Source organism: Subtercola sp. Z020, from assembly GCF_002931235.1.
Classification (GTDB): Bacteria; Actinomycetota; Actinomycetes; order Actinomycetales; family Microbacteriaceae; genus Subtercola.
On the sequence record NZ_PSTT01000075.1, the window covers coordinates 1 to 52,354 of the forward strand.

At 68.5% G+C, this 52,354-nt stretch carries 53 protein-coding genes and 3 tRNA genes; 19 read left to right on the forward strand and 37 right to left on the reverse strand.

Features of this window, described 5'->3' with window-relative positions:
* Positions 1-280: 280 nt before the first annotated feature.
* Positions 281-529, forward strand: a complete 249-nt coding sequence (locus tag C5B96_RS10135; protein WP_104245254.1) for a hypothetical protein — start codon at positions 281-283, stop codon at positions 527-529.
* A gap of 27 nt (positions 530-556) precedes the next feature.
* On the opposite strand, the gene C5B96_RS10140 is transcribed toward C5B96_RS10135, so the two are convergent.
* The 13 genes from C5B96_RS10140 to C5B96_RS10200 all read right to left on the reverse strand — a co-directional run bounded on the left by C5B96_RS10140 (position 557) and on the right by C5B96_RS10200 (position 14,870).
* Entirely contained in the window at positions 557-1,711 is a 1,155-nt protein-coding gene (locus tag C5B96_RS10140) for a cystathionine gamma-synthase (protein ID WP_104245255.1), read from the reverse strand.
* Between the two features lie 58 nt (positions 1,712-1,769).
* Positions 1,770-3,134, reverse strand: a complete 1,365-nt coding sequence (locus C5B96_RS10145) for a cystathionine beta-synthase (RefSeq protein ID WP_104245256.1) — start codon at positions 3,132-3,134, stop codon at positions 1,770-1,772.
* Entirely contained in the window at positions 3,131-5,044 is a 1,914-nt protein-coding gene (locus C5B96_RS10150) for an ABC transporter ATP-binding protein (RefSeq protein WP_104245257.1), read from the reverse strand. Before C5B96_RS10150 ends, C5B96_RS10145 begins: the two co-directional genes overlap by 4 nt.
* A 91-nt stretch (positions 5,045-5,135) precedes the next feature.
* A complete protein-coding gene (locus C5B96_RS10155) occupies positions 5,136-6,116 on the reverse strand; it encodes a carbohydrate ABC transporter permease (RefSeq protein WP_104245258.1) in 981 nt (326 codons plus the stop codon).
* Complete coding sequence (locus tag C5B96_RS10160; protein ID WP_104245259.1) at positions 6,113-7,255, reverse strand: carbohydrate ABC transporter permease; 1,143 nt, start codon at positions 7,253-7,255, stop codon at positions 6,113-6,115. The genes C5B96_RS10155 and C5B96_RS10160 overlap by 4 nt, the downstream gene beginning before the upstream one ends.
* Positions 7,256-7,348: 93 nt before the next feature.
* Positions 7,349-8,707, reverse strand: coding sequence for an ABC transporter substrate-binding protein (locus C5B96_RS10165; protein ID WP_104245260.1), 1,359 nt, complete (start codon positions 8,705-8,707; stop codon positions 7,349-7,351).
* A gap of 244 nt (positions 8,708-8,951) precedes the next feature.
* Complete coding sequence (gene rplL, locus C5B96_RS10170) at positions 8,952-9,335, reverse strand: 50S ribosomal protein L7/L12 (RefSeq protein WP_104245261.1); 384 nt, start codon at positions 9,333-9,335, stop codon at positions 8,952-8,954.
* A 3-nt stretch (positions 9,336-9,338) separates the two neighbouring features.
* Entirely contained in the window at positions 9,339-9,857 is a 519-nt protein-coding gene (rplJ, locus tag C5B96_RS10175) for a 50S ribosomal protein L10 (RefSeq protein ID WP_104245262.1), read from the reverse strand.
* A 214-nt stretch (positions 9,858-10,071) separates the two neighbouring features.
* Entirely contained in the window at positions 10,072-10,788 is a 717-nt protein-coding gene (locus C5B96_RS10180) for a YqjF family protein (RefSeq protein WP_104245263.1), read from the reverse strand.
* Positions 10,789-10,817: 29 nt separating this feature from the next.
* Entirely contained in the window at positions 10,818-11,678 is an 861-nt protein-coding gene (locus C5B96_RS10185; RefSeq protein ID WP_104245264.1) for a DUF1684 domain-containing protein, read from the reverse strand.
* Between the two features lie 28 nt (positions 11,679-11,706).
* On the reverse strand, positions 11,707-13,218 hold the full coding sequence (locus tag C5B96_RS10190; protein ID WP_104245265.1) for an ATP-binding protein: 1,512 nt from the start codon (positions 13,216-13,218) through the stop codon (positions 11,707-11,709).
* A complete protein-coding gene (locus tag C5B96_RS10195; RefSeq protein WP_104245266.1) occupies positions 13,215-13,976 on the reverse strand; it encodes a response regulator transcription factor in 762 nt (253 codons plus the stop codon). The genes C5B96_RS10190 and C5B96_RS10195 overlap by 4 nt, the downstream gene beginning before the upstream one ends.
* Before the next feature lie 48 nt (positions 13,977-14,024).
* Positions 14,025-14,870, reverse strand: a complete 846-nt coding sequence (locus tag C5B96_RS10200) for an NAD(P)-dependent oxidoreductase (protein WP_104245267.1) — start codon at positions 14,868-14,870, stop codon at positions 14,025-14,027.
* 58 nt (positions 14,871-14,928) lie between these two features.
* Here C5B96_RS10200 and C5B96_RS10205 point away from each other — a divergent pair, with 58 nt between their 5' ends.
* The gene (locus C5B96_RS10205; protein WP_369826462.1) at positions 14,929-15,564 is read left to right on the forward strand and encodes a YqaJ viral recombinase family protein; all 636 of its coding nucleotides are present in this window, start codon (positions 14,929-14,931) and stop codon (positions 15,562-15,564) included.
* 180 nt (positions 15,565-15,744) lie between these two features.
* Positions 15,745-16,755 (forward strand): NADP-dependent oxidoreductase, encoded by a 1,011-nt coding sequence (locus C5B96_RS10210; RefSeq protein WP_369826463.1) that lies wholly within the window; start codon positions 15,745-15,747, stop codon positions 16,753-16,755.
* On the opposite strand, the gene C5B96_RS10215 is transcribed toward C5B96_RS10210, so the two are convergent.
* The 6 genes from C5B96_RS10215 to C5B96_RS10240 form a co-directional block, all read right to left on the reverse strand.
* On the reverse strand, positions 16,752-17,282 hold the full coding sequence (locus C5B96_RS10215; RefSeq protein ID WP_104245269.1) for a GNAT family N-acetyltransferase: 531 nt from the start codon (positions 17,280-17,282) through the stop codon (positions 16,752-16,754). The two genes, C5B96_RS10210 and C5B96_RS10215, sit on opposite strands and share 4 nt — an antisense overlap.
* 66 nt (positions 17,283-17,348) lie before the next feature.
* Positions 17,349-18,041 (reverse strand): 50S ribosomal protein L1, encoded by a 693-nt coding sequence (rplA, locus tag C5B96_RS10220; protein WP_104245270.1) that lies wholly within the window; start codon positions 18,039-18,041, stop codon positions 17,349-17,351.
* A 9-nt stretch (positions 18,042-18,050) separates the two neighbouring features.
* Positions 18,051-18,482, reverse strand: a complete 432-nt coding sequence (gene rplK, locus C5B96_RS10225; RefSeq protein ID WP_104245271.1) for a 50S ribosomal protein L11 — start codon at positions 18,480-18,482, stop codon at positions 18,051-18,053.
* A 110-nt stretch (positions 18,483-18,592) separates the two neighbouring features.
* On the reverse strand, positions 18,593-19,630 hold the full coding sequence (gene nusG, locus C5B96_RS10230) for a transcription termination/antitermination protein NusG (RefSeq protein ID WP_104245272.1): 1,038 nt from the start codon (positions 19,628-19,630) through the stop codon (positions 18,593-18,595).
* Positions 19,631-19,682: 52 nt separating this feature from the next.
* Positions 19,683-19,973, reverse strand: a complete 291-nt coding sequence (secE, locus tag C5B96_RS10235; RefSeq protein WP_104245273.1) for a preprotein translocase subunit SecE — start codon at positions 19,971-19,973, stop codon at positions 19,683-19,685.
* Positions 19,974-20,025: 52 nt separating this feature from the next.
* Positions 20,026-20,098 (reverse strand) — tRNA-Trp (locus C5B96_RS10240).
* A 150-nt stretch (positions 20,099-20,248) separates the two neighbouring features.
* Here C5B96_RS10240 and C5B96_RS10245 point away from each other — a divergent pair.
* The 3 genes from C5B96_RS10245 (at position 20,249) to C5B96_RS10255 (ending at position 23,094) form a co-directional block, all read left to right on the forward strand.
* The gene (locus tag C5B96_RS10245; RefSeq protein ID WP_158507163.1) at positions 20,249-21,220 is read left to right on the forward strand and encodes an NAD(P)H-quinone oxidoreductase; all 972 of its coding nucleotides are present in this window, start codon (positions 20,249-20,251) and stop codon (positions 21,218-21,220) included.
* A gap of 81 nt (positions 21,221-21,301) precedes the next feature.
* Positions 21,302-21,862: a flavin reductase family protein gene (locus C5B96_RS10250; RefSeq protein ID WP_104245275.1), complete on the forward strand. Its 561-nt coding sequence runs from the start codon at positions 21,302-21,304 to the stop codon at positions 21,860-21,862.
* A 29-nt stretch (positions 21,863-21,891) separates the two neighbouring features.
* Positions 21,892-23,094 (forward strand): pyridoxal phosphate-dependent aminotransferase, encoded by a 1,203-nt coding sequence (locus C5B96_RS10255; RefSeq protein WP_104245276.1) that lies wholly within the window; start codon positions 21,892-21,894, stop codon positions 23,092-23,094.
* On the opposite strand, the gene C5B96_RS10260 is transcribed toward C5B96_RS10255, so the two are convergent.
* Positions 23,091-23,990 carry a Fic family protein gene (locus C5B96_RS10260; RefSeq protein WP_104245277.1) on the reverse strand — a complete coding sequence of 300 codons (900 nt, stop codon included), beginning with the start codon at positions 23,988-23,990 and terminating at the stop codon, positions 23,091-23,093. The genes C5B96_RS10255 and C5B96_RS10260 overlap by 4 nt on opposite strands.
* A gap of 150 nt (positions 23,991-24,140) precedes the next feature.
* Between C5B96_RS10260 and C5B96_RS10265 the strand changes: the two genes are divergently transcribed.
* The gene (locus C5B96_RS10265) at positions 24,141-25,019 is read left to right on the forward strand and encodes an ABC transporter ATP-binding protein (protein WP_104245278.1); all 879 of its coding nucleotides are present in this window, start codon (positions 24,141-24,143) and stop codon (positions 25,017-25,019) included.
* Positions 25,016-25,873, forward strand: coding sequence for an ABC transporter permease (locus tag C5B96_RS10270; protein ID WP_104245279.1), 858 nt, complete (start codon positions 25,016-25,018; stop codon positions 25,871-25,873). The genes C5B96_RS10265 and C5B96_RS10270 overlap by 4 nt, the downstream gene beginning before the upstream one ends.
* Here C5B96_RS10270 and C5B96_RS10275 read toward each other — a convergent pair.
* The 4 genes from C5B96_RS10275 to C5B96_RS10290 are packed head-to-tail and all read right to left on the reverse strand — an operon-like array spanning position 25,870 to position 28,910.
* Complete coding sequence (locus C5B96_RS10275) at positions 25,870-26,967, reverse strand: UDP-N-acetylmuramate dehydrogenase (protein WP_104245301.1); 1,098 nt, start codon at positions 26,965-26,967, stop codon at positions 25,870-25,872. The genes C5B96_RS10270 and C5B96_RS10275 overlap by 4 nt on opposite strands.
* On the reverse strand, positions 26,964-27,389 hold the full coding sequence (locus tag C5B96_RS10280) for a MaoC family dehydratase (RefSeq protein ID WP_104245280.1): 426 nt from the start codon (positions 27,387-27,389) through the stop codon (positions 26,964-26,966). Before C5B96_RS10280 ends, C5B96_RS10275 begins: the two co-directional genes overlap by 4 nt.
* The gene (locus C5B96_RS10285; RefSeq protein ID WP_199176620.1) at positions 27,386-27,832 is read right to left on the reverse strand and encodes a MaoC family dehydratase N-terminal domain-containing protein; all 447 of its coding nucleotides are present in this window, start codon (positions 27,830-27,832) and stop codon (positions 27,386-27,388) included. The genes C5B96_RS10280 and C5B96_RS10285 overlap by 4 nt, the downstream gene beginning before the upstream one ends.
* A 10-nt stretch (positions 27,833-27,842) precedes the next feature.
* A complete protein-coding gene (locus C5B96_RS10290) occupies positions 27,843-28,910 on the reverse strand; it encodes a hypothetical protein (protein ID WP_146078148.1) in 1,068 nt (355 codons plus the stop codon).
* 154 nt (positions 28,911-29,064) lie between these two features.
* On the opposite strand from C5B96_RS10290, the gene C5B96_RS10295 reads away from it, so the two are divergent.
* Positions 29,065-29,853, forward strand: coding sequence for a DUF4190 domain-containing protein (locus tag C5B96_RS10295; protein ID WP_104245283.1), 789 nt, complete (start codon positions 29,065-29,067; stop codon positions 29,851-29,853).
* A gap of 73 nt (positions 29,854-29,926) precedes the next feature.
* Here C5B96_RS10295 and C5B96_RS17150 read toward each other — a convergent pair whose 3' ends face one another.
* The 3 genes from C5B96_RS17150 to C5B96_RS10310 all read right to left on the reverse strand — a co-directional run bounded on the left by C5B96_RS17150 (position 29,927) and on the right by C5B96_RS10310 (position 31,911).
* Complete coding sequence (locus C5B96_RS17150) at positions 29,927-30,865, reverse strand: DMT family transporter (protein ID WP_233189120.1); 939 nt, start codon at positions 30,863-30,865, stop codon at positions 29,927-29,929.
* Positions 30,862-31,350, reverse strand: coding sequence for a hypothetical protein (locus C5B96_RS10305; RefSeq protein ID WP_104245285.1), 489 nt, complete (start codon positions 31,348-31,350; stop codon positions 30,862-30,864). Before C5B96_RS10305 ends, C5B96_RS17150 begins: the two co-directional genes overlap by 4 nt.
* A gap of 132 nt (positions 31,351-31,482) precedes the next feature.
* Positions 31,483-31,911, reverse strand: coding sequence for an META domain-containing protein (locus C5B96_RS10310; RefSeq protein WP_104245286.1), 429 nt, complete (start codon positions 31,909-31,911; stop codon positions 31,483-31,485).
* A 159-nt stretch (positions 31,912-32,070) separates the two neighbouring features.
* Here C5B96_RS10310 and C5B96_RS10315 point away from each other — a divergent pair, with 159 nt between their 5' ends.
* The 3 genes from C5B96_RS10315 to C5B96_RS10325 all read left to right on the forward strand — a co-directional run bounded on the left by C5B96_RS10315 (position 32,071) and on the right by C5B96_RS10325 (position 36,097).
* Positions 32,071-34,131, forward strand: a complete 2,061-nt coding sequence (locus tag C5B96_RS10315) for a S1 family peptidase (protein ID WP_146078150.1) — start codon at positions 32,071-32,073, stop codon at positions 34,129-34,131.
* A gap of 254 nt (positions 34,132-34,385) precedes the next feature.
* The gene (locus C5B96_RS10320) at positions 34,386-35,120 is read left to right on the forward strand and encodes a bifunctional 4-hydroxy-2-oxoglutarate aldolase/2-dehydro-3-deoxy-phosphogluconate aldolase (RefSeq protein ID WP_233189121.1); all 735 of its coding nucleotides are present in this window, start codon (positions 34,386-34,388) and stop codon (positions 35,118-35,120) included.
* Positions 35,117-36,097: a sugar kinase gene (locus C5B96_RS10325; RefSeq protein ID WP_233189122.1), complete on the forward strand. Its 981-nt coding sequence runs from the start codon at positions 35,117-35,119 to the stop codon at positions 36,095-36,097. The genes C5B96_RS10320 and C5B96_RS10325 overlap by 4 nt, the downstream gene beginning before the upstream one ends.
* Here the strand turns inward: C5B96_RS10325 and C5B96_RS10330 are convergent.
* The 7 genes from C5B96_RS10330 to C5B96_RS10360 form a co-directional block, all read right to left on the reverse strand.
* On the reverse strand, positions 36,087-36,815 hold the full coding sequence (locus C5B96_RS10330) for a FadR/GntR family transcriptional regulator (RefSeq protein WP_104245288.1): 729 nt from the start codon (positions 36,813-36,815) through the stop codon (positions 36,087-36,089). The genes C5B96_RS10325 and C5B96_RS10330 overlap by 11 nt on opposite strands.
* 141 nt (positions 36,816-36,956) lie before the next feature.
* Positions 36,957-37,715, reverse strand: coding sequence for an SDR family oxidoreductase (locus C5B96_RS10335; RefSeq protein ID WP_104245289.1), 759 nt, complete (start codon positions 37,713-37,715; stop codon positions 36,957-36,959).
* Positions 37,712-38,779: a zinc-binding dehydrogenase gene (locus C5B96_RS10340; RefSeq protein WP_104245290.1), complete on the reverse strand. Its 1,068-nt coding sequence runs from the start codon at positions 38,777-38,779 to the stop codon at positions 37,712-37,714. The genes C5B96_RS10335 and C5B96_RS10340 overlap by 4 nt, the downstream gene beginning before the upstream one ends.
* A 158-nt stretch (positions 38,780-38,937) precedes the next feature.
* On the reverse strand, positions 38,938-39,870 hold the full coding sequence (locus C5B96_RS10345) for an ABC transporter permease (RefSeq protein WP_104245291.1): 933 nt from the start codon (positions 39,868-39,870) through the stop codon (positions 38,938-38,940).
* Positions 39,867-42,605, reverse strand: a complete 2,739-nt coding sequence (locus tag C5B96_RS10350) for an alpha/beta fold hydrolase (protein ID WP_104245292.1) — start codon at positions 42,603-42,605, stop codon at positions 39,867-39,869. Before C5B96_RS10350 ends, C5B96_RS10345 begins: the two co-directional genes overlap by 4 nt.
* A 10-nt stretch (positions 42,606-42,615) precedes the next feature.
* Positions 42,616-43,377, reverse strand: a complete 762-nt coding sequence (locus tag C5B96_RS10355; RefSeq protein ID WP_104245293.1) for a HEAT repeat domain-containing protein — start codon at positions 43,375-43,377, stop codon at positions 42,616-42,618.
* 38 nt (positions 43,378-43,415) lie between these two features.
* On the reverse strand, positions 43,416-44,138 hold the full coding sequence (locus C5B96_RS10360; RefSeq protein ID WP_104245294.1) for a GntR family transcriptional regulator: 723 nt from the start codon (positions 44,136-44,138) through the stop codon (positions 43,416-43,418).
* Between the two features lie 109 nt (positions 44,139-44,247).
* Here C5B96_RS10360 and C5B96_RS10365 point away from each other — a divergent pair, with 109 nt between their 5' ends.
* From C5B96_RS10365 to C5B96_RS10375, 3 genes are read left to right on the forward strand one after another with little or no spacing between them, the layout of a single operon-like run.
* Positions 44,248-45,369 carry an urea carboxylase-associated family protein gene (locus tag C5B96_RS10365; RefSeq protein ID WP_104245295.1) on the forward strand — a complete coding sequence of 374 codons (1,122 nt, stop codon included), beginning with the start codon at positions 44,248-44,250 and terminating at the stop codon, positions 45,367-45,369.
* Positions 45,366-46,010 carry a flavin reductase family protein gene (locus C5B96_RS10370; RefSeq protein WP_104245304.1) on the forward strand — a complete coding sequence of 215 codons (645 nt, stop codon included), beginning with the start codon at positions 45,366-45,368 and terminating at the stop codon, positions 46,008-46,010. Before C5B96_RS10365 ends, C5B96_RS10370 begins: the two co-directional genes overlap by 4 nt.
* Positions 46,011-46,050: 40 nt before the next feature.
* Positions 46,051-47,232: an ABC transporter substrate-binding protein gene (locus C5B96_RS10375; RefSeq protein ID WP_233189123.1), complete on the forward strand. Its 1,182-nt coding sequence runs from the start codon at positions 46,051-46,053 to the stop codon at positions 47,230-47,232.
* On the opposite strand, the gene C5B96_RS10380 is transcribed toward C5B96_RS10375, so the two are convergent.
* Positions 47,207-47,842, reverse strand: a complete 636-nt coding sequence (locus C5B96_RS10380) for a GrpB family protein (protein ID WP_233189124.1) — start codon at positions 47,840-47,842, stop codon at positions 47,207-47,209. The two genes, C5B96_RS10375 and C5B96_RS10380, sit on opposite strands and share 26 nt — an antisense overlap.
* A gap of 43 nt (positions 47,843-47,885) precedes the next feature.
* Here C5B96_RS10380 and C5B96_RS10385 point away from each other — a divergent pair, with 43 nt between their 5' ends.
* The 3 genes from C5B96_RS10385 (at position 47,886) to C5B96_RS10395 (ending at position 50,196) form a co-directional block, all read left to right on the forward strand.
* Positions 47,886-48,383, forward strand: coding sequence for a hypothetical protein (locus C5B96_RS10385; protein ID WP_199176622.1), 498 nt, complete (start codon positions 47,886-47,888; stop codon positions 48,381-48,383).
* Between the two features lie 81 nt (positions 48,384-48,464).
* Positions 48,465-49,184: a DUF6766 family protein gene (locus C5B96_RS10390; RefSeq protein WP_233189125.1), complete on the forward strand. Its 720-nt coding sequence runs from the start codon at positions 48,465-48,467 to the stop codon at positions 49,182-49,184.
* A 130-nt stretch (positions 49,185-49,314) separates the two neighbouring features.
* Positions 49,315-50,196 (forward strand): manganese catalase family protein, encoded by an 882-nt coding sequence (locus C5B96_RS10395; protein ID WP_104245298.1) that lies wholly within the window; start codon positions 49,315-49,317, stop codon positions 50,194-50,196.
* A 99-nt stretch (positions 50,197-50,295) separates the two neighbouring features.
* Here the strand turns inward: C5B96_RS10395 and C5B96_RS10400 are convergent.
* Both C5B96_RS10400 and C5B96_RS10405 read right to left on the reverse strand, forming a co-directional pair.
* A tRNA-Met gene (locus tag C5B96_RS10400) sits at positions 50,296-50,369 on the reverse strand.
* 26 nt (positions 50,370-50,395) lie between these two features.
* A tRNA-Thr gene (locus tag C5B96_RS10405) sits at positions 50,396-50,470 on the reverse strand.
* A 96-nt stretch (positions 50,471-50,566) separates the two neighbouring features.
* Between C5B96_RS10405 and C5B96_RS10410 the strand changes: the two genes are divergently transcribed.
* Positions 50,567-52,354 (forward strand): glycoside hydrolase family 13 protein (locus tag C5B96_RS10410; RefSeq protein WP_104245299.1); only part of this gene is annotated, 1,788 nt, incomplete at its 3' end.

Here is a 52,354-nt window from a genome sequence, read left to right on the forward strand (position 1 = left end):
CGCGAACGGTATCGCCTTCAGCCGCTCACCCGGCCAGGTACTCAACGTCGTCTACCTCAACAACAAAGCCGTCACCAAGGGCGGGTTCTTCCCCTCCGGCGTCAACGGCGCCGTCAACACCAGCGCCGCCAACTAACACCCGCACCAAACCCTCAGGAGGGCCCTCGACTGTCACAGTCGAGGGCCCTCCTCCTGCGTCCTTGCTCCACCGACTACTCTCGGGGTTGCAACCCTTCGCCCACCGCCCTAGCGTGGAGACCCCCCACGAAGGAGAGACACCATGGGCGACATCCCCGGATTCCTCGCAAGCGAGTTCCCCGACGACGCACGTCACGTTCCCGGCCAGGAGGCCTTCACGGCGCGCCGCGAGGCCGACGAGGAGGCGGCGGCCGCCGGCGACGACAGCGAGGTCGACGAGAAGCAGATCTTCTACAAGCAGGATGCCGCGGGCGCGGAGAACACCGCGTCAGACGACGAGACGGCCGGGCTCAACCCCGACGAGTCGACCTACGGCGAGGCCGACCTCTAGACCCGGGTCGCGCCGCGCGGCCGAACCTCAGCGGCGCGGCAGGGCCCGGTCGAGGTCGGCAATCAGATCATCCACATTCTCGATGCCGACCGACAGCCGGATGATGTTGTCGGGCACCTCGAGCGCCGTGCCCTTCACCGAGGCGTGTGTCATCTCGCTCGGGTAGCCGATGAGTGACTCGACCCCGCCGAGCGACTCCGCCAGCTGGAAGACCTTGGTCGACTCGGCGAACTTGCGTGCCGCCTTCGGCCCGGCCTTCAGACCCAGCGAGATCATGCCGCCGAAACCGGTCATCTGCGTCTTCGCGAGCTCGTGGCCCGGGTGCGTCTCGAGCCCCGGGTAGTAGATGCGGTCGAGAGCGGGATGCCCCACCAGGTGCTCGGCGATGGCCTGCGCGTTGGCGCTGTGCCTGTCCATGCGCACGGCGAGCGTCTTGATCCCGCGAACGGTGAGCCAGGCATCCATCGGCCCGGGAACCGCACCCGCGGCGAACTGCTGGTACTGCACCTTCGACGCGAGCTCGTCGTCGTTCAGCACGACGGCGCCACCGAGCACGTCGGAGTGACCGCCGAGGTACTTCGTCGTGGAGTGGATGACCACGTCGGCCGCCAGCGACAGCGGCTGCTGCAGGTAGGGCGAGGCGAACGTGTTGTCGACGACGACGATGGCTCCCGCCGCATGCCCGATCTCGGCCAGTTCGCCGATGTCGCTGATCTTCATCAGCGGGTTGCTCGGCGTCTCGAGCCAGAGGATCTTCGTCTTCCCCGGCACGACCGCCTTCTGCACGGCGTTCAGGTCCATCATCTCGACGGTGTCGTTCAGGATGCCGGACTTCTTGTGAATCGTGTTGATCAGCCGGTGCGTGCCGCCGTACACGTCGTTGCCGAGCACCACGTGGTCGCCCGGCTCGAGCGCAGCACGCAGCAGCGCGTCTTCAGCGGCCAGGCCTGACGAGAACGACAGCGCGTGCTTGCCGCCCTCGAGCGCCGCCAGCAGGGTCTCGAGGGAGCTGCGCGTCGGGTTGCCGCCGCGGGCGTACTCGTACCCGCCACGGAACCCGCCGATGCCGTCTTGCACGAACGTCGACGTCTGGTAGATGGGCGGGATGATCGCGCCCGTCGTGGGGTCGAACTCCTGCCCGGCGTGGATGGCGGTGGTCTCGAAGTGCTGTTTGCGTGGCATGTGGTTCCTAACGCCCGGCGGGGCGCGAATATTCGGTGGATCAGGCGGATCAGGTGGATCAGGCGCTGAGGAAGTTCAGCAGATCCTGGCGGGTGATGACCGCGATCGGCTTGCCCTCGTCGGTCACCATCAGCGCCGGCGCAGAGCCGAGGAACTGCCGCGCAGAGGCGACGGACTCGTTGATGCCGATGAGCGGGAACGATTCGTTCTGGAAGGTGCCGACCTTGTCGGCCATCGAGGCCGCGCCGCTGAAGATGTGCTCGAGCAGGGCTTCTTCGTTCAACGACCCGACGACCTCGCCCATCACGACGGGGGGCTCGGCGCTCAGCACGGGCATCTGGGAGACACCGTAGGTCTTCATGATCTCGATGGCGTCGTGCACGGTGTCTGTCGGGTGGGCGTGCACGAGCGCGGGCAGCGTGCCGTCTTTCGCGCCGAGCAGATCGCGCACGGTGCTCTCGCTCGACTCGGGGCTGAAGCCGTAGGAACGCATCCAGCGGTCGTTGAAGATCTTGCCGAGATACCCGCGCCCGCCGTCGGGCAGCAGCACGACCACGACCGCGTCGGCGGGGAGGTCACGCGCAGCCTTGAGCGCGACCGACACGGCGAGACCGCTCGACCCGCCCACGAGCAGGCCCTCTTCGCGGGCCAGCCGGCGCGTCAGCTGGAACGACTCGGCGTCGCTCGAAGCGATGACCTGGTCGACGACCGACGGATCGTAGGCCGAGGGCCAGAAGTCTTCACCGACACCCTCGGTCAGGTAGGGCCGGCCGGTGCCGCCCGAGTACACGGAGCCCTCGGGGTCGGCGCCGATGATCTGCACCCGCCCCTCCGACACCTCCTTGAGGTACTTTCCGACACCGCTGATGGTGCCACCCGTGCCGACGCCCGCGACGAAGTGGGTGACCTCGCCGTCGGTGTCGCGCCAGATCTCGGGGCCGGTGGTCTCGTAGTGACTGAGCGGACCGTTCGGGTTCGAGTACTGGTTCGGCTTGAACGCCCCCGGGATCTCGCGGGCGAGCCGGTCGGAGACCGAGTAGTACGACTCGGGGTCTTCGGGAGCGACGGCCGTCGGAGTGACGACGATCTCGGCGCCGTAGGCGGTGAGCACGTTGCGCTTGTCTTCGCCCACCTTGTCGGGCAGCACGAACACGCAGCGGTAGCCGCGCTGCTGCGCGACGAGCGCCAGCCCGACCCCGGTGTTGCCCGACGTCGGCTCGACGATGGTGCCGCCCGGCTTCAACAGCCCGTCGCGCTCGGCCGCGTCGATGATGCGCGTGGCGATGCGGTCTTTCGACGAACCGCCCGGGTTGAGGTATTCCACCTTCGCCAGCACGGTCGCGGCGATGCCGTCGGTGACTTTGTTGAGGCGCACGAGCGGCGTGTTGCCCACCAGGCCGAGAACAGTTTCTGCGTATTTCACCCGTTCAACCTACCAGCGCCCTCTGCAGCCCCACCGGGCGCGAACGCGCTGGTTGAGACCTGTTCGCTGTAGAGGTTCGAGTAGGCGCCGCCCCGGGCCAGCAGTTCGGAGTGCGTCCCCCGCTCCACGATGAGCCCGTCGTCGATCACGTAGATGACGTCGGCGTTCACAACCGTCGACAACCGGTGGGCGATGGCGATCGTCGTGCGCCCGCGTGACGCGGTGTCGAGGGCGCTCTGCACCACCCGCTCCGAGATGGAGTCGAGGGCGCTGGTGGCCTCGTCGAGAATGAGCACCGCGGGGTTCTTCAGCAGCACCCGGGCGATCGCGATGCGCTGTTTCTCGCCGCCCGAGAGGCGGTAGCCCCGTTCGCCGACCACCGTCTCGTAACCGTCGTCGAAGCTCATGATGCGGTCGTGGATGTTCGCGAGGGTCGCTGCCGCCTCAAGCTCCTGCTGTGTGGCGGAGGGCTTCGCGTACCGCAGGTTCTCGGCGACGGTCGCATGGAAGAGGTAGGTCTCCTGGCTCACGATGCCCAGATGGGCGACGAGCGACTCCTGCGAGAGCTGCCGCACGTCGACACCGTCGAAGAGCACGCGGCCCGCCGACGCCTCGTAGAACCGCGGGATCAGGTACGACACCGTGGTCTTGCCCGCCCCCGACGGCCCCACGAAAGCGGCGAACTGCCCGGGTTCGATGTCGAACGAGATGCCGCCGAGCGTCGGCCGCGACTCGGGCGATGCATCCGCATAGCGGAAGACGACATCGTCGAACGCCACGCGACCCGCGGCCTTCGTGGCGGGGAGCACGATCGCATCCGGCCGGTCGGCGATGGCCGGCTTCAGGTCGAGGTACTCGAAGATGCGGGCGAACAGTGCGCCGGAGGTCTGCAGGTCGAGAGCGACCCGCAGCAGGCCGAGCAGCGGGAACAGCAGCCGGGCCTGCACCGTGGTGAAGGCGACGATCGTACCCGCCGTGATCTCCGCCGCTCCGTTGCCGACCAGGAAGCCGGCGACCAGGTAGACGATCGCCGGGATGCTCGAGAGGAAGATGCTGACCATTGCGAAGAACCACTGGCCGCTCATCTGCTGGCGCACCTGCAAGAAGACCTGGTTCGCGTTCTCGTCGGCGTACCGCCCGATCTCGGTGTTCTGCTGGTTGAAGCTCTTGGCCAGTAAAATGCCCGACACACTCAGGGTCTCCTGCGTGATCGCCGTCATGTCGCTCAGCGACTCCTGCGTCTTCGTCGCGATGCGGGCCCGCACCTGACCGACCCGGCGCTGGGCGATCACGAGGATCGGCATCAGCACGACGGCGATGATCGTCAGCTGCCAGTTGAGCAGGATGAGGGCGACGAACGCCGCGATCACGGTGACGGTGTTGCCGAGAACGCTGGAGATCGTGTTGGTGAGCACGGCGGCGACACCGCCCACGTCGTTCTGCAGCCGGGACTGGATGACGCCGGTCTTCGTCTTGGTGAAGAAGCTCAGTTCCATCTTCTGCAGGTGGGTGAAGAGGCGAACGCGCATCGCGCCCATCACCTTGTTGCCGACGGTCGCCGTGAGGAAGGCCTGCCAGACGCCGATGAGGCTCGACGCCACGTAGAGCACGATCATCAGGCCGACGATCTCGGCCAGCACGGGCACATTCGGCCCCGACCCCGGCGGGAACAGCCCGCGGTCGAAGGCCTGCTGCGTGAGCAGCGGCGGAACCACCGAGAGCGCCGCCGAGACCAGCACCAGAACGATGGTGAGGATGATCTGCGGCCGGTAGGGCTGGAACAGCGCCACGATGCGGCCGAGTAGGTTCTCGACCTTCGGCGCCTCCGCGTTCTTCGCGCGCTGCGCGTCGGCGTCACCGCCGCCCATCATGGGGCGACCTCCGCCGCCTCGACCACCCATTCCGCTCATGCTCCAACTGTACGGGCGGAAAAAGAGGAGAGCCCCCTGCCTACCACGACTGTGGAGACACGGGGCTCTCAGGGCTCCTGTGGAGGAGCGGTCAACCCTTCGTTGCGCCAGCCAGCAGGCCCCGCACGAAGAACCGCTGCAGCGCGAAGAACACGATCAGCGGCACCAGGATCGAGATGAACGCCCCGGCCGTGAGGAGCTCCCACGACTGGCCGAACGAGCCCGACAGGTCTTGCAGCGCCTTGGTGATCGGCAGGTTGCCGCCCGACGTGAAGATCGTCGCCACGAGCAGATCGTTCCACACCCAGAGGAACTGGAAGATGGCGAACGACGCGATCGCCGGCATGGCGAGCGGGATGATGATGCGGAAGAACACCTGGCCGTGGCCCGCACCGTCGACCCGGGCCGCCTCGATGACCTCACCCGGGATCTCCGAGATGAAGTTGTGCAGCAGGAAGATGGCCAGCGGCAGAGCGAAGATCGCGTGCGCGATCCACACCTTCGCGAAGCTGTCGGGCACACCGTTCAGGTTGAGGCCGGGCAGTACATAGAAGCCGCCGATCTTCACGCCGTCGGAGAAGAGCGTCAGAAGCGGCACCAGAGCCATCTGGATCGGCACGATCTGCAGCGCGAACACCCCGATGAAGACCGCGTTCTTGAACTTGAAGTCGATCCACGCGAAAGCGTAGGCCGCGAGGCTCGCGACGATGATCGGGATGACCGTCGCGGGCAGCGTGATGACGAGCGAGTTCAGGAACGCCTGCCCGAGCGAGAGCGCGTTGCCGGCCCCGATCGCCGTCACGTAGTTGTCGAGCGTGAACTGCGGGTCGGCAAAGACCGTCCACCAGCCGGACGACTTGATGTCGGCCCCGGGCCGGAACGACGAGATCAGCAGACCGAGTGTCGGAATCGTCCAGATGATCGCGATGATCAGGGCGGCGGCGGTGGCGCCCCTGGAGGTCATCCGCTTCTTCGCCCGCCGGCTCACCGTCTCGACGGCGGCTTCACCCCGGGCGAGCTGGCGGCTGGTGGACTTGTCGAACGGAACATCAATCGGAGCTACGGCGCTCATCGGATCTCCCTCTGGTTCTTGATCTGCCGTGCGTTGAACACGATGATCGGCAGCACGAGCAGGAACAGCACGACGGCCAGCGCCGAACTGTAGCCGTCACGGCTGCCGAGCTGGAACTGGCGCACCATCTCGAAGCCGAGCACGGTGGTGTCATTGCGGCCGCCGGTCATGGCGCTCACGATGTCGTAGACCTTCAGCGACGCGATCGAGATCGTGGTCAGCACGACGATCAGCGACGAACGGATGCCCGGAACCGTGACGTTGATGAAGGCCTGCCAGGCGTTCGTACCGTCGATCGACGCGGCCTCGTTCTGCTCGGCGGGAACACCCTTGATCGCCGCGGAGAGCACGACCATGGCGAAGCCGGTCTGCGTCCAGATGAGCACGATGACGAGGAACAGCGTGTTCCACGGCTCTGCGCCGAGCCAGTCCACAGGCTGCCCGCCGAACCAGATCACGATCTGGTTGAGCAGGCCGATCTGCGAGTCGCCCTGGCGCACGTCGTAGAAGAACCGGAAGATGATCGACGCACCCACGAAGGAGATGGCCATCGGCATGAAGACCAGCACCTTGAAGAACTTCTCGCCGCGACTCTTGTCGATGAAGTAGGCGTAAGCCAGGCCGAAGACCGTCGATGCAATGGGAGCGATGAGCACCCAGACGACGGTGTTGCGGAAGGCGGTCAGGCCGTCGGCGCTCGAGAAGAGCCAGAAGAAGTTGTTCAGCCCCACGAACGACGATCCGTCGTTGCTCATGAAGGCCGCTCCGGCCGTCTTGATCGTCGGGTAGACGAGGCCGATGAGCAGCAGGATGAACGCCGGGGCCATGAACAGCACCAGCTGGAAGAGGTAACCGGCACCCTGCCGCGACCGATAGTCGATGAGGAAGAAGATGCCGCCGAGTACCGCGGCGATGGCGCCGATCCAGAGGGCCGAGTTGTAGAGGCCGAAGAAGATGAGAACACCGAACGGTACGACGACGCAGACGGCGAGACGGATGATCGTGTAGCGAACGCCTCGTCGCGGCGCTATCTCGACCAGGAACAGAACGATCGCGATGACCGCGAGGAAAGCCAGGATGATGATGGGGATCTGGGCGAGCGGAGGCAGCCCTGCGAGCCACCGGAAGAAACCGGACATGCGAACCCTTTCACTTGTGGGAGGGGGTGGGGAGGTACAAGAAGGTCACGCCGACATCCGTGTCGACGTGACCTTCTTGTGTACCGGTTACCGCTAGGAGGTGTAGCCGGCCTGGATCTCTGTCAGCACGTCATCGGTGCTCTTGCCGTCGACCCAGTCGACCATTCCCTTCCAGAAGCTGTCGGAACCGACGGCCTTCGGCATGAGGTCGGAACCGTCGAAACGGAACGTCGACTTCGGGTCCTGCAGGATCTCGATGGAGTTCTTCAGGATGTCGCTCGACGCGTTGGCCGGGTCGAGACCCTTGTTGGCGCTGATCACACCACCGAGCTTGACGCGGCTGTTCGCCCAGTCGGCGCTCGCCAGGTACTCCTGCACCTTCTGCGTGTCGGCGTCGTTCGAGAACGCTCCGACGAACTCGCCACCACCGGTGACCGCTTCGCCCTTCGAGGCGTCGACGGGCGGGGTGAGGAAGGCCCAGACGTCGCCGTCGGGGGCGACCGTCGCCGGCTGGCCGGCAGCGTTGTTGACGATGGTCACGAAGCCGTCGAAGAACGAGGCCTGGTGGGTCATCGGGCAGGTGCCGTTGGCGATCGGGGTCGCGACGTCACCGAAGGCGGTCGAGTTGATCGACTTCACGTCGCCGTAGCCGGCGTTCACGAGGGTCGGGTCGAGCAGGATCTTGCCCACCTCGTCGAACGCGCTCTTGATGGCGGGGTCAGTGAACTTGGTGTCGCCCTTGACCCAGCTGTCGTAGACGTCGGTGCCGCCCTGGCGGAGAACGAGGTCTTCGATCCAGTCGGTGCCGGGCCAACCCGAGGCGTCGCCCGAGTTGAAGCCGGCGCAGAACGAGGGCTGGCCGGTCTTCTGCTGGATGGTCTTCGCGAGGGCGACGAGGTCGTCGTAGGTCTTCGGAACCTCGACACCCCACTCCTTGAACTTCGCCGGCGAGTACCAGATGTAGCCCTTGACGCTCGCCATGAGCGGCGCCGCGTACTGCGTGCCGTCGACGGCGCCGTAGTTCGCCCAGTCTTCTGACCAGTTCTGCTTGATGAGCGTGGTCAGGCTGTCGGTGGCCTTCTGCACCTTGCCCGACTTGATGGTGTCGTCGAGCAGGCCCGGCTGCGGGAAGATGGCGAGGTCGGGGAGGTCGTTGCCCTGCACCTTGATGCCGATGTTCTTCTCGAAGTCTTTGTCACCGGTGTAGTTGATGGTGATGTTGTTCGCCTTGGACCAGTCGGCCCAGGACTGCTGCAGCTTGGTCGCCTCGTCACCGACGATGGTTCCCGTGATGTTGACGACGCCGTCGGCCGTGCCGACGGTCGCAGCCTGCGACCCGCCGCTGGCGTTCGGGTCGTTGGGGTCACTGCTCGAGCATCCGGTCAGCGCCAGGCCGGTGACGGCGAGTACGGCGAGTGGGATGGTGACCCGACGATTCAGGGCAAGCCTCATTTTTTCTCCTCATTGAGTGCTGTGATTGCACGAGCTGGCCTCACTCCAAGACGTAGCAAGCGCTTCCAGTCACAAACACTAGGCGGCCGTCACGCTCGAGGCAAGCTGGTGGAGAGGAATCTCCGCCGCAGATACACAATCGTTACCTGAATGGTGTCACAGATATGAGAGCGCGACCATCCGCATGAAAACAGGGCACCCCGGCCGAAGCCGGGATGCCCTGTGTGAATCTGCTGAACGAGAGTTACTTGAGGGTAACGGTCGCTCCGGCAGCCTGCAGCTGCTCGACTGCCTTGTCGGCAGCTTCCTTGTTGACGCCCTCGAGAACAGGCTTCGGTGCACCGTCGACCAGTGCCTTCGCCTCACCGAGGCCGAGGCTGGTGATCGAACGCACCTCCTTGATGACCTGGATCTTCTTCTCGCCAGCGGCCTCGAGGATGACGTCGAACGACGTCTTCTCTTCGACCTCTTCGGCGGGGGCGGCGGGGCCAGCGGCACCGGCAGCGGCGACGGGGGCCGCAGCGGTGACCTCGAAGACCTCTTCGAACTTCTTCACGAACTCGCTGAGCTCAATGAGCGTGAGCTCCTTGAAGGCATCGATGAGCTCGTCGTTTGACAGCTTTGCCATTGTTTACTCTCCTTGTGTAGATACTTTTTCGCGCAGAGCCTCGACCGTGCGAACGGCCTTCGACATCGGTGCGGTGAACAGGTAGGCGGCACCGAACAGCGAGGCCTTGGCGGCACCGGCGAACTTCGCCAGCAACACCTCCCGGCTTTCGAGGTCGGCGAGCTTGTTGACCTCTTCGGCGGTCAGCGGGTTACCGTCGAAGTAACCGCCCTTCACCGTCAGAAGAGGGTTTGCCTTGGCAAAGTCGCGCAGAGCCTTTGCCACGCTCACGGGGTCACCGTGAACGAAAGCGAGTGCGGAAGGACCAACCAGCTCGTCGTCAAACGAACTGATACCGGCCTTGTTGGCCGCAATCTTGGTCAGCGTGTTCTTTACCACGGCGTAGGTGGCGTGCTCACTGATGGAACGACGCAGGCTTGTCAGCTGCGACACAGTGAGACCGCGGTACTCAGTAAGCAGTACGGCAGTCGAGCTCTCGAAAAGATCGGAGAGTTCGGCAACCGTGGCTTCTTTGTTCGCCATGGCGCTCCTTGTGGATATCAATTCTTGCTGGCAGCCCCGGAAAGACCCACAAAAAAAGCTCCGGCACAGGAGTGCGGAGCTTGAAACCGGAATCTCTCCCGGAGAATAAACTTCGAACACCTGCGCGGGCCTCGCGTGAGCGAAACTTCGACCGATGCTCCTTCACGAGTGAAGGCACACCGATGACCAGCGGTCTTTGGCTTCGACTACCGTATCACAGCCGCGACGGCGGGCCGAACACGGAGTCGACACCCGGCGAGAACAGCACCGAGTCGGGCGGGCGGTTCGCCACCCCCGGCAGCCCCGCGCGGCTGAGCAGCGTGTCGGAGAAGTCGAGCAGTTCCGCCTGCTGCAGCGCCCACGGCTGGTGCCGGTTCGGCAGGTGCAGCGTGTGCCCGAGCTGGCGCGAGAACAGCGCCCACCGCGCCGTCAGGAAGTCGGCCAGGGCATCCGGATGCTCGATCTTCGCGCCGGGGCGCACGGCGACCGCCGAATCCACCTCACCCCGCGGCGTGGTGTGCCGGCGGGAGGTGTAGACGAGGGTGCCCGCCGTTCGGCGCACCCGCATGTGCGACCACACGTACGGAAGCGCGAACGCCACGCGCGCGCCGAACACTGCTGCCAGGCGTTCGGCTTCGAGCGAGAGGAACACCACACCGCGTCGCCCCTGGGCGTCGCGAGCGTACAGTCGCACGTTCGTCTCGTGGAACGTGCCGAAGTACGGCAGCGCCGGAGACCCGCCGAACCGCGTGTTACGGAGCGTGAACGGAATGAGCCCCACCCACGAACTGCCGTCGAACTCGTCGGGCACGACGCCCGGCGGCATCAACGACGCCGCGTCGGCCGTGTCGATGCGCCAATGCAGGAACGTGACGTTCCGCCACTGCTGGCTGAGGATGGGCTTCGGAATCTGGTGCGGAGATAAACTCACGTGCCTATCGTCGCACTTCCCGCTGTCACTCAGTGCAGCAGGCCGCCCTGGCTGTTCAGAACGTTCTTCTCGCCGGCCTCGATCGCGATCTTCAGCCGGTTCTCCACGGGCGGCATCGGGCAGTTGAAGTGGTACGAGAACGCACACGGCGGGAGGTAGGCCCTGTTGAAGTCGAGCGTCACCGTGCCGGGCCCCGCGTCGTCGGCCCGGGCATCCGGAACCAGCTTCATGAACCGGCCCACGCCGTAGGTCGTGTCTCCGCTGGTCGCGTCGCTGTAGACGAGCAGCAGGTTGCCGTTGTCTTCGAACGCCGACAGCGCGTGCTCGACGCCGTCTTTACTGAAGGTGATCTCTGCGGGAACGATGCGTTCGCGCGTTGCGCCGTTGTCTTTGAGGTGCTCCACACCGATCGCGCGACCGCCCTCGATGGGCGTGAAGGTGGCATTGATGACCCACGAGGGATCGAAGTCGAACGCATCGATGCGGCCGAACTGCTGGTTGCCCTCCGACTCGGCGTCCCAGAGGCGCAGTGCGTAGGTGCCCTCCTCGCTCGCGATGACATACCCCGTGAGCGTGTCGCCGAAGCGGATCTCGGATGCCCGCTCCGAGTCCATCCCGGCCAGAACGACCCTTCCGTCGACGAGTTCACCGTCGACGTGGATGCCGTCGGCCGCCGTCGCCTCCAGCGCGAGGCCCGACTCCCCCGGAGCCAGCGGGAACCACAGCCCCGCCACGCCGAACGCGCGCTGCCCCACCGCCGGTTCGCCGGTGATCCACTCGGTCGCGACCAGCGCCAGGTTGCCCTGCGGTGCGGTCACGAAACGGCGGCGTGCCTCGCGGTAGGCGGCGTACGAATCGAGCTGGGCGGCATCCTGCGTCACATCGGTCATGGCATCTGCAACCTCGCAGGGCGCGGATTTATGCCGGGATGGCCGGAGCGACCGATCCGGCCAGGGCGCCCGCGACCGGCAGCAGGATGCGGAACTCCGTCCGCCCCGGCTCGCTCGCCACCTCGACCGAACCGCCGTGCGCCTCGGCCACCGCTGCGACGATCGCGAGGCCGAGCCCCGTGCTGCCCGCGTGCCGCGAGCGCGACGCATCCCCGCGCACGAAGCGCTGGAACAGGGTCGGCAGCAGCGCGGGATCGATTCCCGGGCCGTCATCGGTGACACTGATCACGGCGAACTCCACGCCGTCTCTGCTGACCTGCGTGAGACCGGCTGTCACCCGTGTACCGGGAGGCGTGTGCACCCTGGCATTCGCCAGCAGGTTCGCGGTGATCTGGTAGATGCGCGGGCCGTCCCCGACGATCTCGACCGGCTCCTCGGGGAGGTCGAGAATCCACTCGTGGTCGCGCCCCGCGACGTGCGCGTCGCTGACGGCATCGACCAGCGTGAGCGTCAGGTCGACAGTCTCGCGCGCGATGTCGGGCCGGGAGTCGAGCCGGGCGAGCAACAGCAGGTCTTCGACGAGGCTGGTCATGCGCTTCGCCTCCGACTCGATGCGGTCCAGCGAATGCGTCACGTCGCCCGGCAGATCGTGGCTGCCGCGACGGGTCAGCTCGGCGTACCCGCGGATGGAGGCGAGGGGCGTGCGCAGTTCGTGGCTGGCATCTGCCACGAACTGCCGCACCCGGTCTTCGCTCTGCTGGCGCGAGGTGAGGGCAGAAGCGACGTGTTCGAGCATCCGGTTCAGGGCCGACCCGACGCGCCCGACCTCGGTCTTCGGGTTCGTGTCGCTCTCGGGCACGCGCACCGCGAGCGCCACCTCCCCGCGGTCGAGCGGCAGTTCGGCGACGTCGGCCGCGGTCTCGGCGACCCGCTGCAGCGGGCGGAGGGCGAGGCGGATGATCAGCCCGCCGATCGCGACGGCCAGCAGCAGCCCGACCACCGTGATGACGACCGTGATGAGTGCCTGCTGCGCGATGGTCGCCTGAACAGAGGCGAGTGAGACGCCGAGCACGACAGTGTCACCGCCGGTCGTGATGAGCGAGACCACCCGGTACTGGCCGAGGCCGCCGCCGAGATCGACCGTCGTCGGGATCGACGAGGTGGGAAGGGTGACGAGCTGCGCGATCTGCGGCGTCGTCAGCGCAACGACCGAGGTGTTCGTGAACCCGCCCGCGCCGGCCGAGTCGGCCGCGACCACCGCTCCCGACGAGAGAACGATGCCCGACGCGCTGATCAGCCCGACCGTGCCCACCGGCTGGCGTTCGAGAAAGTTCGCGGGGTCGTTGTTGCGCAACTGCAGGGTGTAGCCCGTGCTGGGAGGCGCGGCCGAGCCGGTGCCGCCTCCGCCACCCGGGAGCTGGGCATCCAACCGGCTGACCAGCACGCCGTTCAGCGTGAGCGTGGAGACCAGGCCGATCGCCAGCCCGAGCACGGCGATCAGTGCTGCAACGCTCAGGATGAGGCGACGGCGGAGTGTCACGGGGCGGTCTTCAGCATGTAGCCGGCCCCGCGAACGGTGTGGATCATCGGGGAGCGGCCCGCGTCGATCTTCTTGCGGAGGTACGAGATGTAGATCTCCACGACGCTCGAGCGCCCCCCGAAGTCGTAACTCCACACCCGGTCGAGAATCTGTGCCTTGCTGAGAACGCGGCGGGGGTTGCGCATCAGGAACCGCAGCAGCTCGAACTCCGTGGCGGTGAGCTCGATCTGCTCGTCGCCCCTCCGCACCTCGTGGCTGTCTTCGTTCAGCACCAGGTCGCCGACGACCACCTCGGGGTCGACCGCGTCGGTGACCAGCATCGTCGAACGGCGCAGCAGGCCTCGGAGGCGCGCGACCAGCTCCTCGAGGCTGAACGGTTTGGTGACATAGTCGTCGCCGCCCGCCGTGAGGCCGGCGATACGGTCGTCGAGGGAATCCTTCGCCGTGAGGAAGAGCACCGGAACCTCGGCGCCGTCGGCGCGCACCCGGTTGAGCACGGCCAGGCCGTCGATGTCGGGCAGCATCACGTCGAGCACGATCACGTCGGGCTTGAACTCCCGTGCCAGCGTCACGGCGGTGCGGCCGTCGCTTGCGGTCTTCACATCCCACCCCTCGTAGCGGAGCGCCATCGACAGCAGGTCGGTGAGCGTCGGCTCGTCGTCGACGACGAGGGCGCGCACCGGCGACCCGTCGGCACGCGACAGGCGCGGGCGGGGAGCTGACGAACCAGACGGAAGCTTTGCGTTATCGATGGTCACACTCCCAGTATTCCCAGGATTCTATGACCAGCCTATGAGCGACCTACGTCACCCCTGTGAATCACGCCAGCTGTGTTCGGGAGCGTAGCCGAGCACGCGCCGCGCCTTGTGGATCGAGAGCAGCGTCGTGTTCTCGCCGAGGTCGCCCCGGAGCGGGGTGTCGGGAAAGACCTCGGCGACGAGGTCGGCGTTGCTGCGGGTCATCACCGTGTCGGCCGCAGCGATGATGAAGCGCTCGAAACCCTTGCCCTCCCATTCGAGAGCCCTCTCGACCGCCTGGGCCCCGTCACGGGAGTCGATGTAGCCCCAGAGGTTCCATTTGCGCAGCCGGGCATCCTGATCGAACGACGGGAACTCGGCGTAGTCCGCCGGGTTCATCACGTTCGAGAAGCGCAGCGCGACGACCTTCAGCTCCTCGTCCCACCGGGTCAGCTGAATCGCGAGCTGCTCCTCGAGGTGCTTCGTGAGGGAGTAGACGCTCTCGGGCCGGGCCGGGTACTCCTCGTCGACGGGGATGTACGGCGGCGGGGTCTCGAACGGCAGCCCGAGAACGGTCTCGCTCGACGCGGTCACGATGTTCCGGATGCCCGCCCGCTTCGCCGCGTGCAGAACGTGGAAGGTCGAGAGCATGTTGTTGTCGAAGGTGGCGACATCGCTCCGGATGCCCGGCGCCGGGATGGCCGCAAGGTGCACCAGGGCATCCAGACCCGCATAGGTGTCGTTCACTCCCAGAAGCGCGTCGAGCGTCTGGCCGTAGTCGGTGAAGTCGACGCGGATGCTCGTCTCGCGTGACCCGGCGACGTCGAGGTTGAACACCTCGTGCCCGCTGGCTGTGAGACGTTCGACGACGGCGGTGCCGAGTTTTCCCGACCCGCCGGTGACTGCAATACGCATGGAGCTCCCTCGCTGTGTTGGTTCCATCCTCTCAGCTGAACGGAGAGAGAATGGAGGGGTGACGACCGCCTTGACACTGACCTTCCCGTGGGAGGAAGAGGAGCCCGTCGCTGCCCCCCGCCCGGCGCACCTGTCACGCATCGTCGCCGACTCGACCAACCGGGTCGCCTGGTTCCGTGCCCGCAGCCGCGGGGTGACGGCGACGGATGCCGCGCGCCTCACGACGCGCAAGTCGGTCGAGAACACGGCCTACGACAAGCTGAACGGAACGAACTTCGGCGGCAACATCTACACCGACCACGGCCGAATCCGTGAGCCGAAGATCGCCGCCTGGGTGCTCGACCGGTACGGGATCGAGCCGTCGACCACGCTCTTCCACGCGCACGGCCGCCCACTGCACCTCGCAACCCCCGACGGCATCGCGGTGAACCCGACCTCGGGCGACACCGAACTCGCCGAGATCAAGACCACCAACAGGGCGTGGCGCTCCATCCCCCGCCACTACCTGCGCCAGGTCTGGTGGCAGCAGTACGTGCTCGGCGCCGAGCGCACGCTCGTGGTGTGGGAGCAGCACTCGTCGTTCGTGCCCGTGGCCGCCGAGCCCGAATGCCGCTGGGTCGACCGCGACGACAACGAGATCGCGCAGCTCGTGCGCCTCGCCGACCAGCTGCTCGACTTGATGCAGCGTCGCTGAGGTTTGTTACCAACAAGGTGACACCCTCGTAACATCTCCGTATCAATCGGGCGCTTTACTGGGACAGGGGCCCCGGAACGGGGGCTACACGCACCGTCGATACCTCGCGATCACCAGCGGTGCTGATCGCACCATGAAGGGGAGCTACCGATGACGCAGCAACTGACCGGAGTGAGCCAGATGACCGATCCGAGAGCAGAGTCGACGCCGGGTGGCGCCGGGCCGACCACGATGCGCGCCGCCGTGATCGACGAGACCGGATGCCCCGACGTGCTGCACGTGAGCGAGGTCGCGCTGCCGCTCCGCATCAACGCTGAGGTGCTGGTGAAGGTCGCCGCGGCCGGGGTCAATCCGATCGACGTCAAGACGCGGGCCGGCCGGGGTGTCTCGGCAGCGATCGCCTCGTACCCCTACATTCTGGGGCAGGACTTCAGCGGCACGGTCGTCGAGAGCGCCTACGAGGGCCACCCCCTGAAGGTCGGCGACGAGGTGTACGGGATGCTCAGCGCCCCCCGCGGGCAGGGCTCCTACGCCGAGTACGCCGCCGTTCCCGCCCTGCAGCTCTGCAAGAAGCCCGGCCGGCTCAGCCTCATCGAGGCCGCCGGAGTACCGCTCGCGGCCCTCACGGCGTGGGGCATGGTGGTGGATGTCGCGAAGGCGCACGAGGGCCAGCGCATCCTGATCCATGCCGGGGCCGGCGGGGTCGGTCACTTCGCGGTGCAGTTCGCCGCCTATTTCGGCGCCTACGTGATCGCGACCTCGTCGTCACGCAACGCGAGTTGGCTGCGCGAACTGGGCGCCGCCGAGGTGATCGACTACACCTCGACGCGCTTCGAAGACGTGGTGTCCCGGGTCGACGTGGTCATCGACCTGATCGGCAACGTGCACGACGAGACCGGCACCCGTTCGCTGCAGACCCTCCGCCCGGGCGGACTGATCGTCAATGCGCCGACCGGCAGCTGGCCGACCCTCGTCGACGACGCGGCGGCTCTGGGGCTCCGCGCGACGACCTACAAGGTTTCGCCCGACGCCTCCACGCTGACGATCATCACCCGTCTCATCAACTCGGGCGACATCCATGTGCACATCGACGAGGTCTTCGAACTGGCGGATGCCGCGGAGTCGCACCGCCGCCTCGAGCAGGGGCACACCCGCGGCAAGCTGGTCATCGCCGTGGCCGAGCAGGTCTAGAGGGCGCGTTCCCTGACGAAGTCGCTCTCCTTCTCGCCGCCCACGAAGAACGACTTGGTGCCGACGATGCCGAATCCGCTCTTCTCGTAGAACCTGTTGGCGCGCACGTTCTGGTCGTTCACGCCCAGCCAGATTCCGGATGCTCCCCGGGCGGCCGCCGCGTCGACACTGAGTCGCATCAACTCGGCCGCGATCCCCTGCCCGTGGTGGCCGGCCACGACGTAGCACTTGCTCAGCTCGGCCGTCGGGCGGAGCGTGACGGCCGCCCGCACGTCCGAGTCGGCCGGCTCCCCGAAGTTCACCATGGTGTAGCCCACAGGCAGGCCCTCCGATTCGGCGAGGAACAGCATCCGGTCGGGGTCGTCGAGGTACTCCTGGAACCGGTCGACGGTCAGCGTGGCCGCGAGGTGCTGCTGGATGCCGCCGGCCGTCGTGTGCGCGGGGCAGGCGAGCACGAAGGTGGCGGTGGCGACGAGGGAGAGGCGGGCGGCGTCGTTCGGGCCGGCCTGGCGGTACTCAACGGGCATCCAGCCAGCTTAAACGACGGAAGGGCCTGCCGAAGCAGACCCTTCCGTGTGTGAGACGGGGTAAGGCTAGGCCAACGCGTTCACATCGACCGGGATGCCCGGGCCGAACGTGGTCGAGACGGTGCCCTTAGTGATGTAGCGGCCCTTCGAGGAGGACGGCTTCTGGCGCACGATCTCGTCGAGCGCAGCGGCGACGTTCTCGCGCAGCTGGTCGGGCGAGAAGCTCGCCTTGCCGGCCACGAAGTGCACGTTGGAGTGCTTGTCGACGCGGAACTCGATCTTTCCGCCCTTGATCTCGGTGACAGCCTTCGCCACGTCGGGTGTGACGGTGCCGGTCTTCGGGTTGGGCATGAGGCCACGCGGGCCGAGCACCTTACCGAGACGACCGACCTTGCCCATGAGCTCCGGGGTCGAGACGGCGGAGTCGAACGAGGTGTAGCCGCCGGCCACCTTCTCGATCAGCTCGTCGCCACCGACCTCGTCGGCGCCGGCAGCGATGGCTGCTTCCGCCGCGGGGCCCGTTGCGAACACGATGACGCGGGCGGTCTTGCCGGTGCCGTGCGGCAGGATGACGGTGCCGCGCACCATCTGGTCTGCCTTGCGGGGGTCGACGCCGAGCTTCAGCGCGACCTCGACCGTGCTGTCGAACTTGGCGGAGCCGGTCTCCTTCGCGAGAACAACGGCCTCAGCAGCGGTGTACAGCTTGGTTTCATCGATTTTGGCGGCCGCAGCGCGGTATGCCTTTGACTTCTGTGCCATGAGAGCCTCCTACGCCTCGACCGTGATGCCCATGGAGCGGGCCGTTCCTGCGATGATCAGCGACGCAGCGTCGAGATCGTTGGCGTTGAGGTCGGCCAGTTTGATCTGGGCGATCTCGCGCACCTGCTCCTTGGTGAGCTTCGCGACCTTGACGGTGTGCGGAGTTCCCGAGCCCTTGGCGACGCCGGCTGCCTTCTTGATGAGCTCCGCCGCCGGCGGGGTCTTCAGGATGAAGGTGAACGAGCGGTCTTCGTAGACCGTGATCTCGACGGGGATGACGTTGCCGCGCTGGTCTTCTGTCGCAGCGTTGTACGCCTTGCAGAACTCCATGATGTTCACGCCGTGCTGACCCAGCGCCGGCCCGATGGGCGGTGCGGGGTTGGCGGCGCCGGCCTTGATCTGAAGCTTGATCAGACCTGTGACCTTCTTCTTCGGTGCCATGATTTCTCTTCTCTGTCGTGCCGCCCGAAAGCGGCGCTCCCACCACAGGGCTTCTCCCTGCAGCGGTGGATGCTGCCCGTGGGCAACCTGTCTATGTTACAGCTTGTGGGCTAGAGCTTGGTGACCTGGTCGAAGCTGAGCTCGACCGGCGTCTCGCGCTCGAACAGCGAGACCAGCACCGTGAGCTTGCCGCTCGCCGGCTTGATGTCGCTGATCGTGCCGGGCAGGCCCGCGAACGAGCCGTCTTTGATCGTGACGGTCTCGCCGATCTCGAAGTCGATCTCGGCGGGGATGGCGCGGGTGACGGTCTTGCCGCCCTTGCCTGCGCCGGCCTTGGCGGTCGGGGTCTCGACGATCTCGACGAGGCTCTTCAGCATGTTGAAGGCCTCCTCGAAGCGGAGGGGGGTGGGGTTGTGCGAGTTGCCCACGAAGCCGGTGACGCCCGGCGTGTGGCGCACGACCGACCAGCTGTCTTCGTTCAGGTCCATGCGAACCAGCACGTAGCCGGGGATGCGCACGCGGGTGACCAGCTTGCGCTGGCCGTTCTTGATCTCGACGACGTCTTCCATCGGGACCTCGACCTGGTAGACGTAGTCCTCCATGCCCATCGACGACTTGCGGCTCTCGATGTTCTGCTTGACGCGCTTCTCGAACCCGGCGTAGGAGTGGATGACGTACCACTTGCCCGGCAGGAAGCGAAGCTCGGTGCGGAAGGCCTCGTAGGGGTCTTCGGGAGCCGCTTCGTCGGCGTCGAGCTCGGCCTGCAGCTCGAGGTCGCCCGCGCTGTCGGCCGACACCACGGAATCGGAGACGAAGTCGTCGTCTTCGGCGTCGGTCAGGGCGCCGTCGATCTCCTCTTCGTCTTCGATGGCTTCGAGAGCTGCCTCGGTGTCGTCGGCGTCGTCGGAGGCGAGCGCCTCGTTCACCTCGTTGTCGGCCTCGAGGTCGTCGACCGCAACGGTCTCGCCGTCGCCGTTCTCGTCGATGAAGTGCTCGTCGTTCGTGCCGCCGTCGATGGCGCGCAGCAGGGCATCCAGATCGCTGGGGGACTCGATCTCGATGTTGTCGCCCTCTTGCGCCTCTTCGACCTCGCTCGACTGCTCTTCTGCAGCCCCGAGATCAAGATCGTCACGGTTTGACTTAGACACTGAAATACGTCCCGTTCCTGTTGCTGGTGTGTGTGCGATGAAAGAGGGGGAACTACAGGCCGATGGGGCTGGTTCCCGGATCGCCGAACACGATGACCGCCAGCCAGCTGAACACGAAGTCGAGACCCGAGACGAGCGCCATCATGATGACGACGAAGACGAGCACGACCAGCGTGTAGCTGATCAGTTCTTTGCGGGTCGGTGTGACGACCTTCTTCAGTTCTGCAATGACCTGCCTGATGAACAGCACGATTCGCGAGAACGGGTTGCGCTTGGCAGCCCGATCGCTCTTGGCGCGCTCGACGACAGCCTCGCTGGGTTCGTCGACTATCTTTCGTGCCACCGTCAGTACCTTTCACAAGCGATCGAGGAGAACAGGTGCTCGCCTCGATGTGCAGGGCGGACAGGACTCGAACCTGCAACCTGCGGTTTTGGAGACCGCTGCTCTACCAATTGAGCCACCACCCTATGAGCTGGAAATCTCCCGCTTCTCGTACCCGACACCACCCGGAGGCGATGAAAATGGGCATGAAAAAGTATGGCAGATTTCAACTACCTCAACCCAGTGTAGGTCAGATCATCGACGACCGCAAAGAGACCCGGTCTAGGTTGGAGATCATGAAAGCTGTGACCATCAAGGCCCCGGGTGACGCCTCCGTACTGCACCTCGACGACGTGCCCGAGCCGATCGTGGCGCCCGGCGAGGTTCTGATCGGCGTCGTCGCCGCAGGCGTGAACCGCGCAGACATCAGCCAGCGCGAAGGGAACTACCCGCCGCCCGCCGGGGCCCCGGAGTGGCCGGGGCTCGAGGTCTCCGGCCTGGTGCTGCAGCTCGGCATGGGCGTGACCGCGTTCACCATCGGCGACCGGGTCGCCGCCCTGCTGCCGGGCGGTGGCTACGCAGAGCGGGTGAGCGTGCCGGCCGGGCAGGTGCTGAAGCTGCCACCGAACGTCGAACTCGTCGACGGAGCCGGGCTCATCGAGGTGGCAGCCACGGTGTGGTCGAACGTGTTCCTGCTCGGCGACCTGCGGGCCGGCGAGACGCTCCTGGTGCACGGTGGTTCGAGCGGCATCGGCACGATGGCCATCCAGCTCGCCCGTGCGCGCGGTGCGCACGTGGCGGTCACCGCAGGCTCTGCGGAGAAACTCGCGGCCTGCGCTGCCCTCGGCGCGAGCATCCTGATCGACTACCACACCGAGGATTTCGTCGAGCGGCTGAAGGAGGAGGGCGTGGCCGCGCACGTCATCCTCGATTCGGTCGGCGGTTCGTACCTCGAGCGCAACATCCGCGCACTGGCGACGGATGGGCACATCGTGAACATCGGCAACCTCAGCGGCGAGCCGGCCACCTTCGACTTCGGCCGGTTGATGGCCAAGCGGGGTGCGATCCACGCGACGAGCCTGCGCAGCCGGTCCGCCGCTGCGAAGGCCGCGATCGTCGAGAGCGTGCGCGAGAACGTCTGGCCACTGATCGCCGACGGCAGCATCGTGCCCGTGATCGCCGCCCAGTTCCCGCTCGCCCGGGCATCCGATGCCCACCGGCTGATGGAGGGCTCGACGCACATCGGCAAGATCGTGCTGGTGGTGTGAGCTCCGGATGCCGCGGGCCGAGATGACTCCGAGTGTCGGCGCCGGGCGGCCGGGGTCGATGCCGCCCGTAGTGTGGAAGGCATGACTACGAACCTCGTGCCGAACCCGCACCCGGAACCCGAGACGGTCTCGCCCGACGACTTCAAGGCGGCGTTCCGCAACCACCCCGCGGGCGTCGCGGTGATCACCGCCGATGCGGGCGACGGGCCTGTCGCGCTGACCGCGACCTCGGTGTTCTCGGTGAGTGTTGCGCCGCCGCTGCTGGTGTTCTCGATCTCTGAGCTGTCGTCGAGCACGCCGACCATCCGCCGCGCCGACACGGTCGTGGTGCACCTGCTCGGCGCCGACCAGCTCGACATCGCGAAACTCGGCGCGACGAGCGGCATCGACCGGTTCGCCGACACGAGCATCTGGAAGCGACTGCCCACCGGCGAGCCGTACTTTCCCGCCGCGCACGCCTGGATCCGCGGGCGCATCGTGAACAAGATGGAGGCGGGCGGCTCGACCGTCGTCGCCGTGCAGGCCCTCGAGACGCACGCCCCCGTACCCGGGGCCGACGAGGCCGACGCGGCACAGGCGCATCCGCTGGTGTACCACAACCGCACGTGGCACCGCCTCGACGAGAACTCCAAGATCTCCTGAAGCCGGGCTGCCGTCGGTAGGCTGGCTGCGTGACCGAACGCAGCCGTATCTCGCACCGCATCGCATCCATCGCCGAATCGGCGACCCTCAAGGTCGACTCGAAGGCCAAGGCACTGCAGGCGGCGGGCCGACCGGTCATCAGTTTCGCCGCGGGCGAGCCCGACTTCGCGACGCCCGACTTCATCGTCGAGGCCGCCGTCGCCGCGGCGCGCGACCCCAAGAACCACCGCTACACCCCTGCGGCCGGGCTGCCCGACCTGCGCGAGGCCATCGCGGCGAAGACGCTCCGCGACAGCGGTCTCGAGGTGTCGCCGTCGCAGGTCATCGTCACCAACGGCGGCAAGCAGGCCGTCTACCAGTCGTTCGCCACGCTGCTCGACCCGGGCGACGAGGTTCTCGTGCCGGCCCCCTACTGGACCACGTACCCCGAGGCGATCGCCCTCGCGGGAGGCGTGACCGTCGAGGTCTTCGCGGGCAGCGACCAGGGTTACCTCGTCACGGTCGACCAGCTCGAGGCCGCCCGCACGGAGCGCACCAAGGTGCTGCTCTTCGTCTCACCGTCGAACCCCACGGGCGCGGTGTACTCGCCGGCCGAGACGAAGGCGATCGGCGAATGGGCCGACGAGCACGGCCTCTGGATCATCTCCGACGAGATCTACCAGAACCTCACCTACGACGGTGTCGTGGCCCAGTCGATCGTCGAGGCCGTGCCCGCACTCGCCGACCGCACCATTCTCGTGAACGGTGTGGCGAAGACCTACGCGATGACGGGGTGGCGGGTCGGCTGGATGGTCGGCCCCTCCGACGCGATCAAGGGGGCCGCGAACCTGCAGTCGCACCTCTCGTCGAACGTGTCGAACGTCTCCCAGCGCGCCGCCATCGCCGCCCTCACGGGGCCGCAGGATGCGGTCGCCACGATGCGCGAGGCGTTCGACCGCCGCCGCAGGGCGATCGTGGCCGGGCTGAACGAGATTCCCGGGCTGCACGCTCCGACGCCCGAGGGTGCGTTCTACGTGTACCCCGACGTGACAGGGCTGCTGAACCGCGAGTGGGGCGGCGTGACGCCGACGACCTCGCTCGAGCTGGCCGACCTCATCCTGGAGCAGGCCGAGGTGGCCGTGGTGCCGGGCGAGGCGTTCGGGCCGAGCGGATTCGTCCGCATGTCGTACGCCCTCGGCGACGACGCCCTGGCCGAGGGTGTCGCGCGCCTGCAGCGCCTCTTCGGCGCCTAGACCCTCGGAGTCCGTTCCGCCGCGGTGAAGTCGAGGAAGTGCGGCAGCATGCCGCTGTGGTCCCCTGTCGCCTGGTAGCGGTGGAGGGAATGCGAGATGCGCCTGTTGATCGACGTGTCCTGCGCCAGCAGGCCGAGGTCTTCGGGGAAGCCGATCGCGTCGTTGTAGTAGATGGCGAAGACCCACTGCGCCCGCATGTTGCCGTCGCGGAACGAATGGATGGCGATCAGCTCCGACGAGAATTCCGGCACCAGGTCGAGATAGGCCTCCCTGGTCAGGCCACGCCGGTGCAGCAGGAGCTCGAGTTGCGAGTACTGGATCGATGCCGCCTCGGCGATCTCGGGGCCGGGCAGGTAGGTGTATTTGACCATCGGCGCCGCAGGATCGAAGGGTTCGTAGTCGATCGCATCCGGAGCGAAGCGGATCATCGCCGTCTCGGGGCCGACTCGCTCGACACCGGCCCAGTGGTAGATGTCCTGGAACAGATGGCGGTGGATGGCCTTCATGTGGTCGTAGTCGAGCCGGCCGGGCACCGGCACCCTCCCGATCTCGGCCGCGCGGAGATGCGAGAGCTGCACCTCGACCGTGCGGAGCAGCTCCGCGTCGGTGATGCCCTCCGGATGTCCGGCGTCGGTGATGCGGCTCCTCAGGGTGAAGGTGCCGGGCAGGAGGTAGTCGTCGAAGCCCGCGACGGCGGTGCCCCGTGAGCGGTCGATCGAGAGGCCGTGCAGCGCCGCCACCTCGGCCACCGCGGCGTCGCCGCTGATGCGCGCGTCGGCGACCTCGGAGAGCAGACGCCGGTGTCGACGGTCGCCCAGCTCGGCCCCGACGAAGTTCATCGTCGAGTCGGCGAGATCGATCGAGTACCGGGTGGGATCGTCTCTTTCTGGAACCATGCCCCTGGTCCTTTCTCCGTAGCCCCCTGGCCGGATGTGAAGCGGGCTCAACGATCTCACGGTTCGGGGGCGGGGGCGTCGACGGCGCGAAGGATGGCGCGAAACGGACAGGGACTGTTCCCGGAAGCGCTGGCACGCCACGATGGAGGAATGACTTCTGCTGACACGGCCGTGAGCGTGCGCGACCTCGCAAAGCACTACGGCGCGTTCGCGGCGCTGAAGGGCATCTCGTTCGACATCGCGCGCGGTGAGACGTTCGCCCTGCTCGGCCCCAACGGGGCGGGCAAGAGCACCACCATCGAGATTCTCGAGGGGTACCGCGACCGCTCGTCGGGCGAGGCGACGGTTCTCGGCACCGATCCGCGGCACGGCGGGCTCGCGTGGAAGGCCCGGCTCGGCATCGTGCTGCAGAGCTCGGGCGAGAGCGGCAACGTGACGGTGCGCGAGCAGCTGGTGCAGTTCGCCACCATGTACCCGAACCCCCGCGAGGTCGACGAGGTGATCGCGGCCGTCGGGCTGGCCGAGAAGGCGGGCACGCGCATCAAGAACCTCTCCGGTGGCCAGCGCCGGCGGGTGGATGTCGCGCTCGGCGTGATCGGTCGCCCCGAGTTGCTCTTTCTCGACGAGCCCACTACCGGGTTCGACCCCGAGGCGAGGCGCCAGTTCTGGGAGCTGATCCGCGGACTGAAACGGGATGGCACGACCATCCTGCTCACCACTCACTACCTCGACGAAGCGGCGCAGCTGAGCGACAGGGCCGCAGTCGTCGCCGGCGGCGAGCTGGTCGACATCGGGCCCGTGCACACCCTCGGGCCGGCCGAGGCCCGCATCCCGATCGTTCGCTGGCGGGAGAACGGGGAGGTGCGGCAGGAACGCACGAGCGATCCGGGCCGAACCGTCGCCGAGCTCTTCGCACGGCTCGGCGAGCCGGCCGAGCTCGAGATCGTGCGGCCGAGCCTCGAAGACATCTACCTCGACCTCGTCGGCAGCTACGAGGCGGAGCTGCAGCAGGAGAGGATGAGCGCATGAGCGTCGCGGAACGCACCGCACAGCCCGCTCGCTTCGGACCGGGCCGCACGCTGCGCCTGGGCGCGAGCCGCGTCGCGTACGAGACGCGCATCTACTTCCGCCAGACCGACACCCTCTTCTTCACGTTCCTGTTCCCGGTGATCATGCTGACGATCTTCTCCGTGGCCTTCCAGGGCATGGGGAACGTCGGCACGAACCCCGACGGCTCGGGCGGCATCAGCCAAGCTGCGGCGTACCTGCCGGGGATGATCGCGGCGGGCATCCTGCTCTCAGGCGTGCAGAACCTCGGTGTCGACATCGCGACCGAACGCAGCGACGGCACCCTGAAACGGTTGGGCGGCACACCGCTGCCGGTGCTGTCGTACTTCTTCGGCAAGATGGGGCAGGTCTTCGTGACCAGCGTGCTGCAGATCGGGCTGCTGCTGCTCGTCGCGCGGTTCGCGTTCGGGGTCGAACTGCCGACAGACGGCGGGAGCTGGGCGACGTTCGCCTGGGTCTATGTGCTCGGGATCGCGACCTCAGCCGTGCTGGGCATCGCCATCTCGCGGCTGCCGCGCACGGGCAAGAGTGCGACGGCCGTCATCATTCCGCCGATCCTCATCCTGCAGTTCATCTCGGGGGTGTACCTGCAGTTCTCCCTGCTGCCCGACTGGCTGCAGGCCGTCGCCGGGGTCTTCCCGCTGAAGTGGATGGGCCAGGGCATGCGGGCGGTGTTCCTGCCCGAGTCGTTCGCCACGGTGGAGAGCGGCGGCACGTGGGATCTGGGGGCCGTCGCGATCGCCCTGCTGGTGTGGCTGGTGGCCGGGCTCGTCGTCTGCCGGCTGACGTTCCGCTGGATTCGCCGGGACGGCTAGTCGCCGAAGCCGATGAAGGTGGGCTCGGGGGCGAGCGAGACACCGAACTCGGACTGTACGCGCCACTGCACGAAGCGTGCCAGCTCGGCGATCTGCTCGGCCGTCGCTCCCCCGGTGTTCACCAGCGCGAGCGTGTGCTTGCTCGAGATCGCCGCCCTCGACCCGGGCAGCGCGAACCCGCGGCCGAGGCCGGAGTGCTCGATCAGCCACGCCGCGCTGAGTTTCACCGCGTAGACCTCGGGCGCATCCAGCGTCGCCGGTGTCTCGGTGACCCAGCGCGGCGCCTCGGAGGGAATCGTGCGGGCGAACGACTCGCTCACGATCGGGTTGGTGAAGAACGAGCCGGCGCTGACCGAATCGGGATCGGCGGGGTCGAGCACCATGCCCTTCGATCCGCGGAGCCGCAGCACGGCCTCGCGCACGGCGCCGAGGGCCACACGGTCGCCCTGCTTCACCCCCAGGGCATCGGCGAGCTGGGCGTATTCGATGGGCAGGCCGAGGGCCAGGGCATCCGACCCCGCCCGGTGCAGCCGGAACTCGACGGAGACGACCACGCCGGGTCGAGTGGTCTTCAGGGCCGACGTGCGGTAGCCGAATTCGAGCTCGCGGGCCGTCAGCCACTGCAGCTCACCCGTCTCGGCATCGAGCAGTTCGAGCCCGACGATCACCGCGGCGACCTCCTGGCCGTAGGCGCCGATGTTCTGCACGGGAGAGGCGCCGGTGGAACCCGGGATGCCCGACAGGGCCTCCATGCCGCTCAGCCCGTTCGACACGGTGAACGCGACGAGGTCGTCCCACGGTTCTCCCGCCTGCACACGCAGGCGCACGGTACCCGGAGCGTCGGCCGGCCCGGCTTCGATCAGCTCGACGCCGCGCGAGGCGACGTGCACGACCGTGCCCGCGAACCCGTCGTCGGAGACGAGCACGTTCGAGCCCCCGCCGAGCACCAGCAGGGGCTCCTCGGCGCCCCAGACGGCAAGGCAGGCCTCGACGAGTTCGCGGGCGTCGGAGACGGTGACGAGGCGCTCGGCCGGGCCGCCCACCCGCAGTGTGGTGAGCGGCGCGAGCGCGGCGTGGCCGGGCTGCTCGATCATGCGGAGGCGTGCACCCACACCTGGGCCTTGCCGAGAACGGTCTGGCCGTTGCCGGTCACGGTGAGGTCGATGCGTGCGGTCGCGGCGTCGGCACCGAGCTGGCCGACCTTCGCGACCACGTCGACCGTGGCGCCGGTCTCGGCGTGCACGAACACGGGGCGGGTGAAGCGCACCTGGTAGTCGTCGACGAGGGCGGGGTCGCCGACCCAGTCGAACACGGGCTGCACGGCGAGGCCCATGGTGAGCATCCCGTGCGCCAGCACGCCGTCGAGCCCGACGGAGACGGCGACATCGTCGCGGTAGTGGATCGGGTTGAAGTCACCCGACGCCCCCGCATAGCGCACGAGCGCGTCACGGGTGAGAGTGAAGGAACGCTCGGCGACCACGTCACCGACGCTCAGGGAGGCCAGGTCGAGGCTCATTCGTCGCCCCTCACCACGAGCGTCGAGATGGCGGTCACCACGTGGGCGCCCGTCGCATCCGTGATCGACGACTCGCTGGTGACCATCGAGTGGCCGCCGAGCTGCTTGACGCTCGCCACCGTGAGTGTGGCGGTGAGTTCGTCGCCGGCCACGATCGGGCGGGAGTAGCTGAAGCGCTGCTCACCGTGAACGACCCTCGAGAAGTCGAGGTCGGCGTCGGGGGTGGCGAGCAGCTGCGCGAGCGTGCGCTCCTGCACGACGACGCCGAAGGTGGGAGGGGCGACGAGGTCGTCGTAGCCGGCCGCTCGGGCCGCCTGCACATCGAAGTTCAGCGGGTTCACCGAGAAGACGGCCGCCGAGAACTCGCGGATCTTCTCGCGCCCGACGAGGTAGGGCGGCGTGGGTTCGTACACGCGGCCCTGGAGGTCTGGGTTGACTGGCACGCGTTCCAGTCTACGAGTTGCGGCCTGGGCTCGAACTGACCCCGTAGGAGCCGTCGGAGTTCCAGAACACGACATCTTCGCTCGGATCGGGCGCGGCCTCTCCCGCGGGGGTGGCGCGTAGGCTCGTGATGCGCAGTTCGATGCCCATCGAGGCGAACTCCTGTTTCGTCACGCAGGTGGCGCTCTGGGTGCCGTCGACGTAGACGGCGAGCAGGCAGGGCTGGTCGATACGGTTCTCGACGGCGTAGACGGTGAGCTCGGAGTCGGCGACACCGAGCAGCCGCAGGGACTCGGGCTTGTAGTAGGGGTCGATGTTCTGCGGCGGGATGCTCGGGGCGAGGCTCGGGTCTTCGAAGATCGTGAGGCCCGGCGGTAGGGCGGTGGCGGTGGCTGCCGGGTCGGCGCTAGATGTCGCGGGCGAGCCCGAGGGGTCGACGATGCTGCCGGCGGAACGGCCGAACACGTTCGCGGTGGGGCTCAGTTGCTGGGCGACGGCGATGCCGACCCCGGCGAGCAGCAGGAGCCCTGCGGCGACGGCGGTCCACATCCAGAGCTGGGAGCGCCTGCGCCAGGTCTCGAGGGTGGGGGTCGGGGCCGCGGCGGCGGTGTGGGTCTCAGCGGAGCCGGACGCAGGGGCCTTCACGACGGGTGTGGGTGTGGGTGCTGGGGTAGCAGCGGGGGCGCGGCGGGCGGTCGCCGCGTCGAGGGCCGGGCGGGCATCCACCAGCGCCTTGTCGAGCGCAGCGGCGTCGGAGCGCAACCGACCTTCGAGCGCGACCAGGCGCGCAGCGGACTCGGGCACACACACGACCTCGCCGCTGTCGGCGTCGAGCACCTCGACGAGCGGCTCCGACACGCCCGGGGCGAACGCCCGTTTCTGCAGGGCGACGCGGGCCGCCGCGGGGTCGGGCCGGCCCTCCGGCGTCGGAGTAAGGGGATGCTCACGCCACCACACCGCGTCGAGAATGTCGTGGGGGCCGGTGTAGGCGTCGGTGAGCGCCCGGCGGGCCGTCTCGTCGTCTACCAGCAGGGCATGGAGGGAGAGCGGATCCCCCGGATCTGCTCTGTGCGTCGGCATCGACGGCATGGTGCTCCTCGCTCGGGTCAGCATCCATTCTCCCTCGTGGTGACCGCTTCGGGCGGGGCTTGCGGAGAGCATCGCGCCCGTCAAGCGTCTGTGCCCGACGCGGGACTCGTGCCAGAGTGGAGGTGAACACCAGCTGAGGAGACCCATGTCGAACGTTCCCCCACCGCCGCCACCCTCGGGGGACTACCCCTCGACGCCCGAACCGAAGCCCGACGCGGCCGGCACCCCGGCGTACAGCGCGCCCGGCTACGCCGCCTCCGGCTCGCAGACGCCGGCGAGCGACCGGTTCAACGTGCTGTCGATCGTCTCCCTGGTCTCGGCGTTCTTCATCTCGCTGCTCGCGGTGATCACGGGGCACATCGCCCTCGGCCAGATCAAGCGCACGGGTGAGAAGGGTCGTGGCCTGGCGATCGCCGGCCTGATTCTCGGCTACCTCGGCATCGTGGCGGGCATCATCGCCATCATCGTGGCGATCGTGCTGTTCAGCGTCGCGGGTCGCGAGATCGCGAACGACCCGAACTTCGACCCCGATTTCGGGTCGCAGAGCACCAGCACGCCGTTCGCCACGAGCGACCCGGACTCCAGCGCCGGCGCCTCGGGCGAGCAGACGACGGCGGAGGCGTGCTCGATCCTGCTCGACTCGGTCTCTGACTCGGCGTCGCAGCTGCAGGAGAACTTCAGCCAGTTGCAGAGCGACCCGGCTGCGGCCGTCGCCGCCCTGCAGAAGCTCTCCGGCGACTTCGACAGCGGGCTCAGCCAGATCAGCGACCCCGACGTCTACGCGGCAGGCGACACCGCCAACACTTCGCTGAAGACGATGATCGCCGACATCCAGGCCATCCAGGCCGACCCGACCAGCGGCAGCGACGCCCTCGTCGCCGACGCCCAGGCCGTGCAGCAGGACTTCTCGGCGATCGACACCGTCTGCAGCTGACCCCGGCCGCCGGCCCCGCCCGGCCCGCATCCACGACGCCCTCCCGTTCCCACGAGCGGGTGGGCGTCGTGCGTCAGGCGGCCGAAGCCGGAACGTGGCGTCGCGCGAGGTCGACGACACCGAGTGCCGCTACAGCCCCGGCGACAATGAAAACGATCAGAGCCCAGGGGGGAGCCGAAGTCGCCTCACCGAGCACCATGATCCCGATCGTCACACCGACCAGCGGGTCGATGACGGTCAGTCCGGCCACGACAAGATCTGGTGGTCCGGTCGAATGAGCGACCTGAACCAGATATGACCCGAAACCGGTTGCGAGAATGAGCCCTGCTAGAGCCGCACCGGTCAGCCATCCCCGCTCTGACCAGTCGAACCCGCCCGCGACGACCAGCTCGGCGCGGTCCAGAAGGATCTTTGCGAGGGTCGCCACGAAGCCGAAGAGCACCCCTGCGACGACGATCGGCACGCTGACCGCGATCCTGCGACGAAAAGCGACAGCAGTCACCCCTAGACCGATGAGTATGAGGACAAGCAGCACAAGGACACTCGCGAGCTGCCTGTCGGTCACGATTGTCGACGTGGTGGTTGTGGTTGCGACACCGACGAACACTCCGATACCCCCCACACAGATTGCCACGGCGCGAAGAGTGTGACCGTTCATCCGCGTTCTGGAATGGCGAGCGTGAAGGACTGCGGTGAAGACGAGAGCGACAGCCCCGATCGGCTGCACAACGGTGAGCGGCGCCACTGCGAGGCTGCCGAGTTGCAGGAGAACTGCGAGGGCGAGCAGCAACGTGCCCAGCAACCATGATGATTGCCGGATCAGGGAGCGAAGCGATGGACGCGTTGCGTAGTCGGCCGTTCCAGCGTGCAGGTCACGTGCGACGAGACGCACACCGCGGTTTTGCAGCTGCGTTCCCAGCGCGAGGAAGGCTGATCCCACCACTGCGAGAGGAACTCCTATTGCCTGAAGCGGAGTGAGGGAGAAAAGCGACAATGCTCCGACAGAGGTCAATTCGGCAACGACCAGTGGATCTGCGTCTGGCCGACTTCACCGTGGGCCGGACTGCCGAACCGTTCATAGACCGCACCGACCGCCCCTTTGGCATAGAGCGAGAAGATCGACCCTCCGTGTAGTCCGAAGGGGTCCCAGTACCCGGATGCCCAGAGCGGACTAGACCCCGCGTAGACGACGATGTGTCCGTCTGTCTGGAAGGCTATCCGGTCAGCTCCCCGGCCGTAGGTGCCAGCTTGCCAACTTGCTTTTCCGTCCTTGTAGAGAACGAGATTGCCGTCGGTCTGAAACACGACATGAGTGCGATGGCCAGTGCTCCACAGCTCCCACCCACCGAGAAACCACGTCATGCCGTACGAGGAGTTCCAGTCATACCGATCCCGAAAGGAGTCGGCTTGGGCGGGCTGAGGGGCGGCGAGAACCCCAGCGATCAGAAAGGTGCTGAGCGTCAAAGTGAATGCGACGCGTGGCAAGACTCGGGTCATGTGCAGGAAGCCCTTCGATCGGTGCACTGAGGATTACTCAGATTAGCATCCGATCGAAGGGAATCGGGTAGAGCACAGGCGCGCCGGGTCTATCCCGTGCGTCAGGCGATCCGTCGCAGACGAACCCGGGCGTCAGGCGGCGCGGGTGAGGGTGCCGATGGTGTCGCCGGCGGTGTTCTTGACGATGAGGCTGTCACCGTCGACGGTGGCCGTGCTCAGGGCCGAGAGCCAGGAGTCGACACCGATGCAGGCCATGAGCGTGCTGGTCGTCTCAGAGAAGGTGACGGTGTCGCCCGAGACGACGTAGCTCGACGAGAGGGAGTTGCACCCGTCGTTGCCGGAGACGCTCGAGCCCTGCTCGAAGGTGAGGTGGGGTTTCTGCGGGGCGGTCTCGCCCCAGGTGCCGACGATCGAGGCCGCGGACGAACTCGCGCCGGGGTCGGCGGGGCCGGTGCTGGTGCCCGCCGACGAGGCGCAGCCGCCGAGCACAGATGCCAGGGCGAGCCCCGCCAGAGCGAGCCCTGCAGCGCCGACAACCGAGTGCGAAAAGTGTCTTGTCATGATTCCGGGTCTAATGCACCTCTCTGTGCATACCTTGTGAAGATTCTCAGGAATCGTTATTGTCGTCTGGGTAGCCCGCCTCCGCAGCGGGCTTTTTCTTTGTGGGCCCTCAGGGTTCGCAGATCGACCGGAACCACCAGCAGGGGGAAGCAACTCAATATGCAGCAACACAGGAACCGTCTCGGACGGCCGCTCGCCATTGTGGCAGCGACAGCACTCGGCCTCGGCGGTCTCTTCGCCGCTCCCGCCGCCTTCGCATCCGCACCCACGACCGCCGCGACTCCCGCGCCGGTCAGCGGATCCGCGTACCAGGAGCAGGCCGCAGCGCTGCTCACCGACCCGTCGGTGCAGGCCGTCGGCCGCGACGCTGACGGCAACGTGGTCGTCGTGAAGATCGCCGGCAGCGATTCCGGCAAGCTGAAGGCGTTCGACGCCACCTACGACAACGTCGTGGTGAAGTCGATCGGCGGACCGCTGACCGACTACGCCACCACTGACGTCGTCGGCGGAGCCGGATACTTCTCCCCCGCGAGCGCCACCTCGGGTGCGGCCTGCTCGATCGGGTTCTCGGCCTGGTCGCCGAAGGGCGAGCCTGCCGTACTGAGCGCAGGGCACTGCACCAACGACGGCAAGCTGACCGACACCTACCTCACCCTCCCCTCGACGGACCCCGCCGGCGGCGGCTCGGGCGAGAGCGTCGACGTCGTCGGCGAACTCGGCACCTTCGGGTTCTCGCAGTACGGCGGACCGGGCAACAGCAAGGGCGCCGAGAACAAGGACTCCGTCGACATCTCGGTCATCGACCTGACGAACGACGCCCTGACCACGCTGCCCGAGGTCACCGACTGGACCACGGCCTCGTCAGAGGACCTCTCGAAGTCGACCGTCAAGGTCACCTCGGTCGGCAGCGCAGTCGCCGGCGAGCCCGTCGCGAAGTCGGGCCGCACCACGGGTTACACCGATGGCGTCAACGTCGACATGGTCGACGGCTGGGCCCTCATCGGCGGCCGTCTCGTCTACGGCTTCAGCAGCTCTCTCGTCGCTGCTGAGGGCGACTCCGGCGGAGCGGTCTTCCAGGGCGGCAAGGCCGTCGGCATCCTGAGCGGCGGCCGTCCGGCCGAGGGCGGCGAGCCTGCCTTCCTGTGGGCCTCCGACCTGCCGAACGACCTCGCTCACCTCGACGGCTACACCGTCAAGCTCTCGATCACCGCTCCCACGCTGGTGAACCCGGCTGACGGCGGCAGCGTCGAGCGCGGCGGCACCATCAGCGGTACCGCACCGGTCTCCTCGACCGTGATCGTCACGCCCAAGGGCGGCGACGCATTCGAGGTTCCGACCGACGCCAACGGCGGCTGGAGCTTCCCCGCACCGGTCGACCTCGGTACCTACGACTTCACCGCCCAGGCGAAGGTCGGCTTCAACACCTCGTCGAAGGCCTCGCTCTCGGTCAAGGTCGTTGCGGTTCCGCTGACCGCTCCGGTCATCACCAACCCGGCTGACGGCTCGAAGGTCGTCACCGCCCTCACCGAGGTCACCGGTACCGGCACGCCCGGTGCGAAGATCACCGTCAAGGGTGACGTTCAGGGCACCGACACCGTCGACGCCGCAGGCAACTGGAGCGTCCCGGCCGATCTGAGCTACGGCACGACCTTCTCGATCGAGGTCACGCAGTCGGCCGACGGCCAGACCTCGCCGGTCGCCAGCTCGGTGTTCAGCGTCGTACCGACGCCCGCCGTCATCACCTCGCCGGTGAACGGTTCGACCATCGCCAACGCTGACAAGCCGACCGCTGCGACGGGTACCGGTATCACCGGCGCCACGATCAGCGCGACGATCAACGGCGTTCCCGCCGCGGGAACCACCCGCGTCGTCGACGGCAAGTGGAGCCTCGTGCTCGGCGACGCCGTTCAGGTCGGAGCGAACGACCTCGTCGTGCGCCAGACGATCGACCAGGCCGCGAGCATTGCCGAGATCACCTTCACGGTCGAGGCTGCAGCAGTGACCCCGACCCCCACGCCGACCCCCACCAACGGTGGCGGCTCGGGCGGCGGTAACGGTGGCAACGGCGGCAACGGTTCGGGCTCCGGCTCGGGCAACGACGGCGGCCTGGCCAACACCGGTCTCGACGTCACCGGGTTCGGCGCTCTCGCCGCAATCATGCTGGCGCTCGGTTCCGCGTTCGTCGTGACCCGTCGTCGCAAGATGGGCAACAACGCGTAGCATCTGACGCACACGAAGAGGGGCTGTCGAACCGAGGTTCGGCAGCCCCTCTTTCGCTGCCCGGGCACCGGGCGGGTTCCGGATGCCCGGCGGGGGGTCGCGGTGCCGGGCGCTCTGGCAGGGCCACGTGAGCCCCGCCTCCCGCCCCCAGCGTCGTATTGGCGCAGTAGCGCTCTTTTGGCCCAACCAAAACCCCTCATCTGCCACCTTCATGGGGTACCGTTGATCAACGACCCGAAGGAGTGAAGACGGCCATGACCAGCCCTCTCGACGACGAGACCACGACCACCGCCGAGACCGGCCGGCACAGCCGGGCCGAGGCGCCGCTCGCGGCGAGCGGGATGCGGCAGGCCCTCCCCGCGCGACTCGCACGTGACGGCGTGGTCGCCGTGGTGCGGGCGAAGAGTGTCGACCGACTGGCGCTGCTGATCGAAGCGCTCGTCGCCGGAGGCGTCTCGACCGTCGAACTGACGCTCACGACGCCGGGGCTGATGGGGTCGTTCGGCGAACTCCGCGACCGGTTCGACGGTGTCGCCGACCTCGGTATCGGTACGGTGCAGACCCTCGACGAGGTGCGGCAGGCGGTCGATGCCGGAACCGGCTTCATCGTGACACCGACCATGAACACCGCCGTCGTCGAGCACGCCGTGCGCGCGGGCGTACCGGTGATGCCCGGCGGCCTGACCCCGACGGAGCTCGCCACCGGCTGGAGCCTCGGAGCGGCGGCCGTGAAGCTGTTCCCCGCCTCGACGGTCGGCCCGTCGTACATCGGCCACCTGCACGGCCCCTTTCCCGACATCGACGTTCTGCCCTCGGGCGGGGTGGGGCTGTCGGACATCGGTGACTGGATCCGCGCGGGTGCACCCGCGGTCAGCCTCGGCGGCCCCCTTCTCGGCGACGCACCGGGCGGGGGCGATCTGGCCGCGCTGACCGACAGGGCCAAGCGCGCGATCGGCGAGGTCGAACGCGCACGGGCGGTGACAGCGTGAGCGACGGGAACGGTGGCGAGACCGTCGATGTCACCGGCGCCGTGCTCACCGTCGGTGAGACCATGGCGCTGTTCGGCGCCGACCGCGCCGGCGCCACCAGCCGCGGCGACTCCTACCGCCTGAGCTTCGGCGGTGCGGAGTCGAACGTGGCGACGGGCCTCGCCCGGCTCGGCACCCGCGCCGCCTGGCTGGGCCGGCTCGGCGACGACGACTTCGGCCGGATGATCGCGCGGGAGCTCCGCGCCGAAGGGGTGCTCGACGCCTCCATCGTCGACCCCGGCGCCGCCACCGGAACGATGATGAAGCATCGCCGCACGAACCACCGCCAGAGCGTGCACTACTACCGCGCGAACAGTGCCGGCTCGCGGCTCGATCCCCGCGACATCCCGCCCGCCGCCCTCAGCAGCGCCCGTCACCTGCACCTCACGGGCATCACCCCGGCGCTCTCGGCGACGGCCCGTGCCACCGTGGAGTCGATCGCAGCCGCACCCGACCGCGCCGGGCTCAGCATCGACGTCAACTACCGCGCGAACCTCTGGTCGGCGACGGATGCACGGGAGTGCCTTGCGCCGCTCTTCGCCCACGCCGACCTCGTGTTCGCCGGCCTCGACGAAGCCCACCTCGTGCTCGGCCGCGACGACCTCCCGGCCGACGACGCCGTTCGCGCACTGGTCGACCTCGGGGCCGGCGAGGCCGTGATCAAGCTCGGTGCCGCCGGCGCCGTGGCCCTGGTCGCCGGTGGCGACCCCGTGCACTCGCCCGCGATCGCCATCGACGTCGTCGACAGCGTCGGAGCGGGCGACGCGTTCGTGGCGGGCTACCTCGCCGAGCGCCTGGCCGGCCTCACCGTCGAACAGAGCCTCGTGACCGCGAACGCGTGCGGCGCCTTCGCCTGCCTCTCGGCCGGTGACTGGGAAGGCTACCCGACCCGTTCCGAACTGCGCCTGCTGGCCGACACCGAGGCCGTCACGCGCTGAGGTTCGCCTCGCGCAGGGAGCGCTCGACGGCGCCGACGTGGGCGGCTGCGGCCGCGCTCGCCCGGGCTGGATCCCTGTCGCGGATCGCGTGGTAGATCGACGAGTGGTCGCTGCGGGCGTCGAGCGGGTACGCCGCACTGCGGTACTGACCACCCGACACCCGCAGGCGGAAGGTCGTGCTGTTCAGTGCAGAGCCGAGCGCGCTGAGAGCAGGGTTGCGGGCGGCATCGTTGATGATCTGGTGGAAGCGCAGGTCGAGTTCGGCGTCTTCTTCTGTGCGCTCGGCACCCGGTGCGTCGGGCGTCGTCGACATGGCGTCGAGGCACTGCTGCAGAGCATCCAGTTCCCCCTCGGTGATGCGCACGCAGGCGAGGCTCGCCGCCTCGGCCTCGACGATGCGGCGCAGGGTGAGCAGGTCGAGCAGGGTCGCGATCGGCGAGATCTCGATCATGAACGCCATGCTGTCGAGCAGCGACGCCGGCGCGAGGTCGCGTACGAAGGCGCCGGAGCCGCGCTTGATCTCGATGACGCTCGACTGGGCGAGTGCGCCGAGAGCCTCGCGGATCGTGTTCCGCGAGACCTTCATCTCGGCGGCCAGCTGGCGCTCGGGGGGCAGCCGGTCGCCGCTCTTCAGCCCGCGCTCGGTGATCATCGCCTTGATCCCGGCGACGACGAGCGTCACGGCCGAGCCGGTGTCGAGATTGACTGGATCGGCCATCGCCGCACCTCCTTCTGCCCCGCCGGCCGGCCTCGCGCTGCCTGCGGTCGACGCCAGCTTAGCCGCGCGGGCGGCGGGTGCCGGGCAGCGGGCTCTGGCTGCCCGACACCCGGCACCCGGCTACCCCCTACCGGCTACCGGCTACCGGCCGAGCCACCCGCCGTCGACGGCGAGGATCGTGCCCGACACGTAGGCCGCAGCGGGGCTGGCAAGGAAGACGGCCGCCCCGGCGATGTCGGCCGCCTCACCCCAGCGCCCCGCGGGGATGCGGGCGAGGATGTCGCGGGAGCGCTGCGGGTCGTCGCGGAGCGCCGTGGTGTTGTCGGTGGCGATGTAGCCGGGAGCGATGGCGTTCACGGTGACTCCCGAGGCGGTCCATTCGTTCGCCAGTGCACGGGTGAGGCCCGCGATCCCCGACTTCGCCGCGGCGTAGCCCGGCACCGTGATGCCGCCCTGGAAGCTCAGCAGGGAAGCGATGAAGACGATGCGCCCGCTGCCGCGCTGCAGCATCTGCGCGCCGACCTGCTGGGTCAGCACGAACTGGCTGCTCAGGTCGATCTCGAGGATGCGGTCCCACTCCGAGAGTGGATGCTCGGCTGCCGGCGAGCGCGAGATGTCCCCCGCGGCGTTCACCAGGATGTCAATGGGGCGTTCGGTGATCGTGCCGGCGAACCGGGCCACGGCCTCGCGGTCGGAGAAGTCGACCGAGTACCCCTCGAAGCTCCGGCCGAGCGCCGTCACGGCCGCTCCGACCGCGCTGCCCTCCGTCTCGAGGTGGGCGCTGACGCCGATGATGTCGGCACCCGCGCGGGCGAGCTCCTCGGCGATCGCCCGGCCGATGCCCCGCCGGGCGCCGGTGACGAGGGCCCGCTGGCCGCTGAGGTCGATGGTGATGCTCATGCGCCGGCCTCGGCGTTCTCTGCGTTCTCTGCGTCGTCTGCGTTCTCGGCGGAGGACACGTCGACGAGCAGCTTCATGCCCGTGCCGCCGGCGAGCGCCTCGAAAGCACTCGCGACGTCGGCGAGTTCGAAGACCTGCGTGATCAGCAGCCCGGTCGGGATCTCGCCCGCGGTCAGCAGCTCGAGCGCGCGTTCGAAGTCGGTGCGCTGGTAGACGCGGGCGCCGAGGATGCGGAGTTCGCGCCAGAAGACCCTGTGCAGGTCGAGCGGGCGGGGCTGCGGGTGGATCGCCACGATGACCACGGTGCCGCGCACCTTGGCGTAGGAGGTGGCGGTCGCCGCGCCAGCGGCCGAGCCCGAGACCTCGAAGACCACGTCGGCACCGGCGCCGCCGGTCTTCGCGGTGATCTCCTCGACGAGGTCGGAACGCGCAGCGTCGAGGGTGTCGAAGCCGAGCTCCTCGACCTGGCGCCGGCGCTCCGCGTCGAGCTCGATGACGGTGACGTGGGCACCCTCGGTGCGGGCGACGAGCGAGATCAGCGTGCCGATCGGGCCGGCACCGATCACGACGACGCTGTCGCCGGCTCCGAGACCCGACCGGCGCACGTCGTGCACGGCCACGGCGACGGGCTCGGTGAGTGCGGCATCCTGCAGCCCGAGGCCGGCGGGGAGGGGGATGACGGCGCCGGCGGGCACATTCCAGCGCTGCTGCAGCGCGCCGGAGGTGTCGACGCCGATGAAGTCGAGGTTCTGGCAGATGTGCGTGTTGCCGGCGAGGCAGGCGGGGCAGGTGCCGTCCCACGAGAGGGGCATCACGGTCACTTGGTCACCGACAGCGACGTCGGAGACGCCGGAACCGAGCGCGACCACGACTCCCGACATCTCGTGGCCAAGAACCGCCGGGGCGGAGACGCGACCGGCCATGTCTCCGTGATAGACGTGCAGGTCGGTGCCGCAGAGCCCGACGAAGGCGACAGCGATCTGCACCTCGCCCTCTGCCGGCGGAACGGGCCGGTACTCGGTGGTGGCGACGGTGCGGGGGCCTTCGTAGGTGGCGGACAGCACGGGGGTACTCCTTCTCGATGGGGCCAGAACGGCTGGCGGGGCCGGGGCCGCCAGAGCCCGGCGCTGCTTCGCACCCGTGGCCTGACCGCTTTCGACCCAGAACCGACTTTATCCCCGCCCGGGGAGGCAAGGCAAGGTTTTGGCCCAACCAATCTGTATCAGCTAGAGATGTCCTTGCGCTGGAACCACCACGCCGCTGCCGCGCCGAACACGAGCGCCCAGAGAAGACCGGAGAGCACGGCGGCGGCAACGGGGGCAAGATCGGTCGGGGCGGTGAGGAACTGGCTGAACGCCGTCGAATAGTGGGTGGGCAGCACGACCCGGAGGTCTCCGAGCGTCGGAATCGAGTCGAGCAGCCGCGACAGGATCGACACCAGCACCACTCCCCCTGCGGCGGCGAGCGGCGAGTTCGACACGACCGTGAGCAGCGTGCCGAGTCCTGCCGCCCAGAGCAGAACAGCGGCTCCGGTCGCGGTCGCGAGGCCGAGCCTGCCGAGCGAGTCGGCAAGACCGAGCACCGGGCCGCCGGGCACGTGGATGCCGCCCGGCCCGTAGGAGAGCACCCCGACGACGAGCGCGACGAGGGTGAGCGCCACCAGCCCGACGACGAGCAGCGTCGAGGCGACGGCGACCTTGACCGCCAGCAGGCGGAGCCGCGGCACCGGGATGGTCAGCAGGTACTTCAGCGTCGACCGCGACGCTTCGCCGGCGATCATGTCTCCGTACAGCAGGGCGGCGATCAGCGTCATCAGGAAGCCCTGGGTGAGCTGCAGCACGAAAGCGGTGAAGGTGCCGCCACTCGCCTGCGCGAGGGCGACGAGAGCGGATGCCGTTCCCCCGCTCGACGCGGCGCTGCTGTTCGTGGGCGGTGCGCCGCCGATGAGCAGGGCGACCCGCACGATGACGGGCAGCAGCACGAGGATGAGCAGCACGATGCGCACCCGCCACTGGCTGAGCTGGCGGGCGAGCTCGACCCGGAACGGCATCGCACCGCGACCCCGACGCGCTGCGGCGGCATCCGGTGCCCCAGAGGCATCCGGTGCCCCAGCATCCGGTGCCCCGGGGGCCCGCCCGTCGCTCCGGATGCTCATGCCGACGGCTCCGTCGCGCCGATGAGAGAGAGGAACGCCGTCTCGAGCCGGCCCCCGCCGGCGACCTCATCGACCGCACCGCTGGCGACCACTCTGCCGTGCGACATCACCACGACGTGGGTGCAGGTGAGCTCCACCTCGCCGAGCAGATGCGAAGACACGATCACGGTGCGGCCTCCTTCGGCGTAGCGTCGCAGCACTCCCCGCAGTGCGGTGATCTGCGGCGGGTCGAGCCCGTTCGTCGGCTCGTCGAGAATGAGCAGGTCGGGCATCCCGAGCATCGCCTGGGCGATCGCCAGGCGCTGCCTCATGCCCTGGCTGTAGCCGCGCACCGGCTTCGCGATCGCGCCGCCCAGGTCGGCGACCGCGAGGGCCTCGTCGAAGCGGGCCTCGGCGCGCGGCCTGCCCGTCGCCGCCCAGTACAGCTCGAGATTGCGGCGACCGGAGAGGTGCGGCAGAAACCCGGGGCCCTCGATGAAGCAGCCGACGCGGGCGAGCACAGGGGAACCCGGGGCGATCGGCACGCCGAAGGCGAAAGCGATGCCGGTGTCGGGCCGGAGCAGCCCCGTCACCATGCGGAGCGTGGTGGTCTTGCCGGCCCCGTTCTCGCCGAGAAGGCCGAGCACCTGGCCGCGTTCGACCGTGAACGAGACGTCGTCGACCGCCAGGAACCCCGAGCGGAAGCGCTTCGTCAGCCCCTCGATCTGCAGGGCGGGTGTGGGCGTGCGTGTGGATGCCTCGCCCGTGGGCACCGCCGGTGTGTCGAGCGAGGGCAGCTCACGCTCGCCCCGCGCCCGGCGCCGGCGAGCCACGACCATCCCCCCGACCACCAGCAGCACGGCGGCCAGGAGTGTCGCCGCGATGCCGAGGAGCACGCCGGGCTGCGGTTGCCCCTCGCTGCTGTCGACCGCAGCGGGCGCGACCGTCGGCAGGCTGATCGGGCCGGCCACGGCAACCGTGTAGGCCGCCGGCTCTGTCGCACCCGAGAACTGCGAGTCGGTCGTGCGCAGGGTCAGCACGAGGTGGTCTCCGGCGGCGAAGCTGTAGGCGGTGGCGGGCAGAGTGACCTCGACGGTGGCTCCGTCGGCGGGCAGCACGAGCCGGAGGGGCGCGACCCCGCCGGGCAGCGCGCGCACCGTGTCGCCGCTCTGCACCGCCAGCTGCGCATAGAGCAGCGCCTCACCCGCAGCCGTCGTGGGCACCGCCGGCGCGATGCGGAGCGGCACGGTGGCCGCGCCCGCCAGCACCACGGGTGCCGCGAGCGCCGGCGAGACGAAGCGCGCCCGCTCGGCCGGCGGATCGGCGGCTCCGAGCAGAGCGGAGGCCGCGAGCCCTGCTGCGCTGCTGGTGTCGAGCCCCGGGATGCCGGTCACCGAGGCCGGTTCGCCGCCCGGCGGGTTGACGACGGTGGTCTCCGGCCCCGCCAGCGTGATCTGCTGCCGGGCATCCGCCCCGCCCAGGCCCGGATAGGCGGCGGCCGTGAAGGTCTGAGCGAACGTCGTGGCGCTCGGCGGCACCGCGTAGCTGAACGTCGACGGAACGGGGAGGTCTGCCGCGAGGTGGTCGGCGAGCCACGATTCGATGATCGTGTCGGTACCCCCGATGCCTCCCCCATCGTGACCGCCGTTGAACCAGCGCACCTGCACCGGGGCGCCGGCCGCCGCGAGCTGGCGGGCGTTCGCGTCGGCCTGGTCGAGGCCGAACAGGTTGTCTTGGATGCCCTGCAGCAGCAGGGTCGGGGCGCGCATGCCCGACAGAACCGTGGCGGGCGACGAGCGGGCCAGCAGCGCGAGGTCGGCTGCGCTCGGCTGGGCGCCGGAGATCAGGCCCTGGTAGAGCGCGCAGAACGCCGGCGTGAACCGGCCGCACGGGTTCGCGGGTGCTCCGTCAGCCGCGGGCGCGATTCCGGCCCCGTAGAGGCGGGCGGCCCAGCCCGCCTTGAAGTCGCGGAGGGCGGTCGCGGAGCCGGCGCCGGTCGCGGACGCGGTCGCGGTCGCGGTCGCGGAGCCGCCGGTCGCGGGCGCGGTCGTCGCCTGGTCGCCCAGCACGGTGGCCGCCGACGTGGGCACGAGTGCCTGGGCGAGGTCGTTCCAGGTGATGGCGGCGACGACGGTGTCGACGCGGGGGTCTGTCGCTCCGAGCATCAGCGCGAGGGCGCCGCCGTACGATCCGCCGACCACGCCGACGACGGGGTCGTCACCGTCGGTCTTCTGCACGGTCGGCTCACCGGCCAGAACGTCGACGAGGGCCCGGGCATCCGGAACCTCACCGTCGAGGGAGTCGAGACCGATCGACCCGCCGGACTGTCCGAACCCGCGGGCGGTGTAGGCGAGCACCACATAGCCGTCAGCCTGCAGTTCGCGGGCCTCGGGGGCGAGGTCGGTCTTGGTCTGGCCGAAGCCGTGAGCCAGCAGTACGGCCGGCGCCGGGGTGGTGGCGGGGGTGTAGAGGTCGACATCGAGCGGGATGCTCGCGCTGCTGCCGGGCGATTCGGGCACCTGCACGAAGAACGAGCGTACGCCGCCGCCGTCGCCGGTGGTGGCGGGGGTCGCGGTCGCGTCTCCGCCGGCCGGGGTCGCGTCGCCGCTGGCCGGGGTCGCGGGTCCGTTCGAGGCGGTCGAGGCCGTGGCGGCGGGGGTCGCAGCACCGCTGGCGGGAACTGCGGTCGCGCCCGCCGTCACGGCGAAGATCGAGGCCGCGAGCGCCACCGCGGCCAGCCGGGTGGCCCACGGCATCCGACGCCGCCTAAGCACCGGCACCGCTCGCCGCAGGGCCGCTCTCCGCGCCGGCAGCGCTCCCCGCGGGGTCGCCGGCAGCGGCGGCGGCGCTCGCAGCCGGGCCGCCCGCAGCGCGGGCACGGGCGGCGGCGTCCGCCCGCTGCGCCTCCTCGTAGAGGCTGTCGAAAGACGCCTTAGGGTCGCGCACCAGCGCTGCGCTCACGGCGGCATGCAGCCGCACGCCGCTGCGGTCATCCGTTCGACGAGCCTCGAGCAGGGGCAGCGTCACCTCGCCGAGCACGGCCAGGGCCCGGCTGAGGCTCTGGCGGGTCTCCCGCGAGCCGCGGCCCAGCTGGCTGACCAGTTCGGCGGCGAGCCCCGCCTCCTGCCCTGCTGGCACGAGGCCAGCCGCGGTGCGCCACGCACTGCGGGCGACGCTGTCGTCGGGGTCGCGCAGCAGCTCTGTGCTGATGGCCGACCACCCCCGGGGGTCGCCGATCTTCGACAGGGTGTGCAGGGCCTGGCTGCGCGCCTGCGGCACGTCGGAACCGACCTCGTAGACCAGCCGGGGCACCGTGCGCGCGGCGGGATGCCGCAGCAGCGCCCAGGTGAGCATGTCGCGCACGAAGAAATCGGGCTCGACGGCGCATCGCTGAACCAGCACCTCGACGAAGGCCGGGTCGGGGCGGGTGCCCGCGGCGAGCGCGCTCTGCAGCCGATCCGACGACGACGCGGTCTGCAGCGCCCGCCTCAACCTGTCGGCGGGGCCGGTGGAGTCGGTCGGGGTCATACCCTCCAGTTAATACCGTTCGGCGGGACTCGGAGCCCCTATCGACGAACCGGTTGGGCGTATCTGCTGAGGATCTGCGAGAGACCCGCCCCCTCGTCGGGACCGAGGTCGCCGAGCGCGCGGTTCTCGACCGCCAGGATGTGCGCATCCACGATCTGCGACGCTGTCGCCGCGTCGCCGCGTTTCAGCGCCTCGACCAGCCGGATGTGTTCGTCGAGACTGTCGTTCTGGGGATGCGCCTGGCCGTGCACCGCGAGGATGAGCGTGGTGCGGCCCACCACCTCGAAGACGTACCGGCGCAGCAGGGAGTTGCCGGCCATGTCGGCGAGCAGGATGTGGAACTCGGCGCCGAGGCGCACGGAGAGCTTCTGGTTGCCCTCGTCTGAGGCGGTGCGTTCCGCCGCGATGTGGGCTTCGAGGGCGGCCTGGCTGTCGGCATTCCACCGCTCGGCCACCTGGCGGGCGACCTCGCGTTCGAGGGCGCGGCGCAGTTCAAACGCCTCGCGGGCATCGGCGGTCGTCGGCTGCGCCACGGTCGCCGACTTGGTCTTGCCGATCTCCACGAGACCTTCGAGAGCCAGCTGTGCGAGCGCGGCCCGCACGAGCGTGCGACTGACGCCGAAGTGCTGGCCGAGATCCTCCTCCGGCAGCTTGACCCCGGGTTTCAGGGCGTTCTCCATGATGGCCTCGCGCAGGGCCGAGTAGGCGGTCGCGCCGCGATTCGGTCGCGAGCCACTGTCGGAGGTGTGTGCGTCGGTCACAGCGGCAGTCTACCGAGCGGGGTCCCCAGCGGCGCCGAATTGTGTTCGTAACGTATGCGAAACACAGACTTTACGTATACCAAACACCTGTTTGTCGCATACTTGACCCATGGCATCCGAGACACAGACCCTGACCGAACGGGTCACCCTCCACCTCAACCAGCAGCAGCGCCAGCTCCTCGCACGGAGTGTCGAGGCCGGCGAAGCACCGACCCTCGCGGCGTTGGTCGAGCGCGCCGTGAACGAGACGGCGTCAGGGGCGCTCTCCACCTTCCCCGTTCCCGCGGTCTCTGGGCGGCCCCTCCGCTGGCGCGACGACATCGAACCCGCCGACCGCACGCACCGCGAACTGCTGGAGGAGTTCGTGCTGCAGCCGGGCACCGGCAGAGCCATCGAGATGAAGGCGGGAGAGATCCTCCGCATCGAGCAGATCGACGGGGCGCAGTGTGTCGACTTCAACTGCTTCAACCTGCACGACTACCGCGAGTTCTTCCACACCGGCCGCACGCGCACGCTGCACGGCATCAACCCGGGCGCGGGCGACTTCCTCTGGTCGTCACCGCCCCGCGAACGGGCGATGATGTTCCTGCTCGACGACACCGCGCACTGCAACGACGTCGTCTTTCCGCGCTGCAGCGCGAACCTCTACGAGTCGGCCTACGGCTACGCCTCGCACACGAACTGCGCCGACATCCAGGCCGAGGCGCAGCGGGAGTACGGCCTCACTCCCGACGATGTGCACGACTCGTTCAACTTCTTCATGAACACAGCGATCGTGAACGGGCTGCCGGTGATCGACCGGCAGAGTTCTGTCACGGGCGACTCCGTCGAACTGCTGGCGGTGATGGATGTGCTGGCGGTTCCGAACGTCTGCGGCGCCGACATCATGAAGACCAGCAACTTCTCGATCAAGCCGGTGAAGATAGAGCGGCTGCGGGCATCCGACGCCGACCTCGACCGTGTGCCCGCGCTCACCGCCTACGACACCCAGCGCACCGTGGCGCAGTTCCGCCAGCCGATCATCCGCTCACAGCGCGAACTGACCCGCGATCCCGACTACGTGCCCCGGTTCACGAACGCGCCGATCGTCTACGACGCCGTCGAGGTGGAGGTGGATGCTGCAACCTCCGGCCTGCTCTCGGAGCTGTGGCGGCGCGAGCTCTACAGCGACAGGGGCGACGCGCTCCGCGATGTCGTGTTCGCGTGGTGGGCGGCGACGCACACTCCATGAGCGTCGACATCGATTTCAGCGAGCTCGGCGAGTACGAGCGCTACAAACTCATGGCGAGCCTGATCGTGCCGCGGCCGATCGCCTTCGTCACGACGGTCGACGCCGCGGGGGTCACCAATGCCGCCCCGTTCAGCATGTTCTGCATGCTCGGCGAAGAGCCGCCGCTGTTGCTGGTCAGCCTGAACAGGGCCGCGGGCGGCGGCCAGAAGGACACCGCCCGAAACATCGACCTGAACGGCGAGTTCGTCGTGCACATGGTCGATGAAGACCTGGCCGAGGCGGCCGATCGCAGCAGCGCATCGCTGCCCTACGGCACGAGCGAACTCGAGGCGCACGGGCTCAGCACCATCGCCTCGTCGCTCGTCGCCCCTCCGACGATCGTCTCGGCACCCGTCGCTTTCGAGTGCGTTCTGCACGAGAAGCTCGAGACGACCAGCCGCGAGATCTTCATCGGCCGCATCGTCTCGCTGCACACCCGGGGCGACCTGATCGACACCGACACCTGGCGCGTGCGCCTCACCGACTACGCTCCCGTGGCGCGTTTCGGCGCGAGCTTCTACACGACCACGCGCGACAGGTTCTCCCTGCCGCGCGACGGAACGCAGCCCGCCGCGCGCACGACGACGATCGATGAGCTCTGACCCCTGTTCCCACCCCGCCCCATCAAGAAGGAGCCCCACCATGCCCACCACCCGCTCTCGGCTGCTGCGTGCATCCGCCGCAACCGCCGTTCTGCTCACCTCCGCCGCGCTGCTCAGCGCCTGCTCCACGGCCGGCGCCTCGGCCGACGGTGCGGCACCGGTCTCCGACGCACCGATCGGTGCCGTCGACCTCTCGGGTGTCTGCCCCGCGAACATCGTCATCCAGACCGACTGGAACCCCGAAGCGGAGCAGGGCGATCTCTACCAGCTGATCGGGCCGAACCCGGTCATCGACTCGGGCAAGAAGGCGGTCTCCGGGCCTCTCTACGCGTCGGGCGCCTACACCGGGGTGAACGTCGAAGTGCGCTCGGGTGGGCCGGCGATCGGCTTTCAGACGGTCACCAGCCAGCAGTACGCCGACCCGACGATCACCCTCGGCTACGCGAACACCGACGAGGCCGTGCAGCTCTCGGCCGACCAGCCGGTGACCGCCGTGTTCGCGCCGTTCGAGGTGGGGCCGCAGATCATCATGTGGGACCCGGCGACCTACCCGAACGTCAAGACGATCGCCGACCTCGGAAAGACCGACGCCGTCGTACGCTACTTCGGCGGCGCCACGTACATGGACTATCTCACCGGCAGCGGCATCCTGAAGACGGCGAACGTCGACGGCAGTTACGACGGCACACCGGCGAACTTCGTTGCCGCGGGCGGAAAGGATGCCCAGCAGGGCTTTGCGACCGTCGAGCCGTACGTCTACCAGAACGAGGTGCCCGCCTGGGGAAAGCCGGTCGCCTTCCAGCTGATCAACGACGCCGGCTACCCCATCTACGCGTCGGCGCTCTCAGTGCGCACGGGTGACCTCGAGAAGATGTCGCCGTGCCTCACCAAGCTGGTGCCGATTCTGCAGCAGGCGACCGTCGACTACTACACCGACCCCGCGGCGACCGACGACCTGATCGTGAAGGCGGTCTCGGAGTTCAACAACGGCTGGGTCTACAGCGCCGGTGTCGCCGCCTACTCGGCCAAGGCGCAGGTCGACCTGGGCCTGGTGGCGAACGGCCCCGACAGCACGGTCGGCAACTTCGACCTCGACCGGGTGCAGAAGATCATCGACATCGCGACGCCGCTCTTCGCCGCGCAGGGCAAGACGGTTGCCACCGACCTCGCCCCGGCGACGATCGCCACCAACGAGTTCATCGACCCGTCGATCGGCTTCTGAGCCGCGCCCGCTCCTTGATCGCCGCGACCACCTCGGTCTTGGCATCGGAGTAGGCGTTCATGTCGCTCCACGGCCTGCTGAGCAGGGCCCTCTTCGTGTTCTCGTAGAGGGCCCTGTCTGCGGCATCGGAGCGGAGGTGGTCCCTGAACAGCAGGTACTCACCGACCGCGGGGTCGCCCCGTTCGAGAATGTGCACGTGCACGTCGCGGGTGGGGGTGCGCACGAGGCGATGCCCCGGCTCCCGCACCCTCAGCTCGTAGCCGGCGGCCAGCAACGCGTCGAGGTAGTCCTCCTCGGCGGTGATGTCGGGCACCGTGACGACGATGTCGACGATGGGCTTGGCGGCGAGCCCGACCACGGAGGTCGAGCCGATGTGCTCGATGCCCACCGCCTCCGCCTCCAGCGGCGAATGCTCGGCGAGCGCCGCCCGGATGCGCCGCTCGTGATCGAGGTAGAGCTCCGCCCAGCGCGCGTCGGAGGGCTGGAGCGTGACGGTGAGCGGCTCGGCTCCTCCGACGATCTCGACGGTGGTGACGTCTGCGCGACGCGGGGGCGGCGTGGGCGGTGACGGCGGTGACGCCGGCGGTAGCGGCGGTGTGCGATCGGGCACGGTGACTCCTTTCGACCACCGATCACGGTACTCGCCCTTCCGCGTGAACCCTCCGGCAGCCTCCGGCACCACCCCTCCCGCCGGCGGCCGAGTGGTCGTATTCTGGGCGCGCATTCGTCGAAAGGGCACCATGCGCATCCGTCATCCACTCGCACTGCTGGCCATCATCGCGAGTGCCGCAGCCGCAACCGGCTGCTCGGCCGCCCTGCCGTCTGCGGCGGCCGCGGCCGATGTCGCCTCCCGGTTCTCCGCGGCGATCGCCACCGAAGACGGGGCGGCAGCGTGCGGCCTGCTCGCCCCCGGCGCACTCCACACCGTCGAAGAGGCCACGGGCGCCAGCTGCCCGACGGGCATCCTGTCGCTCGATCTTCCCAGTGGCGGGCCGGCGGTGGGCGACGAAGCGTATGGGCGGGCGGCCGTCGTGCGGCTGGAGAACGACACCGTCTTCCTGACCATAGCCGGCGGGCAGTGGGCGGTTCGCGCTGCGGGCTGCACTCCGAACGGCGACGCCCCCTACGACTGCACTGTGACGGGGGACTGAGATGCGCACCCTGTTCGGCACGTACCTCGGGCTCATCGCGCTCGGGCTGGTCTTCATCTTCACGATGGGGCTGCTGCACCGATGAGCGCCTTCCAGCGCGCGAGCGCCTCCCAGCGCGTGAGGGCCTTCAAGCGCCTGAGGGCCTTCCTGCGCGACAACGGCCTGAGCACCGCGTTCCTGCTGCTCTTCCTCGGGGCGCTGGCCGCCCAGTCGTTCGCCGGCCACGCCACCTTCAACGACACCCAGGTCAGCGACGGCCTCGAACAGATCGGGTACCTGCAGTACGTCACCTCGTCGAGCTTCGCGGCCGACGTCGCCGAGAACTGGCAGTCCGAATACCTCCAGTTCTTCCTCTACATCGCCGTCACCGTCTGGCTGGTGCAGCGCGGCTCGCCCGAGTCGAAGAAACCCGGTGAGGAGGGCCCGGGATCGGATGCCGACCAGAACATCCACGCGTCGGCCACGCCCTCCTCGCCGAGGTGGGCCGCGGCAGACGGGTTGCGCCAGACGCTCTTCTCGAACTCGCTGCTGATCGTCATGGGCAGCATCTTCGTGCTCTCCTGGCTCGCCCAGTCCGTCGCCGGAGTCGTCGCATTCGACGAGCAGCAGCTGAACAGCTACCAGGCAGCGGTGAGCTGGGCCGAGTACCTCATCGAGCCCGACTTCTGGAACCGCACGCTGCAGAACTGGCAGTCGGAGTTCCTGGCCGTCGGCAGCATGGTCATCCTCTCGGTGTTCCTCCGTCAGCGCGGATCCCCCGAGTCGAAGCCGGTCGGGGCGCCCCACGACGACGCCCGTTAGCGAACCCACCCACGAAAGTCACCCCCTGCCCGGCGCCGTCTTTGGTGCCTACCGTGGCTGCTGTGTCGGGGCGGGTCGTACCGCGGCCGTTCGTCAGGCACACTCCACCACCGACGAGAAGGAGAGTGACGTGTACTTCCACAAGCAGGAATTACAGTACAACGCGACCCCGGCGAAGCCCGATGCCGTGTACGCCCGCAAGATGCAGGAGATTCTGGGCGGCCAGTACGGCGAGATCACCGTCGCCATGCAGTACGGTTTCCAGGCGTTCAACGCCCACATCCCGGGCAAGTACCGTGACCTCCTCTACGGCATCGGCGCCGAGGAGATCGGTCACGTCGAGATGATCGCCACGATGATCGCCCAGCTTCTGGAGAAGGCCCCGCAGGGCATCTCCGACGACGCCATCCAGGATGACCCCGCCGTCGCGGCGGTCGTCGGCGGCATGGATGTGCAGCACGCCATCGTCGCGGGTGCAGGCGCCCGGCCGGTCGACAGCAACGGAAACCCGTGGCAGGGCTCCTACATCACGGCGAGCGGCAACCTGCTCGCCGACTTCGTCGCCAACGCGAACGCCGAGATGCAGGGGCGGCTGCAGGTCGCCCGCATCCTGCACCAGACCGACGACGCCGGCGTGCGTGACATGCTCGGCTTTCTGACCGCCCGTGACACGGCGCACCAGAACCAGTGGATCGCTGCGGCGCAGGAACTCCGCGAAGAGGGCTACGAAGACATCCCCGTGCCGAACAAGCTGCCCCGCGAGAAGGAGTTCGAGCCCGTGGAGTACCAGTTCATCAACTTCTCCGACGGCGCGCAGGCCGGCGAGGGGGCCTGGGCGAACGGGCCGACGCCCGACGGTCGCGGCACGTTCAGCTACGTCGAGACTCCGGATGCCGGAGTACCGATGCCGCCGCCCACCATCCCCGACCCGCGGTACTTCGGCACGACGCCGCTGCCGAACGCGGCCGAGGTGAAGCAGGCCGCGAAGAAGGACCGCAAACACCAGGAGTAGACCGGCACGGGGTGCCGGCGCTGCACGCCGGTGTCGGCATCCAGCACCCGCCACCAGGAATGAAGAAGGCCCCGAGACGGCGAGATCTCGGGGCCTTCGTAGCGGGAGCGGGACTTGAACCCGCGACACCACGATTATGAGCCGTGTGCTCTAACCACCTGAGCTACCCCGCCAAACCCCGGCCTCTGACGAACCGGGGTGGAGCCCCCTGTGGGAATCGGACCCACTACCTCTTCCTTACCAAGGAAGTGCTCTACCAATGAGCTAAGGGGGCGCGCAACAGCGCCCGAGGGGCGGCTTTTGGCACCGTAAGAGAATAGCATCACCCAGCGCCGGAAAAAGACCGGGCCGACCCCATTAGGGTTTTAGCATGACAACCGAGCTGAATCCCGACATCGGCGAGCCCACAGAAACAGTGACGCTGGGGTCGGTCGACCCCCAGACCCTGGTGGCGACAGGTTCCGAATGGTGGCGCTCCGCCGTCATCTACCAGATCTACCCGCGCTCGTTCGCCGACTCCGACGGAGACGGGCTGGGCGACCTCGCCGGCATCACCGGGCGGCTGCCCGCCCTGAAAGAACTGGGCGTCGACGCCATCTGGCTCTCGCCCTTCTTCACCTCCCCGCAGCACGACGCCGGGTACGACGTGGCCGACTACTGCAACGTCGACCCGCGCTTCGGCACGCTCGCCGACTTCGACACCCTGCTCGAAGCGAGCCACGCCGAAGGCATCCGCGTGATCGTCGACCTCGTTCCGAACCACACCTCGTGGGACCACGAATGGTTCAAGGCCGCCCTCGCCTCGCCCGAGGGCAGCGAGGAACGCGACCGCTATATGTTCCGCGACGGCCTGGGCCCGAACGGCGACACTCCCCCGAACAACTGGGAGTCGGTGTTCGGCGGCCCGATGTGGAGCCGCATCACCAACCCCGACGGCACGCCCGGTCAGTGGTACCTGCACATCTTCGACATCTCGCAGCCCGACCTGAACTGGGAGAACGAGTGGGTGCGCGCCCAGTTCCGTGACATCCTGCGGTTCTGGCTCGACCGCGGCGTCGACGGTTTCCGGGTGGATGTCGCGCACGGCCTCATCAAGGAGGCCGGCCTGCCCGACTACACGCCGCCCGCAGAGGCCGGCAGCATGGGTGGGGGCGCGATCCCGCTCGAGGTCGAACCCGAAGACGTCGACGACATCCCCACCCCGCCCTACTGGGCACAGGACGGTGTGCACGAGATCTACCGCGACTGGAACGCCGTGCTCAGCGAGTACGAGGGCGAACGCGTGCTCTGCGCAGAGGCCTGGGTCGAGCCGCTGAACAAGCTGGCCCGCTGGGTGCGCCCCGACGAGATGCACCAGGCGTTCAACTTCACCTACCTCTCGGCGAACTGGTCGGCCGACGAGCTGCGGCTCGTCATCGACACCTCCATCGCCTCGTTCGCGACCGTCGGCGCGCCGAGCACCTGGGTGCTCTCGAACCACGACGTCATCCGGCACGCCACGCGGCTCTCGCTCGGCCCGGGCCACCTGCAGGGCGACGGCATCGGCCCGCGTGACGAAGACCGGCCCGACCCGGTCGCCGGCGTGCGCCGTGCGCGTGCCGCCTCTGCCGTGATGCTGGCACTGCCCGGCAGCGCGTACATCTACCAGGGCGAGGAGCTCGGCCTGCCCGAGTCGATCGACCTGCCCGACGCCGCCCGGCAGGATCCGACCTGGTTCCGCACGCACGGCGAGCGCTACGGGCGAGATGGATGCCGCGTGCCGATCCCGTGGGAGGCCGGCGCGCCGAGCTACGGCTTCGGCCCGGGCTCGGCGGCCTGGCTGCCGCAGCCCGAGGGCTGGGACATGTACGCTCGCGACTCGCAGAGCGGGGTTCCCGGCTCGACGCTGGAGCTCTACAAGCTCGCCCTCGCCCTGCGCGGGGAGCACGACCTGGGCTTTGGCCGGCTCGGCTGGCTCGACGACCTCGGGTTCGGCAGCGACGTGCTCGCGTTCACGAACCAGGGCATCACCGTCATCGCGAACACGGGCACGACACCCGTCGAACTGCCGCTCGAGGAGCTCGGCGAGCTGCTGCTCGCGAGCGACCCGGTCACCGAGGCCGTGCTGCCCCCCGACACCACGGTCTGGCCGCGCGCCTCGAGCCGCTGCTGGCCACCC

Bases quoted from the DNA above. Each gene is read 5' to 3' on its own strand.
- C5B96_RS10210 (WP_369826463.1), top strand. From the start codon at position 15,745: ATGACCGATCCGAGAGCAGAGTCGACGCCGGGTGGCGCCGGGCCGACC.
- C5B96_RS10165 (WP_104245260.1), bottom strand. From the start codon at position 8,707: ATGAGGCTTGCCCTGAATCGTCGGGTCACCATCCCACTCGCCGTACTC.
- C5B96_RS10185 (WP_104245264.1), bottom strand. From the start codon at position 11,678: ATGACCGATGTGACGCAGGATGCCGCCCAGCTCGATTCGTACGCCGCC.
- rplL (WP_104245261.1), bottom strand. From the start codon at position 9,335: ATGGCAAAGCTGTCAAACGACGAGCTCATCGATGCCTTCAAGGAGCTC.
- C5B96_RS10305 (WP_104245285.1), bottom strand. From the start codon at position 31,350: ATGACCCGAGTCTTGCCACGCGTCGCATTCACTTTGACGCTCAGCACC.
- C5B96_RS10245 (WP_158507163.1), top strand. From the start codon at position 20,249: ATGAAAGCTGTGACCATCAAGGCCCCGGGTGACGCCTCCGTACTGCAC.
- C5B96_RS10155 (WP_104245258.1), bottom strand. From the start codon at position 6,116: ATGAGCGCCGTAGCTCCGATTGATGTTCCGTTCGACAAGTCCACCAGC.
- C5B96_RS10135 (WP_104245254.1), top strand. From the start codon at position 281: ATGGGCGACATCCCCGGATTCCTCGCAAGCGAGTTCCCCGACGACGCA.
- C5B96_RS10350 (WP_104245292.1), bottom strand. From the start codon at position 42,605: ATGCCGTGGGCCACCCGGCTGGCCGCGGTGGCGCTCGCGGCCTCGATC.
- C5B96_RS10215 (WP_104245269.1), bottom strand. From the start codon at position 17,282: ATGCCCGTTGAGTACCGCCAGGCCGGCCCGAACGACGCCGCCCGCCTC.
- C5B96_RS10250 (WP_104245275.1), top strand. From the start codon at position 21,302: ATGACTACGAACCTCGTGCCGAACCCGCACCCGGAACCCGAGACGGTC.
- C5B96_RS10335 (WP_104245289.1), bottom strand. From the start codon at position 37,715: ATGAGCATCACCATCGACCTCAGCGGCCAGCGGGCCCTCGTCACCGGC.
- C5B96_RS10290 (WP_146078148.1), bottom strand. From the start codon at position 28,910: ATGCCGACGCACAGAGCAGATCCGGGGGATCCGCTCTCCCTCCATGCC.
- C5B96_RS10260 (WP_104245277.1), bottom strand. From the start codon at position 23,990: ATGGTTCCAGAAAGAGACGATCCCACCCGGTACTCGATCGATCTCGCC.
- C5B96_RS10315 (WP_146078150.1), top strand. From the start codon at position 32,071: ATGCAGCAACACAGGAACCGTCTCGGACGGCCGCTCGCCATTGTGGCA.
- C5B96_RS10200 (WP_104245267.1), bottom strand. From the start codon at position 14,870: ATGCGTATTGCAGTCACCGGCGGGTCGGGAAAACTCGGCACCGCCGTC.
- C5B96_RS10355 (WP_104245293.1), bottom strand. From the start codon at position 43,377: ATGACCCCGACCGACTCCACCGGCCCCGCCGACAGGTTGAGGCGGGCG.
- C5B96_RS10270 (WP_104245279.1), top strand. From the start codon at position 25,016: ATGAGCGTCGCGGAACGCACCGCACAGCCCGCTCGCTTCGGACCGGGC.
- C5B96_RS10150 (WP_104245257.1), bottom strand. From the start codon at position 5,044: ATGAGCGGAATGGGTGGTCGAGGCGGCGGAGGTCGCCCCATGATGGGC.
- C5B96_RS10140 (WP_104245255.1), bottom strand. From the start codon at position 1,711: ATGCCACGCAAACAGCACTTCGAGACCACCGCCATCCACGCCGGGCAG.
- C5B96_RS10280 (WP_104245280.1), bottom strand. From the start codon at position 27,389: ATGAGCCTCGACCTGGCCTCCCTGAGCGTCGGTGACGTGGTCGCCGAG.
- C5B96_RS10330 (WP_104245288.1), bottom strand. From the start codon at position 36,815: ATGGCCGATCCAGTCAATCTCGACACCGGCTCGGCCGTGACGCTCGTC.
- C5B96_RS10310 (WP_104245286.1), bottom strand. From the start codon at position 31,911: ATGACAAGACACTTTTCGCACTCGGTTGTCGGCGCTGCAGGGCTCGCT.
- C5B96_RS10275 (WP_104245301.1), bottom strand. From the start codon at position 26,967: ATGATCGAGCAGCCCGGCCACGCCGCGCTCGCGCCGCTCACCACACTG.
- C5B96_RS10370 (WP_104245304.1), top strand. From the start codon at position 45,366: ATGAGCGTCGACATCGATTTCAGCGAGCTCGGCGAGTACGAGCGCTAC.
- C5B96_RS10320 (WP_233189121.1), top strand. From the start codon at position 34,386: ATGACCAGCCCTCTCGACGACGAGACCACGACCACCGCCGAGACCGGC.
- rplJ (WP_104245262.1), bottom strand. From the start codon at position 9,857: ATGGCGAACAAAGAAGCCACGGTTGCCGAACTCTCCGATCTTTTCGAG.
- C5B96_RS10375 (WP_233189123.1), top strand. From the start codon at position 46,051: ATGCCCACCACCCGCTCTCGGCTGCTGCGTGCATCCGCCGCAACCGCC.
- C5B96_RS10365 (WP_104245295.1), top strand. From the start codon at position 44,248: ATGGCATCCGAGACACAGACCCTGACCGAACGGGTCACCCTCCACCTC.
- C5B96_RS10295 (WP_104245283.1), top strand. From the start codon at position 29,065: ATGTCGAACGTTCCCCCACCGCCGCCACCCTCGGGGGACTACCCCTCG.
- C5B96_RS10160 (WP_104245259.1), bottom strand. From the start codon at position 7,255: ATGTCCGGTTTCTTCCGGTGGCTCGCAGGGCTGCCTCCGCTCGCCCAG.
- C5B96_RS10390 (WP_233189125.1), top strand. From the start codon at position 48,465: ATGAGCGCCTTCCAGCGCGCGAGCGCCTCCCAGCGCGTGAGGGCCTTC.
- C5B96_RS10345 (WP_104245291.1), bottom strand. From the start codon at position 39,870: ATGAGCATCCGGAGCGACGGGCGGGCCCCCGGGGCACCGGATGCTGGG.
- rplA (WP_104245270.1), bottom strand. From the start codon at position 18,041: ATGGCACAGAAGTCAAAGGCATACCGCGCTGCGGCCGCCAAAATCGAT.
- rplK (WP_104245271.1), bottom strand. From the start codon at position 18,482: ATGGCACCGAAGAAGAAGGTCACAGGTCTGATCAAGCTTCAGATCAAG.
- C5B96_RS10265 (WP_104245278.1), top strand. From the start codon at position 24,141: ATGACTTCTGCTGACACGGCCGTGAGCGTGCGCGACCTCGCAAAGCAC.